The organism is Mesorhizobium delmotii, from assembly GCF_900149755.1.
Taxonomy (GTDB): Bacteria; Pseudomonadota; Alphaproteobacteria; order Rhizobiales; family Rhizobiaceae; genus Mesorhizobium; species Mesorhizobium delmotii.
This window is the reverse complement of the sequence record NZ_FUIG01000023.1, coordinates 55537-112186: the sequence shown is the minus strand read 5'-3', so window position 1 is coordinate 112186 and position 56650 is coordinate 55537. Positions and strand designations below refer to the sequence as shown.

Here is a 56650-nt window from a genome sequence, read left to right as displayed (position 1 = left end):
CCCTTGACTGGCGCCTCATCGTTAACGGCTATCTTCCCGAATATGCGTATGCACGGGGTGCGCTCGATGTCAGCTTGCCGATGTCGGTTTTGAGGGAGGCAGCCCACATTGACGTCCGTGCGCGGGAGTCAGGCCTTTCGCCAGATTATTCGAGATCGATCCGGATTGGCGTGCCATCCCCCGGTCCAATTTATTGATCTCTGGAATTGTGTTTGGAAACGCTGGGCGGTTCGAACCGGATCTCATCCGGCTTCACGACGCACTTCTACTTTCTCCACCTGTCGACTCGCCTTGGCGGACGTCGTGCCTAGATAAGCACACTGCGCTGGGCGAAACGATGCAGAAGGACCTGAGCATGCCTCAACAAATTACCCTGAGTAAGCCTGAACAGATCACATTGAATGATGGCTCAGCCATTCCCCAGATCGGCCTTGGCGTGTGGCAGGTCGATCCAGCCATCACCGCCCAGGTTGTGAGTTGGGGGATCCAGACCGGCTACAGGTTGATCGACACCGCCGAAGGCTACCAGAACGAGGAAGGCGTCGGGCGAGCGATCCGCACGGCTGGCGTGCCGAGAAGCGAGTTGTTCATCACCTCGAAGCTGCGCAACGGCGCGCATCAGCGTGACGCCGCCCTGCGGGCCTTCGACGAGACGATGAGCAAGCTCGGCATCGAACAGATCGACCTGTTCCTGATCCACTGGCCAGTGCCCAGCCAGGGCAAATATGTCGAGGCGTGGAAGACGCTGATCGAACTCAGGCAATCCGGCCGGATCAGGTCGATCGGCGTTTCGAATTTCAATCAGGACCATCTGGAGCGGATCATCGGCGAGACCGGAGTCACGCCCTCGGTCAACCAGATCGAACTCCATCCCCGGTTTCAACAGCGCCACATCAGGGAACTTCATGGCACGCACAACATCCGCATCGAAAGCTGGAGCCCGCTGGGCAGCGGCCGGCTGTTGAGCGACCCGACCCTAGAAAAAATCGCCGGAAAACACCGCAAATCCGTGGCGCAGGTGATCATCAGATGGCACCTTCAGGAAGGACTGATCGTCATTCCCAAGTCGATCCACCAGGACCGCATCGCCGCCAATTTCGACGTCTTCGATTTCGAGCTGGACGCGGCAGACCTCGAGCTCATTCGAGGCATGGATTCATCAGACGGCCGCACCGGGCCGAACCCCGTCACGGCTGCGTTCCTGTTCTGACGCGCGACGGGACTCGGCCAGATCAGCGAAGGCGGATGGCGTGAGGGTAGCGGCCGCTTGGCGACGGCCGGCTGCCCGATGCCGAACCTGTACGCTGCGATTTGTTGTCGGCCAATGTCAGACAGCCGGTTTACTGACGGAAAAAAGCTGCAGGCCACCGGGAACACCTGCAAGTTCCGTCTCGCAATGCTCCTCAAACGTCAGGCCCGAACCGGCCATGAGATCACGAACGGTCCGGGACGCAATGATCTCACCCGGTCCGGCATGATCGAGCAGACGCGATGTCAGTTGAATTGCAATACCGGTGACGTCGTCGCCGAGCCTTTCGCATTCGCCAATATGGACTGCCGCGCGAACCCGAAGGCCGGATTCGCCCAGTCGACGACGGATCGCCAATGCGCATTGGATCGCTCTCGTTGGCCGCTGAAATACCGCGAGAAACCCGTATCCGGTGCGCTTGATTTCCTGACCGTCCGCATGATGCAATTCTTTGCGTATCTCGTCGTCGCGTCGCTGCATCAGATCGCGCCACGTCTGGTTGCTGGTGTTGACGAGAGCCGACGGCACCCCGACGACTTCCACGTGCAGCGCCGTGACAAGCACGCGCTCGCCCGGCGCTGCCGGCAAGGCGCCGGTGACGAAGGTCTGGATCTCGTCGACCAGGCGATCGGAATTCTCGCCCCAGATTACGTGATCACGGCCGGCAAGCTCGATGTATCTGGCGCCCTCGATATGCGTTGCCAGATAGCGCCCCTCTTCCGGTTTCACCCAGCGGTCCCCTGCCGCCTGGACGATCAGTGTCGGGACGTGAATGGCTGGGAGAAGGGCGCGAACATCGATTTCGGTGCCCCAGCGCCACAGCGCGATCGCGTCGGCAGGCGAGGCCGAATTCCTGAGATACGCGGCGAACCATTCCCTCTCGAAACTATCATTCATGAGGCTGGGCGCGGCGTTGCTCATATCTGCCGGCTCCCCCCATTGTCTCTCGACGGCGGCCAGATCTTCTTCCACCTGCTCGCTTGTCCTTGCCCAGGGATAATCCTTCGACCATCGGCCGCTGGCGTAGGTTCCGTTGAGGACGAGAGCCGCCGTCCTCTCGGGATAGGTCGCCGCGAACAGCATGCACATGGGGCCGCCTTCCGAGCTGCCGAACAGAACCGTGTGCTTCGAGCCGACCGCATCCAGCACCGCCCGCATGTCTTCCATTCGCTCTTCCAGCGTTGGCAAACCGACATTTCGATCGGACAGTCCCGTGCCGCGCTTGTCCATGCGGATCAGGCGCGAGAAGCCGCCGAGGCGCTGGAGCACATGCGCCAATCTCGGCGACGACCAGGCAAGGTCGAGGTTGGAGACCCATCCAGGCACATAGATCAGGTCGACCGGCCCGTCGCCAGTCACCTGATAGGCGATGTTGATCCCGGCCGATTTGACATAATGGGTCGCGGGGCGCATCGGCTCGGCCGGGAACGCCGGCCGCGCGCCAGTTCGGGCTGGCGACGGTGGCGGTGTCTGGGAAGGCGGCGCCGAGGCGGCTATCCGGGAGGCGGCTTGCGACGTCATGCGGCGCGTCCGCAGGTCTTCATAGAGATGTCGGGTTTCCGGCTCAGGCTGCACGTTGAGTTCCCGCTGCAGCGCACTGCGGCAATTTTCATATTGCCTCAGCGCGAGAGTGAGCCGGCCCTGTACCGCATAGGCTCGCATCAGGGCGCGGTGGATATCCTCCCTCAGCGGCTCCATGGCGAGCAGGCGCGTTGCCGAGCGCACGCATGAGGCAGGATCGTTCGTGGTGCAGTAATGCGCGACGAGCTTGTCCAGTGCCGCGACGGCCATCGCCCTCAGGCGCTCGCGCTCGACCCGCAGCCAATCCTCGAACGGCTCCTCCTTCAGGCCGAAGCCGTCGAGCAGGTCGCCGCGATAGACGACAAGCGCCTGTTCGAGTTGCTCCGGTTCGGAGCCGGCGGCCAGCGCCTCGAACCGCACGACATCGAAATCAAGATCGTCGAGATTGAGGGTAATGCTGTCGCCGTCGGTCAGGAACGTTCGGCCATCGGATGCGTCCATCCCTTTCCTGACGGCCGATAGGGCCTGGCGAAGGCTCATCCGGGCCTGGGCCTCACCGTTGCCGCCCCACAAAAGCGCTGCGAGCTTCTCGCGTGACTGCGAGTGTCCGGATTGCAGGGCGAGATAAGCCACCATAGCGCGGGCCTTGCGGCTGAAAACCGGGACTGCCGCTGCGCCTCCGGCGAAGTCGAAACCGCCTAGCAGACAGAGATGAGGGTGCGCCATCGGATCCGCCACAGCCACAACTTTGGTTGCGATCCTTTCCTGTAGTTGCCCCTAATTCAACCGTCATTTTCATCGGTCTGGCGTTTTCACGAATCCTTCACGCTGGCTCCAACGCGTTTCTCACGGCGCCGGGAAATAGTGCCGGCACGAGTACCTCAGGAGGACACTGTGCTACGCCCGAGCCCGACCGAATGGCCCACCTGGCATGATGATCCCTGGCAGAATGAGCAGCCGCGCGGCGGGCCGTTGCGCCACGATATTGCGCTCGCGCGGTATCTTGAGAAACAGCGGGCCTGCCGGGCATCAACGGTCCGCGGATTTGATCTCCGGACCACCGCGATCAGCCTATGGCAGGCTGGTAGTGTATATCGCGCACGGCTTCTTCAGCTCTGACGTCCCTTCCGCCGGAGCGTCTGAGCAACGTTTTGACCAACGTATTGGACTTCTATCCTGCGGTACGGACCGCCGGTCAAATCGACCAGCCGCGCTAATGATCAGTTTGTCGCCTAGGGCAAGCTTGCTCGATTTCGGCGCAAGTCGAGGCGGAGACCTCAAGCCGTTCTGGCGTCGGCAGCGGGTTGAGGCTCAATCCCAATGACCTTTCTACGGTGTGAAGGGCCCCTTTCACCTCATATCCCCGATCCATCCAGCAGCGGGACATCTTCTTCGTCCCAGGGACTCGGCAATGAACCCTTGCTCAGATTGGCCGTCGGCAGTGGCATCCAGCATTTTAGCTCGGGTTCGGCGTATTCAACCACGCGTCCGGGCGACGAGTCGGAAGCGCGCCAGCCTTCGCTGCCGAACTGGTCGGCTCGAGACCAGTAAGCCAGGTCGACTTCCGCCGGCCCCTGTTCCGACGGCCGAACCGTGACAAGGATTCGGCTGCCATCCCTTGGCGCGCTCGACATGTGGCGCCACCGATCGGGCTCGTCCATCGCTTTTCCTCCTGCAGCCTGCATCTCGTCTGTCCAGACGAATAGTCGCTTCGCGTATAATGCCGGTCAACCCGAACTTTGCGCCGGACAGCTCTTAGCCGGACAGCAGTTTGCGTCCTGTCGGTCTGGCGCGACATGGGTTGCCAGTCATCAGCGCACCTTCGCCTTGACTGCCCAGGCTCTCGTTTTCAGGGGAATGGACCCGCCCTCGCCGCGCGGCAGACTATCGCGGAGCCTCTCCATCAATCTCTGGCGAGCTGCGGGGTCGAGACTCATGCAATAGCCGGGCGCCGGTCCCGCACCCAGGGTGAAGGGGTGCCAGTAGTCTTCGAAGTCCTTGAACAGGGCCGGCATTTCAATCCGCGTGGAGTCGATGGAAACCAGGCCGGCCTTCTCCGCGAGATCGGTCAATCCATCTCGTGTGCAAAATGGAAAACGCCTGTCTTCGGTAAGGTCGATGGCACCGGGGTCAAGCGCCGTCGCAGCGGTCCAGAAGGCCCGCATGAATTCCACCCCGCCGCCAGGATAATCCCACACATAGAATCCAATCGTCGCTCCAGGGCGGGCCAGTCGCCGCATCTCGGCGAGCGCCTTTTGCTTGTCGGGGACGAAGTTGAGAACAAGCGCTGACACGACAACGTCCTTGCTGCCCGATTCGACTGCCAAGGCCTGCGCATCGCCTGCGAGAAACGCGACACGATTGTCCGGCACGTTTGCCCGCGCCTTGGCGAGAAAACCCTCCGACGGGTCTATGGACACCAGGCTCCTGGGATTGCAACGGGCCAGGATGGCTGCCGACAGCGCCCCGGTTCCGCAACCCACCTCCAGCCATTCCAGACCCTCCGCGGGATCGAGCCAATCCAGGAACGGTGGAGCGATCTGACGGCTCCATCGCCCCATATAGAGGTCGTAGCTATCCCCGGCCTGCCAGGCGTCGTGGCGCGTTGCCTCAGCCATCGCAATCTCCTCCCCTAATAATTTTCGACCGATCGGACCGCGAGAATACGCCGGCCGCCCTCGCGGGAACAGAGGGCCAGGAAGGTCTGCCCCGGGATCGTACTCGGATGCCGACACGCGCACGCTCGGCCGAAACAGGCCCGCAAGGCAGACGATCCGGGCGCTGGACATCTCAGATCCGGAAGAAACCGCTGCTGCCGTCACCCGGACGCGTTCGAGCTCAGCCTGCCCGGAAGGCGAGGCTCCGCCTCATCAGTTGGATGCTGAGCGCCAGGTCTCCGCTTCCGATGAACCAGGGAGATAGTATCCGGGACGATCTCAGTCCGCGATAGAGCAGATAGGGAAGTCCGAGCGACAGGGCGATCAGCGCCAACTCGGAAGACGTTCCGAAGTCACGCAGCGTGAAATGAACGAACTGATGGACGAACATGATCACCAGTGAGGCCGCGCCGATTTCCGCCAACGGAGCGATGCGCAAACTCGGCATCTCCATGAAGCGGATGAGGCCGAGGATAAAGGTCGAGATCGCCAATGCAACGAGCAGGCCGAGAAGTGGCGGGCCGAAGATGGCGTTCTTCATGCTGAAGGTAAAGTCGGAACCCGTCCGCGCCGCCGCGAGCGCGACCCCGGCAACCGCCACGACAAACACCGCCGACCACAGCGCGCTCATGCCGCGTTCGCGCAGGAAATGTCCGAACCAGAATGCGCCGATGGCGAGCGGCACGTTCGTCAGAGCCAGCGGCGCTCGCAAATCCTGCCAATAGGCCTGGATTGAATAGGCGAGGCCGACGGATGCGCCGACGAAGATCAGCATGCCGGGATCGGTCGGTCCGCTGGTCCTGATCGCGACCTCGTTGTAGACAAGTTGCGTGGCGACGAGGCAGGTGACGAACCAGAACACGCCGAGTTCGCGCGTCAGGTGCCGTCCGCCCAGCAACGCGTCGGTGATGAGTTCCCTGATCTGCCAGGGTGCCGGGGTGTCGCCGCGCAAAAAGTCCACAACGAGCACGCTCGCCATGATCACGCCGAGAAACGTCACATAGGGGATGAGCAGGCCCTGGGCGCGCTTCCGGAAAAGCGCCTTCCTGTCCGTAACGGCAAAAAGGTAGCCGGATATGATGAAGAAGAACGGCATGAAGAACAGCGATGCCGCAAAGTAAATCGGGTGCGCCCATCGCCAGGTGCTGTGGTCGAGGACGTGGGCCATGACGACGAGGGTGATTCCCAAGCCCTTGGCAGTGTCCAGCCAGGTCTCACGCATGGGCAGGTTCAACTTCAGCGTTTCCTGGATACGGCTTATCGGCCGGCCCGGTCCTTCGGTTTCGATGGCGATTGTGCATTGCATCATACTTTGTGGCAAGTGCGAACTGGCTTGGATTCCCGGATTGCCGATTCGAAATTGCCGTCGACGCAATGTCACGTACAGCGGCGAAAATTCAGCATTCCGCTTGATTTTCCGCCGATCTTCACCCATTGTTGCGCTGCACAATATCGGGCTGGTGGCGACTATGGCAGTTCAAGAGCTTGCGATAGGAAACCTTGACCGGCACGGGCTGCCGTTCTTGCAGCCAACCGGCTGTTGAAATCGATCGCGCTCTGACGTCGGATCGACCAGGTCCGATTCAAGCAGCAAAGGACCAAGATGCTTCGCGACCTGTCCGCCTACAAGAAAATGTTGATGCTCGGCATTGTCGGGCTGGTGCTCGTCGCCGCCTTCGACGCCTTCAGCAACCTACCCGTCGTCTCGGGCTGCGCGTTCTACAGCAATTGCGCGATCGATGGCTCCGGAGAAGCACCGATCGAGCACAGTCAGGATCCGACGCTGCAATGAAGCCACTTGGGAAGACGGCGCTTATCGTCTATGACGGCGACTGCATCTTCTGCCAGAGCTATGTCCGCTTTGCCCGGCTGCGCGAAGCGGTCGGTCCTGTCGAGTTGCTCGACGCGCGCTCCGGCGACCCGCGCGTTGTCGGGTTTCAGCGCCAGGGCTTCGACCTGAACGAGGGCATGCTCTTCGTTTTCGAGGATCGCGTCTACCACGGCGAGGAAGCCATCAATCTCCTGGCGATCCTCAGTTCCTCTTCGACGTTTTTCGGCTGGCTCAACCGCAGGATTCTCTCAAACCGGACGGCCGCGCGGCTGATCTATCCGGCGCTCAAGCTCGGACGCCGGGCCACCCTGAGGCTTCGCGGCCGCTCGCTGATCCCTGCCGACCTCGAACGGCGCTAATTCAATTCATGTCGCCCAAAAGCATGCCCTCGGGCCTGACCCGAGGGTGCGCAGCGGGTTTTGCGATAACGACATGAACTTAAAGCGCCGCGTGACTCTTGCAATCGCGACGCGCTTGGACATTTCCCGGCGAAATGGATGGCTTAAGTCGACTGCCCGGCGACCTCTACCAATTTCCGTGAGAGCGGCGCTCAGTGGGTGCAGGCCTTCGGCCGCGAGAAATCCACCAACTTGAACATAAGCAACTTGCGTTCGATTAGGCTGGGCATTTCGCCCGCGAAGGTCGACGCGTTAGCCCGGGTAATCGTCTCGCCATCCTTCACGTAAGTCACCCAAGCCTCCGGCTTCCGGCGCAGTTGTTTCTTGAGATCGAGGAGGACGTGGTAATTGCCCGCCCGCGACTGCCGGACGAGATGAGGCTCCGAGGAATCAACGATCTTCACCACCTCGTTCTGATAGTTGAACAGGTATGGTGGTTTGGGAAAGAGCAGATGGTTGGTCTGGCCGGCTTCCGTGTGCAGATTGCTGAACATGTTGATGGAACTCTCCGTCTTGAGCCCGACATAGGGTGACAGGCAGGAGAGGAAGAACAAGCCCGGCACCAAATAGACCCAGAGCGGCTGGCGCGGCGAGGAAACGGTCTTGCAAGGCAGGTTCTGCAGAGCCACATGGGCCAGCACGACCATCGCCGCGCCGCCCACTACCGCCCAAATGAGGATCCAGACGGAGTGGACCATCATGTCGAAGGAGCGCCCGGGAAAAGCATAGGTGAGCACAATGACGAGAGTGACCGCGAACAGCATCACGGCAGCGCCCGGCAGCAAGATCCCGATCCGGCCGAACGTTTCGCGCAGCGGATTGGTAAACTCCAACGAGGTGCGATAGAGCGCCTCGCTGGCGGGCGTGGGGATGCTCAGCACATACAGCGCGAACACCAGGCTGGAAAAGTCCATGTACCAGGAATAGGCCGAGATCGGGATCACGTAATGGAAGACGAGCGCGAGGATGAACCCCACGGCGAAATAGCGCTTCCAGTAGAGGGACACGATCGCGATCGCCTCAATGACGAAGGTGGCGAAGATCGCAAGATACCGGCCAAAGAGATTGTCCTCGAGGCCGAACGGACGAGCCAGCGGAGCGTATAGGCCCACCGCGCAACTCACGGAAGGGTCGAGGAAGTCGGTGTTGATCTTGTGGAAGATGCCGTAGAAATACATGATGGCGAGCAGTGACCGGGCGACGATCCGGATCTGTTGATAAAGCTCCATCCGGGCCAGCGCGGCGCCGCGGCCGGCGGCCCGTAGATAGAGCACCGCTGCGCTGAGCAGGATAGCCCCGTTCATCACCGCCGTGATCGTCTTGTTGTTCGAAGCGACCGGCATGCGCAGCGCGTACAGCACAAGCGATACCATCACGAGCCCGATCAAAAACTCGGTCCGCCGCGGGTACAGCAGGAGTAGCAAGCTGAACAGGACGACAGACCAGCTCAGAGCGGCAAAAAGCGGCCCCTTGTAGCCAAGCATGGAGTAGATATCACCGGCGATACTGAAGATCGCCGCCATTGCCCAGAAAGGGGTAAATGCGGTCAATCCGTCAAATGTATCGTCCCGTCCGCTGACTTTCGTGATTTTGCCGCGGCCAACGTTCCATAACGGTATCGCGCTTGAGTACTGCGACTGCCCAATAAACACCAGCTAAGCCCCCTCAAGTTCCCCTGCAGGTTCTTGTGGCGTCCAACTGAGGACGACTTGCCGCCTTCGGAACCGCTGCTCTATGTTGCACTGCAACATCAGCACGGGCGCAAATAAGAGTCAATCCGGCGTCGTCGGTAGCTCCTGCTGCCGAGCATCAGCCATTTGGAGAGGGTACGGCGGACCCAAAGCGGGATGCGTTAAATTGAACTGGCCATCCCGCTCCATTTGTTTCGCCCGCACCTGCATGTCGCCCAAAGCGTGCCCTCGGGCCTGACCCGAGGGCGCGCAGCGGTATCAAGACAACGACATGACAAGACAACGACATGTATAGAAACAAGAACTGAAACGGCGCATTAATCCTGCGGATGCGCCGCGCTTAGAGTTCGCCGACTAACGCTGCTTTGCCGTTCTGGGAAATTCCACCACGTCCGCGGGCGGGCGCTTGTACTGGGCTGCGGCAATTGCATCGATCAGAATATCCAGAGCCGCGCGAGCAGCGCTGCTCGTCTCGTCATCGCCGCGCAAATAGTGGCAGGCTCGTTCGAGATGGAGGTGGGCGGCGGCAAAGTCGCTAGTCATGGATTCTCCTTTTGCCCGCCTCCGACAAGGATGGCCCATTTCGATTTACCCAAAGGCGAATATCCACAGCTGGATTTGAATCAATTTTGGCCGGTTAACCAGATCTTCAGCATCGCGAGGCGACCTTGCTGCTGCGGACATGTGTTGAGTTCCGCCTCAGGCAACAGACCCGCTCCGGAGACCGGGGCGGGTTTTTGCTTGAATGGTGCTTCGGGTCGAAGCCGGCATCCGCAATTGGCGCAGGCAAGCGTCGGTTGGGGGACAGAAGAGGATGCCGAACGCCTATCCAATGCTCACGCTGCGCTACTGCGGCCGAGCCGACATACCTTCATGCATCGAAGCGGTCCGCTGCAAAGGGTGCGAGGCGGTCAGGATCGCCGCGTCCGGCAATCAGGTCGGCAACCAAGCGGGCCGTGATCGGCGCCAGGGTGAGGCCGAGATGACCATGACCGAAGGCATGGATCACCCTGCGGCTGCCACGCGACGGACCGATGACCGGCCGGGAATCGGGCAGCGACGGCCGGAACCCGAGCCACTCGGATGAAGGTCGGCCGAGTTGGGGAAAGAACTGCCTGACACCGCGATCGAGAAGCGCCAGCCGGCGCGGATTTGCCGGCGCTGCGAGCCCGCCGAGCTCGACGGTTCCGGCGACACGCAGCCGGCCGTTCATCGGCGTCATGTAGAAGCCGAGATCGACAGGACAGACCGGACGATTGAGCAGAGGCGCATCGGTCGGGAATTCGAGATGATAGCCGCGTTCGGTCTCGAGCGGGACGCTGTCGCCGGCCTGCATCGCCAACGCCCGCGATTGCGCGCCCGCGGCGATCACCACCGTGTTCGCCTTGATGCGAAGGCCGGAACCGCTGAGCCTGACACCGTCCGCCTCGACCCGCAGCCCGGTTATAGCAGCCTGCGCCACCGACACGCCGCGGGCGGTCGCTGCATCGAGCAGCCGCCGCATCAGCGTCTTCGGATCGGTGACGTTCATCGAGTCCGGGAAGTACAGGCCGCAGGCCCCGGTCGGGGGCAGGCCGGGCTCGAGCGCGGCCACCTCTCCCGGCGTCAGAACCTCCTGATGCACACCAAACCCGGCGCGCAGAGCCCTGCCCCCAGCGGCCTTGGCGAAATCGCTCTTGCGGCGATACAGGTAGAGACAGCCGTTGCGGCGCATCAGGTCGGCCATATCGGCCTCTTTCACCATCTCCTCCCAGGCCGGCAGGGCCTCAGCCAGAAGCCCGGCGAGTGCCATCGCGTTGGCGCGGGTGGCCGCCGGAAGCGACTGCCGCACGAAGCGGACCAGCCAGGGCGCCAGCTGGAAAAACGCTGCCCAACGCAATGCGAAAGGGCTGTCCGGATCGAGGAGCAGTTTTGGCAATTGGCGCAGCACGGCCGGATTGCCGACCGGCATGCAGGCATATTCGGCGAGCGTTCCGGCGTTGCCGAACGAGGCGCCGGAGCCAGGCTCGTTGGGGTCGATGAGCAGCACCTCGCGCCCCTCGGCCGCAAGCCGGAGTGCCGTTGCCAAACCGACAATGCCGGCGCCGACTATGGCGACTTCCACGGTTTCCGGTGCTGCCATCCTAGACGAAGCCAGGCAGTTGCAGATGCCCGGCCGCGAGCAGTTCGGCCATGGTGTTCAGGGCCGTGCGAAGATCGTCGAGCGAGCGCGCGGCGCCGACATTGATGCGCACCCCGTGCTGCACCGGCTCGCGCCCAACCGCGAAGGCGTCGCCGGGAAGAACGGCAACGCCACGTTCCAGGCAGGTGCGAGCGAAACCCGCGCCCCGCCACGGCTCCGGGAGGCGCAGCCAGGCATGGGTCGAGGTGGCGTGGCTCTGGACATCGTAGCGGCCGAGGATTTCGGTGAGGATGGCCTGGCGCTGCCGAAGCTCCTGCTTCTGGGCTTCGATGATGCGCGCCGCCGAGCCCTCTTCTATCAGCCGCGCGCCGATCAGCGCCGTCAGAGGGCTGATGCTCCAGCAGTTGATGCGTAAAGCCGCGGCGACCTGGCCGGCTATGGCGCGTGGCGCGATCACAAAACCGAGGCGCAGCCCTGGGGCAAGGCATTTCGACAAGGCGCCGATGTGAACCGTCAATTCGGGCTCGAGGCTGGCAAGCGACGGCGGCGGATTGTCTGCCAGCGGCCGGTAGACGTCATCCTCGATGATGAGCACATTATGGCGACGGGCCACAGCCACCAGTTCGTGCCGGCGTTCCTCGCCCAATGTGATGGTGGTCGGGTTGTGCAGGGTCGGCACCAGGAAAACCGCGCGCGGGCGCAGCTGCGCGCAGGCCGACTCGAACGCGTCGGCCCGCATGCCGCCACGGTCCATGGCGACGCCTCTGAGATCGAGCCCATGCACCCGGCACAGTGCATTGATGCCCTGATAAGTCACTTCGTCGGCGAGCACGACCTCGCCCTGCCTGGTCACCGCGCCAAGCACGCAATCCAGCCCATGCTGGGCGCCCGCCGCCAGCACCACCCGGCTGGGATCGCCGTCGCCCGCCGCCGGCCGCATCCACTCGGCGATTGCCTCCCTCGCCCACAGCGGCCCCTCGGGCGGATGATAGTCCTGAAGCGTGACGTAGTGCCGGTCCTTGGACAGGCGCGGCAGCAGCAGCGCCAGCGCGTCGAGATAGGCCGAGGTCGCAGGTCTGTTCACGGAAAGATCGATGACGCCGGTGTCTTCGCTCGGCGCCGACACGAAACCTGGTCCTTCGCCGCCGTTGCGGGCGGCGACCGTGGTGCCGCGTCCGGGCCGCGCTTCGAGCAGGCCGCGCTGCTGCAGTGTCGACAGCGCGCGCGTCACCGTGGTGACGTTGATGCCCAGTGCGCGGGCAATCTCGCGCTGCGGCGGCAACCGGTCTCCAACGGCAAGCGTGCCGGCTGTAATCCGTTCGGCAATAGCGTCAGCAAGGCGCCGGTAGACCGGGCCTTCATCCGAGGCGAGTTGCAGGTCCTGAAGCATGCGGGTTGGCGGATTCGGTGTGTTGACACTCTGGCTACCGGCGCATCTAGCATAAGACAATGCTCCGGACAATAGCACTTGTCCGGTACATTTTTTCAAAATCCGGCTGAAAAAACTCACACAATTCCGAAGAAAGCCGCTTGACGGGCAAACTTGTCTGCACCTATGCTGCTTTAGCGATTGATTGTGTGAGCATACAAGTTTGGTTGCCGCCCTTGCGCGGCCAGCGTCATGCGAGACCGACCGACACATGCACGGCAAGCACCACCTCGTTTCGACAAGCGGCCATTGCCGCCGCTCAACGGATTTCCGTTCGTGATCGCCGAAGCGACAGTCTTGCCAGCCGACAGCGCCGCTGCGGCACCGGACGCCCGCCGGCAGGGATTTGTCGAATTCGTCGATGTCGAAAAATCCTATGACGGCCGGACGTTCGCGGTGACACGGCTAAACCTCAGTGTGGCGCGCGGCGAGTTCCTCACCCTTCTCGGCCCCTCCGGTTCGGGCAAAACGACGACGCTCAACATGCTTGCAGGTTTCGAACGGCCGACCAGCGGCGTCATTACGCTTGAAGGCCAGTCGGTCGACAGGCTGCCGCCCTACGAACGCAACATCGGCATGGTGTTCCAGAACTACGCGCTGTTTCCGCACATGAGCGTTGAGGAGAACGTCGCCTTCCCACTCTCGGTCCGCAAGATCACCAAGGCGGACGTTGCATCCCGCGTCGGCCGCGCACTCGACATGGTGCGGCTGCGGCAGTTCGGCGACCGGCGGCCGGCACAGCTTTCCGGCGGCCAGCAGCAGCGTGTCGCGCTTGCCCGCGCGCTGGTGTTCGAGCCGAGCCTGGTGCTGATGGACGAGCCGCTCGGCGCGCTCGACAAGAAGCTGCGCGAGCATATGCAGCTCGAGATCAAGCAGCTGCACACGATGCTCGGCGTCACCATCGTCTACGTGACGCACGACCAGAGCGAGGCGCTGACCATGTCGGACCGCGTTGCCGTGTTCAACAATGGCGGGATTGCCCAGCTCGGTTCGCCTGATGATCTCTACAACACGCCGGAGAGCTCGTTCGTCGCGAGCTTCATCGGCGAGAACAACACGCTGGAAGGCAAGGTCGAGCGCATCTCCGGGAAGGAGTGCCGCGTCGCGCTGGACGGTGGCGGTTCGGTCACCGCACTGGCCATCGGCGTTGCTGAGGGCGCGGCCTGCCATGTCGCCATCCGCCCGGAGCGGCTGAAGCTTGCGCCCGCTTCGAACGGAGCAAATGCGTTAGCCGCCACGGTGGATGGCCGCATCTATCTCGGCGACCACCAGCGTCTTCTGGCCAGGCTGGAAAACGGACAGCTGCTGACCGTCAAGGTCGGCCCCGAAGCGACCATGGGCAGCGGGGAACCGGTCACGGTTTCCTGCGCGCCCAACGACTGCCGCGCCTTTCCGGCCGATACCGGAACGGGCGGTTCCATCTCGAAAACAGGGGAATAAGAACAATGAAAATCACAAAAGCCTGGCTGTTCGCCTTCGCGGCAGCCACAGCATTCATTACGTCAGGACATGCTGCGTTGGCGGAAGAGCTTTCGATCATGGCCAGCGGCGGCGCCTGGCAGGATGCCCAGCGCAAGGCATGGTTCGAGCCGTTCAGCAAGGAGACCGGGATCAAGATCGTCGAGCAGGAATATCTTGGCGATCTCGGCAAGGTCAAAGCAATGGTCGATACCGGCAACGTGCCGATCGATCTGGTGACGGTCGAGACCGCGACCGTGCTGCAGGGTTGCGACGCCGGCATTCTCGAGCGGCTCGACTATTCCAAGATCGCCCCCCGTGAAAAGTTCATCGAAGGTTCCGCCCTCGACTGCGGCGTCGGCCTCGATGCCTATGGCGACGTCCTTGCCTATGATCCCAACGTGCTGAAGGAGGCGCCGACCTCGGTCCTCGACATCTTTGACACGACGAAGTTTCCGGGCAAGCGCGCGATGCGCAAGTTTCCGGCGCAGAACCTCGAATGGGCGCTGATGGCCGATGGTGTCGCGCCGGCCGATGTCTACGAGGTGCTGGCAACCCCCGAAGGCGTCGATCGTGCCTTCAAGAAGCTCGACACCATCAAGCAGGACATCGTCTGGTGGGATGCCGGTGCGCAGCCGCCCCAGCTCCTCGCATCTAAAGAAGTGGTGATGACCACCGCCTGGAATGGCCGTATCCAGAACGCCATCGACAAGGACGGGGCGCCATTCAAGATCGTCTGGAACAACCAGATCCTCGAATATGACATGATCGCCATTCCGAAGGGCGCCAAGAACCCGGAGCTGGCCTACAAGTATCTTGCCTATATCAGCCAGCCGGAAATCAACGCCAAGCTCGCCAGCTATATCACTTACGGGCCGGTGCGCATCGATGCAGCTTCCTTTGTCGCGCCCGACGCCCTGCCGAAATTACCGAACGCGCCTGACCACATGACCGCTTACCTGGTCGCCGATACCGAATTCTGGGGAGACTATGGCGAGGATCTGGTCAAGCGCTTCAACGCCTGGCTTGCGCAGTAGGGAAAATGTCGGCGCTTGAGCCCACGAAACTGGACCGGCCGCGGGCAAGCCGCGACTGGTCGGCCGCCGACACCGGCACTGCAAAGTCGGTCGCGGCGGCGCTTCGCCGCGCCGATCTCGGCGACCGGCTGCGGTCGCTGGCGCTGGCGGCACCTTTGCTTGTGCTCCTGGCGCTGAGCTTCGGCATCCCGATCGTCCTGCTTCTGTCGCGCGCCGTCTATGATCCGACGATTGCCAACGCCTTGCCGCAGACCGGCCAGGCATTGGTCGGCTGGAACGGCACGGGACTGCCCGACGACGCTGCCTTCCTGGCCCTTGCCGCCGACCTCCGGAGCAACCAGGCCAAGGGCACCGCCTACGAACTCGCCAAGAGCCTCAACGCCCGCCTGCCGGGTGCACGCAGCCAAGTGCTCAAGACGGTGCGCCAACTGGAGGCCGCCGACAGGCCGCCGCTGGAGGTGATGAAAGCCGTGCCGCTCTGGTCGGCGCCAGGCACATGGCCGGTCATCGAGAGCGGTACCCATAGCGTGACGTCGTTCTACCTGCTGAGCGCGCTTGATCTGCGCTGGAATGCCGATGGCGGCATCGAAAGGGTGCCACCCGAACAGGCGATCTTCCTGCAGGTGTTCATGCGCACATTCTTCGTCGCCGCAGCGGTGACGCTGGCAACGCTGATACTGGGCTTTCCCCTCGCCTATCTCATCGCTTCCGTGCCCAAGGGCCTCGCCGCCATTCTCATCGTTGCGGTGCTGTTGCCGTTCTGGACTTCGATCCTGGTGCGAACGGCGGCCTGGACGGTGCTCCTGCAGAAATTCGGCCTGGTCAACGATCTGCTGCTGTGGCTCGGCGTTGCCGACGATCGGCTCGACCTGATGTACAGCCGCATCGGACTGATCATCGCCATGACCCACATCCAGCTGCCGTTCACGCTGCTGCCGATCTACAGCGTCATGCGCACCATCCAGCCTTCGCAGATGAAGGCTGCCTATTCGCTCGGCGCAAAACCTTTTACCGCCTTCCGCCGCGTCTACCTTCCACAGGTCTTTCCTGGCGTGATGGCCGGCTGTCTGCTCACCTTCATCCTCTGCCTCGGCTATTACATCACGCCGGCGCTGATCGGCGGCGCCAGCGACCAGCTGATCAGCAATTTCATCGCCAGCTACGTCAATGTCGAACTGAACTGGGAGATGGCGGCGGCGCTCAGCTTTATCCTGCTCGTCTTCACACTGGCGCTGTTCGGCATCTTCGCCCGCATCCTCGGCCTCGACCGTCTCAAGCTGGTGTAGCCATGTTGCTGTCTCCCTATCCGACGACAGGCGAGAGAATCCGCATCACCCTGCTCTGGCTGTGGTGCGGCATGGTGATCCTGTTCCTCCTCGTGCCGATCCTCATTCCCGTTCCCTTGTCGTTCAACAGCGGCGCCTTCTTCATCTTTCCGCTGGAGGGAATTTCGACGCGCTGGTACGAGGTCGTGCTTGGAACCCAGCGCTGGCAAGCAGCAATCGGCAACAGCCTGATCGTTGCGTTCGGGACGACGCTGATCGCAACGATACTCGGCACATTGACGGCTATTGCGCTTTCCGACGAAAAGTTTCCCGGCCGCCGCATCGTCATGCCGCTTCTGCTGTCGCCACTGATCGTGCCGGTGGTGATCACCGCCGTCGGCTCATATCTGTTCTATGCACGCGTCGGCCTTGCCAGCACCTATGCCGGCATCATCCTGGCGCACACCGCGCTCGCCAGTCCCTTCGTCGTCGTCACGGTGGGAGCGAGCCTCACCGGCTTCGACCGTAATCTGATGCGCGCCGCCGCCATCTCCGGAGCAAAGCCCATCACATCGTTCTTCAGGGTGATGCTGCCGCTGATCCTGCCCGGCGTGCTGTCAGGGGCGGCCTTTGCGTTCGTCACCTCGTTCGACGAGGTCGTCGTGGTGCAGTTCCTGGCCAGCGCCAATCAGCGCACCATGCCGCTCGAAATGTTCATCGGCCTGCGCGAGAAGCTGAGCCCGGCAATCACCGCCGCCGCGTCGCTGATGATGGCACTGTCGATCATCCTGCTCGTCGTTGCCAATTTTCTGGCCCGCCGTGGCAAGCAGCGACCGCGCATCGACTAGGAATGTCGTGCGGCGGTCGGCCAAAGCCTCCATAGGCCTGCCGACGTCAGGCTGCTTTACGCCGGGATTTCCATGTCTCGTGGTGCTTGCCCCATGCCGACATGACTGTCACCGCATCGTTCAGGCTAAAGCCGAGCGGCGTGATCGAGTATTCCACGCGAGGCGGCACCTCGTCATGGGCGCGCCGGCTGATCAGCCCGTCGGCTTCCATCTGCCGCAATTGTTGCGTGAGCACCTTTTCGCTGACGCCAGGCAACAACCGGCGCAGTTCGGCAAAGCGGTATGGCCGCAGGTGCAGTTCCCATAGCAGCGAGGTCTTCCACTTTCCGCCGATGGCCTGCAGCGCGGCAGCAAAACCGCAGCTGTCTGGTTCCTTGCGCCTCATTTGGCAGCTCCTGTCATGATGGCGATAGCTTACCTCAAGGTGCGTACTTCTCAACGCAGCAAGAATTTATATCTTCGGATCGAGCGCGCCAAACACAAAACGGACCCTCGTCGACAGGGCCATCAGTCTATCGGAGAAGTTACTATGGCATCGAATGTCTGCGTGCTCGGCGCGGGCCGAATGGGCTCGTCCATTGCTCGAACGCTGCTCGACCGCGGCTATCCAACATGGGTCTGGAATCGAACCGTGGCAAAGTGCGACTCATTGGCGGCCCTTGGTGCGAAGGTCGCCCCCTCGGTGGAGGATGGAATCCGAGCGGCCGACGTCGTGATCATCAATGTTCTCGACTATGCCGCCAGCGACGCTTTGCTGAAGCGGGTTGGCATCGCTTCGGCATTGGCCGGCAAAGCCGTCGTGCAACTCACCTCCGGATCGCCGCGTCTGGCGCGGGACGAAGCGCGCTGGGTGGAGGCGCATGGTGCCGGATATCTCGACGGGGCGATCATGGCCACTCCGGATTTTATCGGCAAACCCGAAACCGCACTGCTTTATTCGGGTTCCCGCGACGTTTATAAGAAGCACAAGCCCCTGCTTTTCGCACTCGGCGGCGGCACGAGCTATGTCGGGGAGCTGCCGGGTCAAGCCTCTGCGCTTGATACCGCTCTGCTCACCCAGATGTGGGGCGGGCTCTTCGGAGCACTCCAGGGCATGGCTGTCGCCGAGGCCGAAGGTCTCGACCTGGCGACGTTCAGGAACCATCTTTCCGGATTCAAGCCGGTTGTCGATGCCGCTCTGTTCGACTTGGTGGATAGAACGAATGCACGCCGTTTTACCGGCGACGACGCGACCCTGGCATCATTGGGCGCCCACTACAGCGCCTTCCAGCACCTGCTTGAGGCATGCGAGGAGCGAGGGCTCGACGCGGCTATGCCGCGCGCCATGGATATGATCTTTCGACAGGCGCTTTCGCTCGAGCGCATGGAAGATGATTTTGCATCTCTCGCGCCGCTGTTTCGAAATGGTTCGCCGCGCCAGAGCGGGGAGCGATCGAATGCATAGCAGCAAGACGAAACGAACCGCGACCTGCTCATGCCGGAGCGTGGAACTTGTCCTCGCCGGAGAGCCGCGACGCGTCTATGCGTGCAGTTGCATGGAGTGCCAGCGCTGCACCGGAACGGCGTTCTCGTACCGGGCCATCTACGCCGGTTCCGCCCTCGTCGGCCAGAAAGGCGAGACCAGATCCTGGCGCAGAACCGGCTCGTCGGGACAATGGTTGGAGCAGACATTCTGCACCACATGCGGCTCGGTCGTCTTGATGCGGGCAGAAGGGCTGAAGGATGCGCTGTCGGTATCGGTCGGCTGCCTGGAGGACCCGGAATTCCCACCCCCGATAATGCTCCATTGGCCTCACAGAAAGCATAGATGGCTTTGCTTGGAGGGCGTGCCCGAAGCAGCCGCCTCTTGAGGGCGGATCACCAAGCGCGATGCCTGGCTTGCAGCAGGCTCGGCATCGTGAGTCCGGCAACGTCTCCTTCGGCAATCGATTTCCGTTCAAGAAGGTCCCGATTGGGCGGATAGCTGTCGCGGGCGACTGCGAATCCCAAGGCTCCCTCGCAGCACCCCTTGCAACACTTTGCGCTCCCCGACGTTCTCTCAAGGCACGCTCCGAAGCCGATTGTCGCGGCTCCAGGGCAAATCAATTGCTGGAGCGAGGGAGCCATGTCGGCTTCGCCGGGGCTGGCCACGGCACCCAGCGTGCCGTGGCGGTTCGGCGACCTACATCGATATGACGCTGGAGGAGATGCCATGGACATGGGCAACAGGAAGACGCAGTTCAATATCTGGTACTGGATCGCCGCCTTCGCGGTGATGATGATTTTCCAATATGTCTACACTGCCACGCAGCACGTCGCGCAGATTCCCTACAGCCAGTTTGAGAGCCTGCTACGCGGCGGCAAGATCGCCGACGTGCAGGTTTCCGATCGCTTCATCCAGGGCCGCTTCAAGCAGCCGCAGGACGGGAAGCCGCTATTCATAACCACGCGCGTCGAGCCGAATCTCGCGCGGCAGCTGCAGGAACACGGCGTCACCGTCACTGGCCAGATCGAAAGCACATTCCTGAGCGACCTGCTCTCCTGGGTCGTCCCGATCCTCGTCTTCTTCGGCTTATGGATGCTGCTGCTGAGACGCATGGGCGGTGGCATGGGCGGTTTGATGCAAATCGGCAGGAGCAAGGCCAGGGTCTATGTCGAGGCCAATACCGGCGTCAGGTTCGACGACGTAGCGGGTGTCGATGAGGCCGAGGCCGAGCTGCAGGAGATCGTGGATTTTCTGAAGAGCCCGCAGGAATACGGCCGCCTTGGAGGGCGCATGCCCAAGGGCGTGCTGCTGGTCGGACCGCCCGGCACCGGCAAGACGCTGCTCGCGAAGGCCGTCGCAGGCGAGGCAAAAGTTCCGTTCTTCTCGATCTCGGGCTCTGAATTCGTCGAGATGTTCGTGGGCGTCGGCGCCGCCCGTGTGCGCGACCTGTTCGAGCAGGCATGCGCCAGAGCCCCGGCAATCATTTTCATCGACGAGCTCGACGCGCTGGGCCGCGCCAGGGGTGCGGGCCCGATGATGGGCGGCCACGACGAGAAGGAGCAGACACTCAATCAGCTCCTGGTCGAGCTCGACGGTTTCGATCCGAAGATCGGCGTCGTGCTGCTCGCCGCGACGAACCGCCCGGAAATCCTCGACCCGGCACTTCTTCGCGCCGGCCGTTTCGATCGGCAGGTGCTGGTTGATCGGCCGGACAAGCAAGGTCGCGTCCAGATCCTTAAAGTCCACATGAAGAAGGCGAAGCTGGGGACGGATGTCGATGCCGAGAAAGTCGCCGCGCTGACGCCGGGTTTTACCGGCGCTGACCTCGCCAACCTGGTCAACGAGGCGACCCTGCTTGCCACGCGCCGGAAGGCGGATGTCGTCACCATGGACGATTTCAACAATGCGGTGGAGCGCATCGTGGCCGGGCTCGAGAAGCGCAACCGGCTGTTGAACCCCAGGGAACGCGAAGTCGTCGCCTATCATGAAATGGGCCATGCGTTGATAGCCATGGCGCTGCCCGGCGTCGACCCGGTGCACAAAGTATCAATCATCCCGCGCGGCGTCGGTGCGTTGGGCTACACCATCCAGCGGCCGACCGAGGATCGATTCCTCATGACGCGCGAGGAACTGGAGAACAAGATGGCGGTGCTGCTCGGCGGCAGGGCGGCCGAGTGGATCGTGTTCGGGCATCTGTCGACGGGGGCCGCCGATGACCTTGCCAAAGTGACCGATATCGCCCGCGCCATGGTTACGCGTTACGGCATGTCGGAAAAGCTCGGCCATGTGGCGCTGGAAAAGGACCAGCGCTCCTTCCTGAGCCCCAACCCACTCGCCGGCGGTCCGCGCGAGCACGATTACGGCGAGGCCACCGCCGAAGCTATCGACGCGGAAGTTCGCAGCATCGTCGACACAGCTTTCGCGCGAACCGTCGGCCTGCTCACTGAGCGACGAGATCTGCTGGAAAAGACGGCGCGCAAGCTGCTCGAAATCGAGACGCTCAGCGAGGCTGAACTCGCATCGCTCATCGGAGGCGCCTCGGCACCGGATCGCGCGACAACGGAGGCATCCGATCCGCAATCGGGGAAGCGACCGGTACGACGAGGCAAGGCTGCGGCTACAAACCTCTCGCGCCCGGCCGAGTGATGCCCTTCCCCGTCCCGACGTGGTCCGGGTCCGAACCGCTCGTCCAAAGCCCGATACGGGCTGCAAGATCGCCGTACAACGTCATGTTGCAGCCGAGGACAAAGCCGCCGGGATGGACATCAGGGTCAGTCGCTCGCGGACCGGCGACCGTTTGATCGTGAACGGCAGATCCCTGGCATCGCCGATCTCGACGCGGCCTCCCGGGTGACCCGTTCCCAGGCATAGTGTCGCTGCCAGTCACTGAGATAGTCGCCCAGGACGTGGCAATCATCAACAACGAAGACCGGCACGGCCTCTCGCACGCGCCCGGCCGGCCGCCAATCCGCGTGCTTCGTCAAGGGTCCGAACCCGTCAGCTACGATAGGCCAGGCTGAATGACCGACCTCATTTGCCTCGAATTCGCCCCGATCTGCGATGGGGGCGCGGCTTAGAGAGGGCTCGCCTTCGCGCCTCCGAGTTGAAGGCCTTCGACGGGATCGGGGTCGAGGCCGTCGAGGCAATCCCGCCCGGCGGCCTGCTCGACAGTCTTCACGAACCGCGGGCGCTGGTTCGCACGCCCCACGGCGCTGCCGAGGCGAAGAGAATGTCGACGAGAGGCGATCTGGCGCAAGTTGCGCCTCGTGCTCGAGGAGGCGGTCCGCAAGTGTATGGTGGCCGACGTGGAGGTCGGATCGTTGCTGTCGGGCGGGCTCGACAGCTCGATCACCGCTACGCATGGGGGGCGGTCTTGTCGCGGTTGCGGAATCGCAGTGGTAAAGGGCTCGGCAGCGCGCGCTTCACCGATAGACAGCGCGTGAACAGAGCAGCGTGCAGAAATTCAACCGTGGTCAACGCTCTTCGGCTTGGAGGGAAGTGATCGAAAGTGGAATGCGTTGTCATCAGCCTTCTGCGGCGTTGCCGTTTTGGCGCGCTGCAAAAACACCGTTTCCAGCCGTCGACCAATCTCGCTCACCTTTGACGACGTAGTATAAGCCGCCTTCGAATTGCTTGATGCGAGCCATACCTTCGTAGCTGGCAAGATACTCGTGGATCGCCCGTGCATAACCATCCCAGTCGGGGTACCCGTCTGCGATCATGATCCCATCGTCGGCCAGGTAAGGAAAAAGGGCCCGAAGACAAGTCATTGCGGAGGCATGCCAGTCGCAATCGATTCGTAGCACCGCGATGGGTGATGGCGGCTCGAATTTGGCCAATGTCTCCTCGAAGTAGCCTTTGACAAGCTGATATCGCGTTGCGCCGGACTTCCTCATGGCCGCATCGGCATGCTCGGTTCCGACGATCGCATTGTTGAAGTACCACGGGCCGTTCGTACCAGCCTTCCAGGCAAGGGCAGCGGGGCCGTCGATAGGCTGTGGATCAACATGGCCTTGGAAGCTGTCGAATAAGAAATATTCTCGCTGCGGTCCTAGGATCTCAGCCATGCCGGCACAAGTGCCGCCTTTCCAGACGCCACACTCGATGACGCAGCCATGCGCTGGCGCCGTAGCAGTAAGAGCGAGGTTCGCGATATACTGCTCGCGACCAAGCATGGTGCTGTCCTTGTACTTCTCGTAGATCATCTCAAACCGAGTGTGCGGAGCCCGTGACCGGGAGACGCGACTTACTTCGAGGCCGATCGCATTGAACGAAGCCCGCACGAGGCGTTTCACTGAGCTGAGAGTCATCGTGCTACTCGCAAGATGGTTGAAGCGGAAATCGTGCTCGCTGCCACCGCCGCATGGCAATCAAACGCCCTGTCAAGCTTACAGAGTTTAGATCTAACCGCAAAGACACCATCAAGTTCGATCACCTGATCGAGCTCGTGCCGTTAAGGTCGCACACAAGGGGCGTTGGAATACCGCAATCAGCAGAAACGTGACTTCCATCTCTCCAGACGGCCGCAGAGCAGGCGATCCAGGATAGTAGCCGGACGGCTAGCTGCAATGAGGCTGAGGTCATGCCGCCTGTCCGTAGCGCATGAACTGGAACGTCTTATGAAAGGATCGGATGAGCTCGAAACATCGAACCGGCCTGGGTTCGGTCGTTGTCTCGAAAGTGAAAGATCCGCTCGTCGCCTTCCGCGGTGTGCCAGTCGACAGCGTGCGCTAGCCCGTATCCGGCATCGGCAAAGAGGCGTATCAGCTCCGTTTCCGTAAATGTGTTGGTCCAGCCTGCGCCAGCGCGGCGGAACGTTTCCGGCAGCCTGGCCAGGCTATGTCGGGGGTGAGCCGCGCAACCATATGACGCGATACAAGCCGGCGATTGCTGCCTCAGCCATTCTATAAAGGAATGTAGATCGTGAACGTATTCGAGAACCCCAGCAAAAATTGCGAGATCGAATGCATGGGCGGTCAGATCAGGCAAGGGTCGTTGATTTAGGTCCAGCACGATCGTGCCAGGTCCGCGGCTCACGAGGTCGGACGGGGTGTATTGGCAGCTTGGGTCGAGATGACGTTGAAGCTTGCCCATTCCCACGCCAAACTCGATCACCCTCACCCCAGGTGGCACTAACCGGGCAATGATTTTCGTCCTTTCCTCCCAGTCCTCGAATTCCGATGCATCGGTCCACCGCTCAAAGTCGGTCTTTCCGAACAGCTTGCATCTGAGCGCTTTTAGTCTTGTCGACCAACTGTGGTATTCCAGCATGGCGGCCCCTGATTCAGCCTTGGTCCCCGATCGCGTCGCGAATGCGACGGTAAGCGGTATGGCCGGCAGCGATTTGAGCTTCGGCCCTGGCCAATATCGCCGGGCGAATAGCGGGCGCCTCTTCCCACAGGCGCCGGAGCGCCGATCGAAGCTTCTCGGCTGAGTTCGGATGATCGAGTGCCACCATCTCGCAGCCCGTGCCGAACATATCGGCGAGGCCAACGAACTTGTCGACATAGTAGTTGGATCTGGCTAGCCCGATTGTCGGGATACCGTTGGCCAACGCGAAAACGCCGGCGTGGTAGCTGCCGGTGACTACGACCCGACAGCGCTGGATTTGCCGAATGAGGTCGATCGGTGTGCGGATCGCGAGTGCCCGGTTCAGCTCGGTCTCATCGGTGGGCATCAGTCCATGAATTGCGTCGATGTCCGCTTCGCGAGGCACCCATGAGACTGGAACGGCGATCAAGGGTGCATCGAGCGAATCCGATGTGGCGCCTAAGACATGTCGCAGCCCTTCGAGAATATCCGCTGATACTCCTGAATAGGAGGACAGACGTAGATTGACGCCAATGCCGGTGCCAAGCTCATCCACTCGCATCTCATGCGCCATTTCGATGGCGTCATCGCCGGTTGCGCAGATCCTGTCCTTGGAAACACCCAGCTCCGCGAGCAGAGGAAGCCCGGCTCGCGTTTCGCGAAGCGCGATCAAGTGGAGCCTTGGCAATATGGCCGATGCACGCGCTCTCAGCTCGGCATTGGCAAGCGGGCCCATCCCCTGGCCGACCATAACCACCGGCCGTCCTTTCCTTGCAAGCGCGAGATTCAGAGTTTCGAGTACCGACAGGGCATATTCTGGGAAAGCGTCTGTGATTCCGCCCATTCCACTTACAAGCACAAGGTCTGCCCTGTCCACAGCATCGGTGAAGCGAAGAAGTGCCGCGCGCGCATCCGGCATGTGCCTAAACTTAAGGCGCCAGAACAGAGAAACGAGCCTCGGCGCGTGTCGGCGAATGCGATCGGGCCAGTGCTTGGGCACGAACCGCTTCAACTTGGCCGGCCTGAAATCAGGCTTGAGCCATAGGGCGCGCCCTTCGGCGGACAGGGGGGTGGCAAAGGGACAGAAGCGGCGAAGCGCGTCCGGATCGTCAGTCAGAACGTTGATCGTCGAATTGTCGCACAGCCGCGCAAGCCGCTCCGTGGCAGCATAGAGCATCGCCATGTCACCGATATTACGCAGCACATAGTCGCTCGGCTCTACGAGTATCTGGATTGGGCGATGATTAAAGCACATCCTTTTTCCCTAGATCCGAGTGGAGGACCGAAGGTTAGCACAACGTCTGAGGCAATCGAGCCCATTTGCGCGACGCCGGATTTTGCTGACACGTCTGCTTGGATCAGATCACGATGATGCTTGCGCCGACCTGAAGGTCCTCTCTTGAATATTCGAGGCCAGAAGCGGCGGGTCTGCTACAAATCTACCCCAGAGCTGTAGCTCGGGCATGGTTCGTTTCTCCATCGGCCAATCAAGGCCAAGGAGAACGGAAATGGGTTACTCTCAATACGATCCTGCAATTCAAGGACGCGCTGCTTGGAATGCCGGAAAGTCAGTAGGCACGAAGCGGCCTTTCACACAAAAGCAAATCTGGGCGATCCGCTTCTTCCTCGATCGCGAAGGACGCCTTCGTGACCGGCCGCTGCTGTCACGCGATCGAACTGAACGCAGCCTATGTCGCGATGCTGCGTTGGCAGGACTTCACCGGCTAGGCAGCAGTGCTGGAGGGCGACGAACGGACCTTCGCCGAGATCGCTGCGGCAAGAGTTGGAGGAGTGGCATGACCAGGATGGAGCTTGCCCGGGTTTGGCCACCGACTCGCGATGCTGCTGGCCTTACCGGCCATAAGCCAATGAGCCAAATCGAGGCGATTCGACGAGAGTGCCTGGACTGCTCTGGCCAGCATCTGACCGAGGTAAAGCTCTGCGAGACGGTGACCTGTCCGCTCTGGCCATTCAGAGCCGGCCGCCATCCCTACACCAGAAAGTGCCTCCTGGAGGCCAATTCTGAGCAACGGCCCTTCACCGGCACTCCGGTGGCCCAAAATCGCTCTTCGTCGGGAATTGGCCCCAGCAGCATGATTGCCGGGAAGGCGAGGCCAAGGCAGGCCAGGCGGCGAGTGTGGCATCTGGTGAGGCAGGCTGATGGCCCGCCCCAGCCATCAGCCCGATGCTTTTCATCGCCGTCAGGTAGAGGCGCTGGCAGGCTAGGGGCAAGGTTGCACGCCGGCTCCGCCGGTTGACCCAGGTCCGCAGATTGAACACGTCGACTGAACAGCATCAGCCGAACACCCCGACTACGAAGGTGATCGCGGATCCGCGCCCCGTTCCCAGATCCAAGTTCGATTTCCCGGATTCGAGATTTGATTTGCCACGATCGAAGCCCGTTAGGGCCAGGCTGGCAGGACAACAATCGGTCTGACTTGCCCCGAATTCGCCCCGGTTGTTGGCCAGCAATGCATAATAGAATACACAAATAAGCCATTCCCCAACTGCGGAAACGAAGGCCTGATGATTGATGACAATGCCAGGGTAGGCGTCGTGGTGCCGATGTTCAATGCTGAGCGAACCATTCGCGCCACCTTGACCAGCATCTGCCAGCAGGACCATCAGGCGCTGGACATTATCGTGGTGGACGACGGGTCGACGGACCAGTCCGCCTCGATTGTGGCCTCCTGTGCTAAGAGAGACCGGCGTATACGCCTAATGCGGCAGTCGAACGCCGGTGTCGCGCAGGCCCGCAACAGCGGTGCGGCCTCTACCGATGCGGAGTTTCTGGCGTTTGTCGACGCGGATGATCTCTGGGCCCCATCCAAGATCGCACTGCAACTGCGCGCCCTGCAGGAAGGCGGCTCTTCTGCGGGCCTGGCATATTGCTGGTTTGCCCAAATCGACGAGGACGGCCGGGTATTCTCACTATACCGACCCGATGCCGATGGCCGCGTTCTGCAACGGATGTGCAGAATGAATTTTGTCGGCAACGGAAGTTCGATGCTGATGCGTCGCTCCGCATTCGAGCAGGCGGGAAAATTCGATCCTTCCCTGAGGGCCAGGAATGCACAAGGCTGCGAGGACCTTCTCATGTGCCTCAGGATAGCGGAAAGTTACGAATTCCGTGTCGTGCCTCAGCACCTGGTGGGCTATCGGATGACGAACGTCAACATGTCGAGCGATGTCATGCAGATGCTTCGTTCATGTGAAATCGTCCTTGCCGAGTATCGCGAAAAATATCCGCAGTTCGGCAGCGATCTCGATGCGCATCTGGTCGACATGATCCATTGGCTTGCCATCAGAGCCTTGGTCGGCGGGCGGCTGTTCGCAGCCGGCGACCTGCTGAAGAGATACTTCGTCCTGGAACCGCGCACGGCAATTTCCCGCCTGCCCAACATGATCGACATGTACTGCCGGGCCAGGCTGGTTCCTCGCTGGATGAAGGTTGGAGTGAAACGGATGCGAAACAAAAACGCCGAGTTTCGGCGCCTTTATGAAGAGACTATCTGGTGAATGTGAGCGTATTCCTGTTCGCGCGCTTGCAGCGGCTCTTCCGCCACGGGGGTCTGGGTGCACCTCGTGATCTGAGACCTTAAGCGCCGTCTTCGACGAGAGCGGACCGATCAATACTCCTCGGACCTGACTCGCGAAGCTGGCGCGGCGTCGGCGTCTTGAGGGCCACCTGGACTCGCCTTCGAAGCCACTCCGGAGGAAATGGCTGGCAGATGAAAGTCGGATCGGCGTCGAAAAAACGCTCGGAGGTACAGATGGAATGCGGTGAGGTCGGAACCATGCGCTGTTTAACGGCAAGTATTCTTGGCACAAAGCGACACAGCCGCCGCCACAGGTCTTGTGCGGACGGCTTTGCGAAGACATGAAACAGCGCGGCCGGATCGATCCGTGTTGCGTGGACAAGCGGAGCGATGGCCGCGCCTGGCGACGTGCGGGCGGCTTCGCTGCCATAATACGCGGAAGCCACGCCATCGGACCAACGAAACAAGAAAGACGCTAGCTTGGGATGTCGCGTGCGGACTGTTTCAAGGACGATCCGGTGCGATGTCAGCATGACGACATACCTGGTCGACATAGAAGATAGTGATCGCCGGTAACCAATCAGATACTCGGGAACGACATCATAATCGCAGATCGCGGCAATGTTGAGCTGCATCTGCAAGTCTTCGGCTCCTTGGGCGCCTGCGGCTCTGAGCGACGGGTCGTATCCCCCGGTTGCCGTAAGAACTGACCGCCTGATTAGCGGTGAACTTGCATTGCCGATAAAATTCTCAACCAGCAGCCAGTTGTGGACGTCCCCGCGAGCGAGAGTTGGCGGGGAGCATTCGATCACCCAATCATCATCATCGATGACCCGATACCATGCGTAGACAAGGCCGAGAGACGGCCGCGACTGAAAGAGGCTGTGCTGCTTTTCCAGCTTTGTCGGGTGCCACACATCATCCGCATCAAGCGGCGCTATAAATTCACCCTTCGCCGCATGAATTGCCAGGTTTCTGGCGACAGCAACCCCTTGGTTCTGCTGTCTCAGAAGAGAAATACGCGGATCACTGGTTGCAAATGCCTCGACGATCTCAGCGGTCCGGTCGGTCGACCCGTCATCGACCACTATGATCTCTAGCTGTTTGAAAGTTTGCGAGGCGGCCGACTGAAGGGTGTGTCGGATGGTCTTTTCCGCATTGTAGGCAGGAATGATGACGGAAACTGCGGGTTGCATATCGAAAAAAGCCTGCTTTTGATGAAGGATGAAAGAAAGACGGAGCGCCACCGGCCTAAATACTAGCATGCTCGAGCGGGATAGTATCAAGCCGCGCCTCTCCCTATGGCTACTTCAATGTCTGAGAATTCGCCCGGTATTCGCACTTACGGCGGCGACACGTGCTAATATGCTGGTTTCAATCCGCCCAAACTTGTGGATGCCTTCATGCTTCCTTTCATTTCGCTCACATCCGTGCCCGTGGCCCCGTGGTCATATTGCCATCAGCTATATGCTTGAACACTCACATGTATCGCGTTTCTGCCGATCGGGATGGCATCCACGATCGGACATGAGCGTGGTTTTTACGGTTCTTGCGGCGGGAGACCGATGGTGATTCCGCGCGTTCTCCTGCAGCTTGGTCGGCTGGTGCGGCGTCGACGCCTGCGCCGTGCTCCCATCATACTGATGTACCATCGCGTTGCAGATATCGCCGTCGATCCGTGGAGCCTAGCTGTCCATCCGGCGAGGTTCGACGAACAAATCGAAGCGCTGACGCGGAGCCGGCAGGTGGTGCATTTGCATGAGCTGTTTGATGTCATCGCACGGGGAAAGCCAGGCAAACCGCTTGCGGTTGTCACGTTTGACGACGGCTATCACGACGTCTACAGCAACGCTCGCCCGATCCTGCAGCGTCACGACTGCCCGATGACGCTGTTTGTTGCGACGGGAGCAATCGGAAGCGGCAGAGAATTCTGGTGGGATGCGCTCACGCGCATCTGTCTTGAGACCGCTGAACTGCCTGACCAACTCGACATCACGATCGAGGGAGGCAAGCATCACTGGCTTATCCCGAAGGTGGTGGATCAGGCCGGCCGTGACAAAGTCTACCGGGAGGTATGGTCGGCGCTCCGAACGCTGCCGTATGAGCGACAGAACGCGCACGTCGAAGACATTGCGAAATGGGCGGGCGTTGGTCTCGACGCCAGGCCAGAGCACTGTATTATGACTCCCGCGGAGGTTGGTGACATCAGTGACGACCTGATCACGATCGGCGGTCATACTGTCAGTCATCCCACGCTTCCGGCCCATTCCTTCGCGACCCAGCTTCGCGAGATCGTCGACGGCCGTTCGGCCTGTGAGCAAATGACCGGAAAACGCGTCCTCTCTTTTGCATATCCATTCGGAGACCATGACGCCCTGTCGGTAACTGCCGTCAGGGAAGCGGGATTTGAGTTCGCATGCACGACGCGCGCCGGGTGCGTTGCGCCCGAGGCAGACGTGCTGCGTTTACCTCGATTGTATGTCGGCAACTGGTCAGGGGACGAATTCTTGCGAAAAATCGAGGATCATCTGTTCTGATGAACGCACAGCAGACTACCATTATCACCCCTCGACGCGGCTGGTTTGACCTCGATTTCTGGCACCTGTGGCGCTATCGCGATCTGCTGCTCCTGTTCGCGATGCGCGACATCAAAGTCCGCTACAAGCAGACCTTGCTTGGTCCGGCTTGGCTGATCCTGCAGCCCCTGGCGCTTACCGCAGCCTTGACCACCGTCATCAGCGGTATCGCGGGCATTTCAACCGGTGGCCATCCCGCGCCAATCTTTTATCTGACAGCGCTGGTGCTGTGGTCGTATTTTTCCCAAGTCGTCTCCACCGCGAGCCAGGTCTTCATTGCCAACGGTCATCTTTTCAGCAAGATCTACTTCCCGCGACTCGTCGTTCCCGTGTCGTCGCTGCTGTCGAACAGTGTGGCCCTGGCGATCCAGCTTGGCGTCGCATTGGCCTTCTTGCTCTGGTACCAGCTGACAGGAAAAGTGGACGGGTTGTCGTGGCGCCTCGCGTTCTTTCCGCTGGTGATCATCCAGATCGCGGCATTCTCGTTGGCTGTTGGGCTTTGTCTAGGAGCGTCAACCGCGAAGTACCGCGATACAGCTCATATGACTCCGTTCCTCATTCAGATCTGGCTGTTCGTGACGCCGATCATCTTTCCTTTTTCGGCTATTCCCGAGCAGTACCGGACGCTGACCGGATTTCTGAATCCGCTCGCTGTCATAATTGATGAATGGCGCTGGTGCTTCTTCGGCACTTCGGCAGTCGGTGCGCCACAAATCGCTGCAGCGCTTGTCACGACCTCGGTCGTGCTGTTCATCGGCGTCGTGATCTTTCAACGCGTCGAACGAACGGCCATGGACATGCTGTGAAGAGAAATGACAACCCTTGCGGCCCCGTAGAGAGTGAAGGTCGCCCTTCGTCGGCCGCCGCGCGTTCTGCACAATGGGCACGACGCCGATGCCATTGATCTCCGTCATCACGCCTTTCCTCAATGTCGAGCGGTTTCTTCCGGACGCGATCGAAAGCGTGCGCGCGCAAACCTTCACCGACTGGGAAATGCTTCTCATTGACGACGGATCATCCGACGGGAGCGTTGCAATCGCGGTGGCTGCAGCAACCGGCGATCCGCGAATCCGTTTCATTCGATCGAACGGCCAGCGTCGCGGCGCCGCCGCGGCGCGCAATGCCGGAATCGCGGCCGCGTCGGGCATGTTCTTCACGTTCCTGGATGGCGACGATATATTTGAGCCGGAAAAATTCGAGACGGAACTTGCGATCTTTGATGCGCATCCTCGCGCCAAGGTCCTTTACGGACCGACCCTGTGGTGGTTCCCCGATGAGCCGCACAGGAACTGGACCGACTCGATGCCACGCCAATCGGGCCGTCTGCACATGCCGCCCGACCTGCTCGACCAGGTCATCGTGCGCCAGCGGGCTCATGTGCCGTGCATCTGCTCGATCATGGTTCACCGCGAAGCTTTGGTAGCGGTGGGCGGCTTCGATGAGGCTTTCGAGCTCTACGAAGACCAGACCCTTCTAGTGAAGCTGCTGTTGCGCTATCCGGTATTCGTGACATCCACGCCCACCGGCCGATACAGGCAGCACCTCGATTCGACATCGGCCAAGGCGACTGCTTCCGGCATCTACGATCGACTGCGCCCGCATGCTGCTCGCATCGGCTTCCTCGAATGGGTTGAGATGCATGCGTCGGCCTCGGGATTGATGACGCCGGAGTTGCAGCGGGCGCTCCGCTTCGCATTTGCGCGCTATCCGGCCCAGCGTCGGCCCCTGACACTTCGCGATAGGTTTGACCTCGCCATCGAAGCCGGACGCCGGTTCGCCCGGCGGCTGACGCCACGCCGCATCCTGTCGAAGGTGTTCAAGCTGCCGACGAGAGCACGGAAGTAGTGGGCGGGATCGGTGGCGCGGATTGGATCGCGACCGAGCCTGAGATGTCTGATACTAACGATACCGTTTTACGTGAATGACAAGTCGCATCGCCTCGCTGGGGGCGACGTGCTAAAACGAACGAGTGTCCATCATTTCTGTGCCAAAATTCTGTTTGTGAGGCCTACGGTCGCGTTCGATTCTGGCAACGAACACCAGCCCGTTGCCTCTCTGCGAAGCTAAGGAGAATTTGGCTGTTTCATGATCGCAGTCGTCATAACAACTTACAACCATACTCGCTTTCTCGAGGAAGCCATTCAGAGCTGTCTTCGTCAAAGCCGGCCGATCGATGAAATTATTGTCGTCGACGACGGATCCACCGACAATCCGGCATCGGTTGTCGAGCGTCATCCAGGCGTGCGCCTGATCAGGCAGGACAATTGCGGGCTCGCGGCCGCCCGAAACACCGGACTGGCGGCTTCCAGATCCGATTACATCACCTTTCTGGACGCGGATGATCGTCTCCTTCCAAATGCCATGGAGACGGGCGTGCGAGTGTTGGTTGCGCATCCAGATGCGGTTCTCGCTTACGGAGCTCATCGTTTCATCAATGGAAGCGGTGCGATCGAGTCAGACAAGCATCACATCGCGCTTATTGGAGATCCTTATCTTCAGTTACTGCGGACGGGAAACTTCATTGCGATGCATGCGACCGTGGTTTATCGGCGGGAGATGCTCGCGGCCATGGGTGGGTTCGACGCTTCAATGCGGTCCTGCGAAGACTATGAGCTATTCTTGCGAATCGCCCGGCGCGGTTCGATCGTAACGCACGACAATGTCGTCGCCGAGTATCGCATGCACGGCGACAATATGTCGAAGAATCGATCGATGATGCTCGCTGCAGCATTGTCAGTGCTTGACAAGCAGTTGGCAGGCCCGGTTGACGACGATGTGCGTCTTGCAGTCCGCGATGGTAAGCGGTTCTGGAAGACCTATTATACCGGAGAGTTGACTACTGAGGCCTTGCGCGTGATCCGCGCCGAACCCGCCAAAGCGATTCGCATGCTGCGGCAGGCTTTGCAGATGTCGCCGCCGATCACGCTGCAAACGGCGGCATTTAGGATTACACGCAAGATCGGCAGGCATGTGCAACGGCTGCTCGGAGCTTCCGGCGCCGATTGGCGGGCTCCGCGCGTCGGTTCAGTGCGGTTTGGGGATTTCGCACGCACGACGCCGATGAGCCACTCATTTGGATATGATCGGGGCAAGCCGATAGATCGGTATTATATCGAGAATTTCCTTCAATCGAATGCGGCCGACATACATGGCCGTGTGCTGGAAATCGGCGACAACGGCTACACGATGCATTTTGGCGGTGCTCATGTCGTCAAGAGCGACGTGCTGCATGTTGATCCCGATGATCCAAACGCGACCATCATAGGCGACCTGTCGCAGCCCGGAGTGCTGCCGTCAAACGCCTTCGACTGCATCATCCTCACGCAAACACTTCATCTGATCTTCGACATGTCGACCGCGGTCGCTGCACTGGCCGAAGCGCTCAAGCCCGGGGGCGTGCTGCTGCTAACTGTTCCTGGCATCACCCCGGTCGATCGCGGCGAGTGGGGCAGCACGTGGTTCTGGTCATTGACGCAGGCGGCGTTGGCGAAGTTGCTTGCGAAATCCTTCAGCACGGCGAGCATGGCGCTCGAAACCCACGGCAACGTCTTTGCGGCAGTTTGTTTTCTCCAGGGACTCGCCAAGGAAGAAGTTTCTGACCAGAAGCTCGACGTCCGGGATACCGCCTATCCCGTCCTTGTCACGGCGCGCGTCGTGAAGGACGGGCTGACCGCGGATCAACCCGGCGGTCGAACCGCAAATGTTACGGCTTGAGATCGATGACAGAATTGCCAGCCGTTGAGGCCCGAGGACTTTCCAAGCGCTACCGGCGCGGCGCGATCGGCGTGCGCTCATTGCGCGAGGAGGTCGAACAACTTGTCGCCCGTTTGCGCTCGCGGGAAGCCGAAGCTTCCCTCAACGAATTCTTCGCCATCAAGGACATCACTTTTTCCGTTCCGACTGGCACCGTGTGCGGTATCATCGGGCGCAACGGCTCGGGAAAGACCACGCTGCTCAAGGTTTTGACCTCGATCACGGCTCCGGATGAGGGCGAGGCAGTGATGCGAGGCCGGATCGGAAGCTTGCTGGAGGTAGGGGCCGGATTCCATCCGGATCTCGACGGGATCGAGAACATCTACCTCAACGGCGCAATCCTCGGCATGAGTAAGGCCGAGATCACGCGTAAGCTAGACCGGATCATCAAATTTGCCGATATCGGCAGCTTTCTCGAAACGCCGGTCAAGCGCTATTCGTCCGGCATGTATGTTCGGCTTGCCTTCGCGATCGCTGCTCATCTGGAGCCGGAGATTCTCGTCGTCGACGAGGTGCTTGCTGTCGGCGATGCTGAATTTCAAAGGAAATGTCTCGGCACGATGAAGAACGTCGCGGGTGAAGGTCGGACTGTGCTGTTCGTGAGCCACAACCTGGCCATGGTTCGGCAGCATTGCACAAAAGCGATTTATCTGGACCGCGGCCTTCTGAAGGATTTTGGCGAGGCATCATCGATCATCGATGCGTACCTGTCGAACACCGCCCCGAGCAGCAACGGATCCGAGCGCGTTGGCGATGATGACCTCTGGATGCAAGTGGCTATTGTGCATCCGGGTACGCGCGAGCGTTGCAGCCAGCTCAAGTTTGGCGGCGATTACGATTTTGTGCTGACGCTGGGCGCGAGGAATTCGTTTCACCGAAGCGTGGTTAATATCCCGATTTTTGATCAGGAAGGCAACTTGATCTCTGTGCTCGAAAGCCTCGCGGAAGGTGTTGGTCAATTTGACATAGTTGGGCAGGCCAAGGTCGTATTCAGCGTGCGATCGTTGGGATTGTTACCTGGCACTTATAGCGCTGGAGCGGCTCTCTATGCGTGGGGAGAGGATGACCCGGACCTCGCCAGCGAGAACTTGCTAACGTTCGACGTTGTTGCAGCAACAGTCAATGACTCATATTGGCCATATCAGAAAGAGCACGGGATTGTGCGACTGTCGCATTCTGCCCAGTTGCTTAAGGTGGATTGAAGGCGCGTGGTCGTGGCGAATAAATCTTCGATGTAGTTCAGCAACGCTGAAATCGCGCGCGCCCTGCAAAGACTGAAGGACAATCCGGGGTTGCGGCAACGCCTCGGTCAGGCATCGCGAAAACGGATAGGGGAATATTTCTCGCTCGCCGCAGTCGCCGCCGCTCTCGATTGCTTGCGGTAGGGCTCTTCCGCAAAAAAGATCATCACAACCGGCGGCGATACCAGGCCAGCGCCGTTTCGACGATCCGGTCGATTCCGGATTGCTCAGGCATCCAGCCGAGTTCCCGGGTCGCCTTGCCGGCCGCGGCCACTAGCGCCGGCGGGTCGCCTGCCCTGCGCGGACCGTAGGCCACAGGAAGGCGCTTTCCAGAAGCCCGGCTCACCGCATCGACCAACTCGTTCACCGTCGTTCCGGTTCCGGTGCCGAGATTATAGACGTGGACTCCCGGATCGCGCAGAAGTTTCTCCCCTGCCAGAACATGCGCACGGGCGAGATCGGTGACGTGGACATAGTCCCGCACCGCGGTTCCGTCCCTTGTGTCGAAGTCGGTGCCATTAATGGTAAAAATACGGCCCGACCTGACCGCCGCCTCGATCGCGAGCGGAATGACATGCGTTTCCGGTTCATGCCGCTCACCGACCTCGCCGTCCGGATCACATCCGGCCGCGTTGAAATACCGCAGCACAACCGCGTTGAGGCCATGGGCATCCGAAAGATTGTCCACCATTCGTTCTACGATGAATTTCGACCATCCATAGGGATTGATGGGCGACTGCGGATGCGTTTCGTCGATCGGAGAACGAACGGGAACGCCGTAAGACGCGCAGGTGCTCGACAAGATCAGCTTGTCGACGCCGATCTTCAGCATTTCCTCGAGCAAGACCAGCGTCCCAAAACTGTTATTTCGGTAGTAGAGTTCCGGGCGCTCGACGGACTCGCCGACATAGGCGTAAGCGGCGAAATGCGCCACCACATCCGGCCGATACTGGTGCAGCGCTGCTGCCACCGCTGCGACATCGCAAATATCGCCCTCGACAAGCGGTCCCCATTTGACCGCGTCGCGCCAGCCGCGCGAGAGGTTGTCATACGCAATGACCGACCAACCGGATTCGGCGAATGCCTTGCAACAGTGTGAGCCGATATAGCCCGCCCCGCCAGTGACCAAGACTGTTTTCATTCGGCTGCAGCGGACCGAGCATATCCCGATGAGACCAAGTCTTCGAAATAGGCAATGGTCGTGGCGAGGCCATCGCGCAATGCAATTCTTGGCTTCCAGTCGAGATCGCGCAAGGCACACCCGATATCAGGCTGTCGCTGCCTTGGGTCATCGACGGGCAAAGGTAAAAACCTGATCTTGGATCGGCTTCCAGTAAGTTCGATCACGAGATTGGCAAGTTCGAGCATCGTGAATTCGACCGGGTTGCCGAGATTGATTGGACCGGTAACATCGTCGGCCGTGTGCATCAGGCGAACCAGACCATCGATGAGATCATTGACGTAGCAAAATGAGCGTGTCTGCTGGCCGGTGCCGTACACAGTTATCGGCTTGTTTCGCAGTGCCTGCATGATGAAGTTGGAAATGACGCGGCCGTCGTCCGGACGCATCCTCGGACCGTAAGTGTTGAAGATGCGCGCTACCTTGATCCGCAGACTGTGCTGCCGCCAATAGTCGAAAAACAGGGTTTCGGCACACCGCTTGCCTTCGTCGTAACAGGAACGGGGACCTATCGGATTTACCCTGCCCCAATAGTCCTCGGTCTGCGGGTGAATCTCGGGATCGCCGTAGACTTCAGACGTGGACGCCTGAAGGATCTTTGCGCGAACCCGCTTGGCGAGCCCCAGCATATTGATCGCCCCATGGACGTTGGTCTTTGTCGTCTGGACCGGATCGAACTGATAGTGAACCGGGCTTGCCGGGCAAGCAAGGTTGTATATTTCATCAACTTCTATGTAGAGCGGAAATGTCACGTCGTGGCGAATGATCTCAAAGGATCTGTTGTCGAGCAAATGCGAGACGTTTCTCCGACTTCCTGTGAAGAAATTGTCGACGCATACAACCTCGTGGCCTTCAGCAAGCAACCGCTCGCATAAGAACGATCCCAGAAAACCTGCGCCCCCCGTCACCAAGACTCGCTTTGCCTGCTGCATTTTAGGGATCCTCACGCCAGTTCTTCACGCAATCGAATGCGCAAAGCCCTGAGGCCAGGATAGGAAAAAAATGCTGCGCAGCAAACACAAAATGTTAACGCACTTGAAATGGTCGCGTGAGGTGTGCGCAAAAATACGCGAAAAAACCGATCATTCGCCCGTTTTGACGGTTTTCGTCCGAACGTCGGCTTGCCGGCAATCGGCATTTGGACGTGAACGCGCTGCGCCGCAGCATGATCGATTGCTAATTAAGGGAGATCCTGCACAGTCTTGACCCGGCTCCTATCACCGCCGATGAACGCCTCGCGATTGGGGGTCAAAAGCTGACATAGGCGATGTCCACTTTCGACCCCCTGCATCCTCTCTCCGCCGTGCTACGCCGGTTGCAACTCCCTGCGCGGCAGCCGCGGGAAGGCGATCGCCACCGCCACCGCGCCGAGCCCGACCAGGGCCGAGCCGATGAACAGCCAGGAATAGCTGGCATAGGCATCGAACACCATGCCGCCGGCGAGCGGGCCGAAGGCCATGCCGATGCTGGACAGCATGGTCACAGCACCAAACACCGTGCCGAGGATGCGCTGGCCGAAATATTCGCGCGCCAGCACCGCATAGAGCGGCATCACGCCGCCATAGGTGGCGCCGAAGATGACGGCGAGCGTGTAGAATTGACCAAGCTCACTGACGGCGAGATAGGCAGCGATGACCACGGACTGTATCGCCAGACCGGTAATCAGCACCGGCTTGACCCCCAGCCGGTCGGCAAGCACGCCGTATAAAAGCCTGCCGCCCAGCCCCGCCAGGCCCTCGATGCTGTAGATGCTGACCGCCGCCATCGGCGCTATGCCGCACAGCATCGCATAGCTCACCATGTGGAAGATTGGCCCGGAATGCGCCGCGCAGCAGGCAAAGAAGGTCAGTGCCAGAACGATGAACTGCGGCGAGCGCAGCGCCTGCGGAACCGACATGCCGGTATCGTCGGCGGCAAGATCGGAGTCGGCGCCGTCAGCGGCAGGCTTGGGCGGCTGACGCACCAGCAATGCGGCCGGCACCAGCAGTGCCCAGGCCGCGACGCCGATGACGAACATGGCTGTGCGCCAGTCATAGGCCGAGATCAGCCAGCGCGCGAAGGGCGAGATCGTCATGGGTGCCACGCCCATGCCGGCCGAAACCAGCGAAACGGCAAGGCTGCGGTTCTTGTCAAACCAGGCCGTGGTCAGCGCGATCATCGGCGCAAAGAAGGCGCTTGCCGCGAGGCCGACGAGCACGCCATAGGTGATCTGGAAGACAAGCAGCGAGCCGGTGCGGCTGGCCAGTACCAACGCCAGCCCGAGCAGCACCGCACCTATCATCACGACAATGCGAGCGCCGTAGCGATCGTAAATGGCGCCCCAGGCGAAGCCGCCGAGGCCCATTACCAGGAAGTTCAGCGTCATCGCGCTCGATATGCCGGCACGCGACCAATCTGTGTCGAGCGCCATCGGTTCGAGGAAGATCGCCAGCGAGAACATCGCCCCGAGGGCGACACAGGTCATCAGGGCGCCAGCCGCGACGATGACCCAACGATAGGAAATGCGCATATTTTTCTCCCGAGATCGTTTGGACACGGCGCGACTTTTTTCGAGCTTCGTCACACCGCTTGCGTCCGAAGGACGATGGCGACATTTCGAATCCTACAATCCGGTTGCATTTTTTATCCAGTCAAGAAATCGCGCCACTCAATTGCTCCATTGCATTGACCGTGCACCGCCCCGAGCTAGATTTCCAACCTGGCGATCAGGAGCTAACAGGCATGGAACTTCATCGCGGCCGTCTCATCGACCACGTCCAGCTGGTGGTTAGGGATCTTGCCGCCAGCCGCCGCTTCTACGAGGCGGTTTTCAGCGTGCTCGGTATTCCCATCGGCGGCAGCGCCGAGGATTACTTCTGGGCCGACGAACTGTTCGTCTCCAGCATCGATAGCCGGGCGGCCAGCGGACAACTGACGGGGCGCCACCACCTTGCCTTCCAGGCAAAGGACCGCGCGATGGTCGACGCCTTCTACAAGGCCGGCCTCGGCGGTGGCGGCACGGACAATGGCGCACCGGGCGAGCGGCAGCATTACCATCCCGGTTACTATGCCGCCTTCCTGCTCGATCCCGACGGCAACAACATCGAGGCTGTCTTTCACGGGCCAGCCAACCGAAGCGTGGCTTCGGTGAAGATTACGTTCTGATGACCGGGTGACCCGGGCAAGATCTTGCTTGCGACGGCGTCGGATCGACTGCGTGCGCCATCCCGCCCGCCCTATCGAGTCAGCACCGCCATCTGGCTCGCCAGGAAGTCGACGAACAGCCGGGCGCGGACCGGTAGCTGTCGCCCATACGCATGAACGATGTGCACCGGCATGGTCGGCATCGCCACCTCGGGCAGGATGCGGACCAGGCGGCCGGCGTCGAGATCGTCCTGCACGGCAAACTGCATCAGATGCGCGATGCCGGCTCCGGCAAGCGCCGCTTGCCGGATGGCGCCGCCGTCATCGGTATCGAGCCGCCCGTTCGGCGCGACTACCGTGCCGTCGGCCAAGATGACCGGATAGGGCCGGCCGGCCATCTGATAGCGGATGAAGTCGTGGCTCTGCAACGCCTCGATCGAGGCCGGCCGGCCACGCTGTTCGACATAGGCCGGCGAGGCCACCAGCACGATCGGCAGATTGGCGATCTTGCGCGCGATGAGCCCGGTGTCCGACAGCGCCCCCATGCGCACCGCGACGTCATAACCTTCGCGGATCAGGTCGGCGTGGCGGTCGGTAACGTTGAGTTCCAGTTTCACCTCGCTGTGCTGAGCTAGGAACGCTTGCGCCCAAGAGGCGATCAGGCCCCGCCCGAGTTCCACGGATGCCGTGACGCGCAGCAGGCCGCGCGCTGTATCGGCCATCTGGACGATGTCCTCGGCATCATCGAGCGCTCTGAGCAAAGGCGCTATCCGCTCGTAATAGGCGAGGCCTTCGCTGGTCAGGCCCAGCCGGCGCGTCGAGCGCTGGATCAGCCTGACGCCCAGCCGGCGCTCGAGCCGCGCCACGCTCTTCGACACCGCCGAGGGGCTGGAGCCGACCAGCCGGCTGGCGGCATGGAACGAGCCCGCATCGACCGTGCGCACGAAGGCGACGAGACCAGCGGTCTTTTCGAGGATGGTGGTCATTCAAGAATTCCAGGCATGAAAGAACCGATCGAGGCGATCCTAATACGCTATCCGATCACTATTAAATACTGCTCATCATCAACAAAGGAGTGACTTGATGAGCAAGCTGAACGGCAAGGTCGCCATCGTCACCGGCGCCTCCAAGGGTATCGGCGCCGGCATCGCCAAGGGTCTTGCGGCGGCCGGTGCCGCCGTGGTCGTCAACTATGCCTCGTCGCGGGAAGGCGCCGACCGCGTCGTTGCCGCGATCAAGGACGCAGGCGGCCGAGCCGTCGCCGTCCACGGTGATGTGTCGCAAGCGGCTGACGTGCACCGCCTGTTCGAGGCGGCCAAATCGTCGTTCGGCGCGGTGGACATACTGGTCAACAATGCCGGCGTGTTCGCGTTCGAACCGCTGGAAGCCGTGACCGAGGCCGAGTTCCACCGCGAGTTCGACACCAATGTACTGGGCACCATCCTGGCCATCCGGGAAGCGGTGAACCATTTCGGCACCAGAGGCGGCAGCGTGATCAACATCAGCTCGGTCGCCAGCCTCAACCCGCAGCCGAACTCGCTGGTCTACGCCGCCACCAAGGGCGCGGTGGATTCGATCACGCTGTCCATGTCGCGGGAGCTCGGCGCCCGCAACATCCGCGTCAACGCCATCGCCCCGGGCGGCGTCGACACCGAAGGCCTGAAGCGGATAGGCATCGTCGGCAGCGAGTTCGAGAAGCAGGTCATCGCCATGACCCCGCTCGGCCGCTTCGGACAGCCCGACGACATCGCCCGCATCGCAGTGTTCCTCGCCTCCGACGAGGCATCGTGGCTGACCGGCGAGCGCATCACCGCCTCGGGCGGTTGGCGGTAGGGATAGAGGGCGCGGACCGCCGTTTCACGGACCATGCCCAACGCAGCGCAACGTCGATAAAACACTGCAATCGATGACGGGAGCGATTTAAGACCTATGTTGCGTCGAGGGAGGAGCGCCGTGCGGTATCGATGACAGCGAGAAGCCGGGGAGATAACGGATGACGGACGACGAAAGAGCAATCCGAAAGTTGGTCGAGACGTGGATGGATGCGAGCAAGCGTGGAGACACCGCGACCGTCCTCAGCTTGATGACGGACGACGCGATCTTCATGGTTCCCGGCCGGGAGCCCTTCGACAAGGAGATCTTCGCGGCGGCCGCGCAGGAGATGGCCGGCGTTCATGTCGACGGCACGAACGAGATCGTTGAACTACAGCTTCTCGGCGACTGGGCCTTCATGCGCGGTCGTATCGATATGACCGCGACGCCGCCGAACGGGAAGCCGGTGCGTCGATCGGGATATACGCTGACGCTCCTGCGCAAGGAGGCTGATGGTGCGTGGCGGCTCGCGCGCGATGCAAACCTGCTGACCCAGCAAAGCTAGAGCCGGTCTCCGGCATCTCTGCACCGGAAGGCACGCCATGGGGAGCGATAAGATGGCAAAGATGCGATACAGATCGCCCTGAGCAGCGTTCCCCTCGTCCACCTGATCACACCGGCAAGAGAGCGTTCGGCTTGACATCGGCGATGGAGGCGAAAGTGTGCGTTTCGCGCACGCCGGGCAGTGGCAGGATGACCCGCTGCAGGAAATCCTGGAACACCGCCATATCGGCGATCCGCGCCTTGACCAGATAATCGAAACCGCCAACCACCATATGGCACTCCAGAACCTCCGGAGCTTTCGCCACGGCTTCGGCGAAGCGGTCAAAGACGTGCGGCGCCGTGTGATCAAGCCGGACCTCGATGAACACCAGCGTTCCCCGGCCCACCTTGCGCGGATCGAGCATGGCCCTGACCGCGGTGATGAACCCGTCGCGGAACAGGCGCTTCACCCGCTGGCTGGTTCCGGTCGGCGACAGCCCGACACGCCCGGCAAGATCAAGCGTCGTCCGGCGCCCGTCCTCCTGCAGCAGCCGGAGCAGGCTGCGGTCTATCTGGTCGAGGTCGCCCATTTCACAATCCACGCTATTTCAGGGATTTGTGTGCCGCTTTCACGCAGAGCGGTCAAAATCAACGTATTTCATCACATGAAACTTCGCAATAGCCTGCGCTTCCCTCACCCGTTCAAAGCAAATGTGGTGAGCCGATTTCGACGAACACAGGAGTGCAGGATGACCAAGGAAGCGTTCAGCCCAGCCGGCAAGAGTGCGGCGGAAATCAGCAAGGGAGTGACCGAGATCCTGGTGCTGAGCGAAGCCGACGTGATGACGTGCATCGACCTCAGCCAGCTTCTCGATGTTCTGGAAGACGGCTTCAAGGCGCTGTCACAAAGCAAGGTCGTCAATCCACCCCGACCACAACTCGACATCCCCGGGGCCGGCTACAGCCTCGCCATGCCGGCCTGGATGGAGGGCATGAACCTGACCGTCAAGATCGTCAACGTCTTCGAAGGCAACCTGGCAATCGGCCTGCCCAGCCACCTCGCCACCATCAGCCTGTTCGATCCGCTGTCCGGCCTGCCGGTCTGCATCATGGACGGCACCTTCATAACTGCGGTGCGAACCTCCGGCTCCGCCGTGCTGTCGGTGCGCGCGCTTGCGCGCCGGGATGCCAAGATAGCGACGGTGGTCGGCGCCGGCGTGCAGGCCAACCAGCACCTACATCTGTTGCCGCTTGTGCGCGACTTTGCCGAAATCCGCGTCACCTCGAAGAGCTTCGACGATGCGGCAGCGCTTGCCCGGCTGCATCCGTCGGTGGTGGCGGTCGCCGACCTCGAGGCGGCAGTGCGCAGTTCCGATGTGGTGTGCCTGGCGACGCATTCCTACGAGCCGGTGATCAAGGCAGACTGGGTTCGGCCGGGCACGCATGTCTTGTCGGTCGGGGTAGCGCCGCCCGACGGTGAAATGCCGATCGAGCTCATCGGCAAATCCAGTCTTTTTGTCGAAACCAAGGATGCGTTCAAACCGACCCGGTCGGTTCTTGCGAGCTTGCCGGCTTCGACCCGGATTTCGGCACCGAGCTTGGCGCCATGCTGCTCGACCGCGCGCCCGGTCGCGTTTCGGATCGACAGATCACCACCTACAAGGCGATGGGCATTGCCATGGAAGACATGGTCGCCGCCGATCTCGCCTATCGTTGCGCCAGGCGTCTGCGCAAGGGAAAGCTCATCGTGCTGTAGGCGCGTGCCGCGAGCCAGGCGGGATCGACGTTGCTGACAATTGGCGCTTTCGCGGAAGCGGCCGGGCCGGCCCCTCAGGTCGGCTCGCGCTTCAGCGCCTGCGCCATGCAGTGGATGCCGCCGCCGGTCTTCGAGATCTCGCTCATGTCGACGGCCGCCACTTCGAAGCCGCGCGCCTTGAGCTGACCGATCAGCGTCTGGCTGGATGTCGGCGCGATCACCCTGTCCTTGCCCAGCGACATGAAATTGCAGCCGAGCGCCATCGTATCCTGGAACGGCACGTCGATGATCTCGTGGCCCTTGCCCTTCAGCCAGTCGACGATGCCAGGCTCCGTGCAGGCGAGGCAGACGGCGGTCAGCTTCTCGGCGATCGGCACCACCATCAGGTCGATATGGACATAATATTCGTCGATGAAGGCGATGCGGGTTTCCCAGCCCTCCTTGTCGAACCAGGCCTGGACCTGGCGGGCGCCCTCCTCCTGCGTGCGGGCGCCGCCGCAGCCGATCAGCACCACGCCGTCCTCGATGACGTTGAAGTCGCCGCCTTCGAAAGTGCCCGCGGTGACCATGTCGTAGATCGGGATGCCGAGCTTCTCATAGGTGCGGATCGCCGCATAGTTTTCGCCGCGCCGCCACCATTGGGACATGGCGGTGATAATGGCGCCATACGGCGTCATGACGCTGGAATCGCGCGAATAGACCTGCATCGGCAGCTCCGGCGTCGGCTCGTGCCAGTGGATGTTGACGCCGAAATGCTCGTAGGCGGCGACCAGGTCCTTGTGCTGCGCCTGCGCGATCTGGATGTTGCACGGCGCCTCGCGCAGATGCTTGCGCGACAGCGAGCTGGTCGAGAGGTGGCGCAGGAAATTCGGCGAACCGAGCAGCACGTCGGTCAGGACGTCGGTCTCGTTGGCGAAGCCCCAGGCGGTCAGCGGCTTGGTGCCGCCGGCCGGATTGCGGCGCTGCAGTGAAAACGGCTCGGTGACGATGCGATCATGGACGGTCATGGGGTTCTCCTGGCTTGAATGATCACGCGGCTTGATTGCTTGGTATCCACCAGTCCCTTCCGCGCGGGGTGGTGACATATTCCGGCCAACGGAAATGGATCGGCGGTTCGTAGTCGCAGAGCGGCGCGAGCCAATTGCTGCCACCAATGCCGCCGCCGGTGCGGCTGACGAATTCGTCCATCGCGGCTTCGCGGGCGGCCTTGTCTTCCAGCAGGCGAAGTGCCGCCAGGGCGATCGTCTTCGCGGCGCAGGTAACCATCGGATCGATGGTGGCTGAAATGCCGCCCAGCGCGTTCATCGCCCAGGACGGATACGCCTGGCCGTTCTCGGACCGCAGCGCCGGCCGGGCGACGTAGAACCGCGCCGTCGGCGCGTGCCACGACATGTCGGTGTAATCGTCGGAGGTCGAATTGAGTTGCGATGCCGGCAGGTCGCGGCGCAGCAACGCCTCTGCCTCCTCAGGCGCGATCAGTTGCTCCAACTCGGCGATAAACGGCTCGTCGGTCGCCGTGCCGCCGGCATTGACCTGGATTTCGCGCGCGATCGCCTTGGCCGTCTCGTCCCAGCGCGGCGGCCCGACCTTCGACAGCGCCTCGTAGGCAATCATTGCCATGGCGTGGTTAGCCAGCCCCGGCCGCGACTTCGACACCCAGTGCCGCTCGTAGCGGCAGCCGCTCATTTTCGCGGCGGCTTCGGCATTGCGGTCGAGCACGGCGGTCACCTGCTCGGCCATCGCAAGCGTCGGCACGCGGATCATGTACTGGATCTCGGCCAGACCCGCCGGCAGATTGTCGGCGGTCGCCTGCCCTGCCGTCAGGATCGCTTCGCTGATCGACCAACCGCCCTGATGCGGCAGCATGGAATCGCGCAGCGCCTTGGAGGCCATGTACATCATCACGAGCGCGTCGTTGGCGCCGGGCGCCCTGACCGCCGAATGCGCCTGCGGAATCGGCGCGCCATCGCATGCGCGAACCCAATTTTCGGGTTCGTCGCACACAAATCGGTAGATCATCGCGTAGGCCGCTCCGCAATGTGTGTCCCAGCGCGCCGTGTTACAGAGCGGCAGCATGTAAAAGGGATGGAAGGAGATCATGCCGGCGAGCCCATCATAGTAGCCCTTTGCCGCATGGATCGGCTTCGATCCTCGCACTTTCTCCGCCGGCTCGCCGGTGAAACACAGCGTGCCCGATATGCCGTGGCGCTGCATCGCCGCCTTGGCCGCCAGCAGACCGCCGAGGCTGGCAATGCCCAGCCCCGAATGCGGATCGGTGTGGCCGCCGGCCTCAGCGCCTAGACCCGGACGCGGTCGCTTGACGGTCGCCGCATCCTGGCAATTGCCGGGTACCGCGTCATACTCGGCATACATGCCGATGGTCGGCCCGGCGCCGTTGGTCCAGTGGGCGCAGAAGGCGGTGGGCATGCCGCCGGAGCCTTCCTCGACCGAAAAGCCCTCGTGCTTCAGATGCTCGACATACCAGGCGGCCGACTGGTATTCGCGCCAGGCGGTCTCGCCGAAATCGAAGATCGTCCGCGTCCACGCCGACAGCGACGGCTGGATATCGTCGAGACAGGCAAGCGCGGTTGCTTGGGCCGAGGTGGTCACCGGTTCCTCCATGGGTGAAAGAAAGCAGTGAAGCGCCTCGCCAAAAAGTGATATGTTTTCCCGGCTCATGCAAATTCGGTTCACCTCTTGAGAATTCCATCGACGCAGGCGCTGCGCGCCCTCGACAGTTTTGCCCGCCACGGCAGCGTCTGGCGCGCCGCGGACGAACTGCATCTGACCCGCAGCGCCGTCAGCCATCAGCTTCGCCTGCTCGAACGCGATCTCGGCTTCGATCTGCTCGAGCGCATCGGCAAGGGCGTGGCGTTGACGCCGCGCGGCCAACGCTATGCCAGTGACGTGCGCAAGGCGCTGACGGTGCTGGGCGATGCGGTAACGGGCCATGCCGGCACCGGCGTCGGCGGCTCGTTCAGCGTCAGCTGCACGCCGGGCTTCGCCTCGCTGTTCCTGTGTACTCACATTGGCGAATTCCGGCAGATGTACCCCGATGTCGCGCTGCGTATCCTGACGCCGCGGCGGCTGGACGATGTCAGCAATGCCGACGCCGACGCCTTCATCGCCTTCGGCGTCGGCAACTGGCCGAACCGCGCGGTCGAGCTGTTGTGCGAAATCTCGTTCACGCCGCTGTGCAGCCCGACCCTGCTCAACAAGATCGGCGGGTTTTCCAAGCCCGCCGACGTGCTGCGCGCCAATCTCCTGCATCTGGGCGACACCGAGGACTGGGCGCGCTGGCTGGCGCTGTCGAAGGTCGAAAATCCCGACATCGAGGGCGGCATCTTCTTTTCCGACATGAACCTGGTCTTTTCGGCGGCGATCGCCGGCCAAGGCATCGCCATGGGCGACGAGCTGACCAGCCGCCGGGCGCTGAGCGAAGGCCGGCTGGTCCGCCCGTTCGACATCGCGATCAGTTCGCCGCGCTCCTATTTTCTCGTTTCCGAACATGCCAAGGCGGCGCATCCGGTGCTGAATGTTTTCAGTGGATGGTTGCGGTCGAAGCTGTCGGAGAACCAGCGTTAATCTCCCCTCCTTGAGGGGGAGATGGCCGCGAAGCGGCCAGAGGGGGTCGCTTCGGCTGGACTCGGCCCGGTCTGCTTTCAAAGAAAGAGGAAGTCGCCACTCCACGCGAGACGACCCCCTCTGTCGCCTTCGGCGACATCTCCCCTCGAGGCGCCATAGATGAATCAAATTTGCCGGTCAGGCGAAAACTATTCGGTTGCGGTGAGCCGCCGCCGTGCCTACGATTTCAATCAGCATTGAGGACAAAGGCAGGATGCAGCAACCCGGCCGTGCCGCAGAGATCAAGGCAATCGGGATCGGCAAGAGCTTCGGCTCGTTCCGTGCGCTGGACGACCTGACGCTCGATATCGGCCGCGGCGAGTTCCTGACCCTGCTCGGGCCGTCAGGTTCGGGCAAGACCACCTTCCTGATGATCCTTGCCGGTTTCGTGCAGCCGACCGACGGTCGCCTGTTCAGCGACGGCGTCGACATCACCGAGCGGCCGGCCGAGCAGCGCGCCGCCGGCATGGTTTTCCAAGGCTACGCCCTGTTCCCGCATATGAGCGTCGAGGCCAACATCGCCTTCCCGCTCAAGGTGCGCAAGAAATCGGCGGCCGACATCAAGCGACGCATCAGTGAGATGATCGAGCGCGTCGGGCTGAAAGGTCACGAGAAGAAACTGCCGTCGCAATTGTCCGGCGGCCAGCAGCAGCGCGTCGCGCTGGCGCGTGCCTTGGTGTTCGAGCCGGGCGTGCTTTTGCTCGACGAGCCGTTCTCGGCGCTCGACAAGGGCCTGCGCGGCCAGATGCAGGCCGAGATGAAGCGGCTGCACCAGGAAACCGGCACCACCTTCGTCTTCGTCACCCATGACCAGAGCGAGGCGCTGGCGCTGTCGTCGCGCGTCGCCATCTTCAACCACGGCAAGTTGCTGCAGGTCGGCGCGCCTGACGAGGTCTACGACCGGCCGGCCAACCGCTTCGTCGCCGAGTTCCTCGGCGAGATCAACATGCTGCCGCTGAAGGACGTGCGCAATGCCGACAACGGCGCCACCGGCCTGTGCGAAGACCGCACCATCACGCTGCGCGGCAATGCAAGCGCCGTCGGCAGCAACGCCATCCTGGCGATCCGGCCCGAATACATGTCGATCGCGCCCGAAGCGACAGCCGGCGAGAACGGCATCGCCGCGACTGCGGTCGCCTCGACCTATCTCGGCGCTGCGACACGGCTCGATCTCACGACGCGCCAGGGTGCCAAGGTGACGGTCTCGGTGCCGAACGAGGTCGCCGCTTCGGCACTCAGCAAGGGCAATTCCGTGTGGCTGACATGGCCGGCGGAAAAAGGTTTCCTCCTTCCGGATGGAGGACAATGACGATCGGTGTGGCGAAGCTGAAATCGCCAGGCTGACTTTCGGGAAATATCAACGACAAAAAGGGGAACTGACATGACCAGCAATTCAAAGATGAGCGAAACCAAGAAACACTCGATCGAGACGCTGTCCGCCAGGGCCGCGCGCGGCGAGATCTCGCGCCGGCAGTTCACGCAACTGGCCGCACTCGTGCTGGCCGGGACGCCGATGCTGCTGCGCTCGACCGGCGCCTTCGCGCAAGCCAAGGAACTGGTCCTGGTCAACTGGGGTGGTGACGCCATCACCGCCTATGACGCGGCCTATGGCCAGGCCTTCACCAAGGAGACCGGCATCACCGTCAAGATGGATGGCTCCGGCCCGACCGAGGGCGCGATCGCGGCGCAGTTCAAGAGCGGCGCCCCGACCTGGGACCTGGTCGACGTCGACCCGTTCTCGGCCATCACGCTCGGCGCGCAAGGCATGCTCGAACCGATCGACTATTCGATCGTCGACAAGAAGAAGATGCGCGAGGGCTTCGGCTGGGAGCACGCCGCCTCGACCTATTTCTTCTCCTATGTCATCGCCTATGATTCCGAAAAATTCGGCAGCCAGGCACCAACCGGCATGGCCGACTTCTTCGATGTGACGAAATTCCCCGGCAAGCGCTCGCTCTACAAATGGGGCGTGTCGAGCTGGGAAGCGGCACTGCTCGCCGACGGCATCGCGCCGGCCTCGCTCTACCCGCTCGACCTCAAGCGCGCGCATGACAAGATCGCCGCCTTCAAGGAGAATGTCGTCGCCTATTGGGGCGGCGGCGCCGAAAGCCAGAGCGTGCTGCTCGACGGCGAGGCTTCGATGGCGATCGTCTGGTCGACCCGCGCCTCACTGATCGAGCAGGATTCCGGCGGCAAGATCAAGTTCATCTGGGACCAGGGCCTGATCTCGCCCGGCGCGCTCGCCGTGCTCAAGGGCAATCCCGGCGGCAAGGACGCGGCGATGAAGTTCATCGCCAGCGCCCAGGATCCGGAGAAGCAACTGATCATGTTCGACAAGCTCGGCCAGGGTCCGGCCAATCCGGCCACCGACGCGCTGATCCCCGCCGACAAGAAGCGCATCAACCCGGTCGACCCCGAAAACATGAAGAAGCAGATCGCGCTCGACATGGAGTGGTACGCCAAGAACTACGGGGCCGCACTCGACGAATACACGAAGATCATCTCCGCCTGATAGACCGGGATAACCGGGGCCGAGATGAAAGCATATCTCTCCGACAGGATGGGCGCGGCGCTGTTGATGGCGCCGCTGCTCTTCTTCCTTGCCGCCGCCTATGCCTGGCCATTCTTCGGCGTCGTCAATTGGAGCTTCACCCTGCCCGAGCCGGGGCTCGGGCAATATGGCACGCTGTTAGGCGACCCGCTGGTTCAGTCGGTGTTTGTCCGCACGCTGCGCATCGCCGCAATCGTCACAATTGTTTCGGTTGCCGCCGCCTACGCCATCACCGTGGTGTGGGTGCGCGGCACGCCGGCGCAGCGCGTGATCGCCGAGTTCTGCATCCTGGTGCCGTTCTGGATCTCGGTGCTGACGCGCGCCTTCGGCTGGGTGGCGCTGCTTTCCAATCGCGGCCTGTTCAACACCTGGCTGCAGGCGATCGGCTTCATCTCAGAACCGCTGACACTGGTACGCAACGAATTCGGCGTTATCGTCGGCATGACGCATTTCCTTATCCCCTTCGCCGTGTTTCCACTGGCGTCTTCGATGCGCAGCCTCGACGACCGCGTGTTGCTGGCGGCGCGCGGGCTCGGCTCCAGCCGCATGCGCACCTTCTGGTCGGTCTTCGTGCCGATGACGCGGTCGGGCATCATCGGCTCGGCGCTCATCGTCTTCGTCTTTTCGCTGGGCTTCTTTGTGACGCCTGCGATCCTCGGCGGCGGCCGCAGCGTTATGGTCGCCGAGCTGATCTATCTCCGCATCTTCCAGAGCCCGGACTGGGGCCTGGGGGCGGCGATCAGCGTCGTGCTGGTGCTGTTCGTCGGCGCGCTGATGGCGCTGGTGTTCCGCTATGTCAGACCGAAGCAGCTAATCTGATGCCGACCTACCGCCCCGGCCCCGTCTCGCTGGTCCTCGCCGCCCTGGTTGCGCTATTCCTGCTGTTGCCGTTGCTTGCCGTAATCCCGGTGTCGCTGACGCCGACCCGCATGCTGGCAATGCCGTCCGGCGAATTGTCGCTGCGCCACTACCGGGCGCTGATCGAGGATCCGCGCTGGATCAACTCGATCCTGCTCTCGATCAGGATCGGCGTCGTCAGCAGCGCCTTTTCCACTGTGCTGGCGCTCTGTTTCAGCCTTGGCGTCTGGATGTTCCAGCCGCGCTTCACCGCCGCACTTGTCGGCTTCGTGCTGCTGCCGATGGTGGTGCCGCCGGTGGTCTCGGCGATCACGCTCTACTTCCTGCTGACCTCGATCTCGGGTGTCAGCTCATTCTTCGGCTACGATACCTGGCTCGGCGTCGCCATGGCGCATGCGGTGATGACGGTGCCCTTCGCCACGGTGCTGATCCTGGTGTCGCTCAGCCAGCTCGACCGGCGCATCGACCTTGCCGCGCGCGGCCTCGGCGCCACCGTGTGGGAGCGCGCCACACGCATCATCATGCCCAACATCAAATTCGGCATCGTCACCGCCGCCCTGCTGTCCTTCGTGCTGTCATGGGAAGAGATCGGCGTCACCCTGTTCATCACCTCGGTCAACGCCATCACGCTGCCCCGGCTGATGTGGATGGGCCTGCGCGACAACATCGACCCGGCGATCGCCGCCCTCTCGGTGATCCTGATCATCATCACGGTTTTGGTGCTTGCGGCGCGCAGTGTTATGGTCAGGCTGCGCGGGGCGCATTAGGGGTAGGGGAACGCGGCCTGCCCTATCCGGGCGACTCCGATTGGAACGGGAAGCCCGCCGACCCTCTGGCGGCGGAACGCCCCTTTCACGCCATAATGACAGCCGCAAATGAAACTTTGTACCACGGCGTGCGTTTTGGTGGGTTCAACTCACCAAAGGTTCCACCATGGATCAAGGATGGTTTTCCAAGCCGGTTGCGGTTTCGGTCGGCATCACGGGAACGATCCGACATATTTCCAACGCACAACAGGCCGTCGAATTGCTGACAGGCCAGTGGCGCGACGCCGGCAGCCTGCAACATGGCGCCGCGCTGCGCGCATGCCGCCGGGCCATGAACGGCGACGTTTCGACCGAAATCGCCAGGGATGCGTTTGTCGGCGCCGCGCGGGAGGCGCATGTTCTGGTCGAGTGAGCGGCCGAACAGAGCCGGATAGATGGCGGGCCATACTAAGGCAAGCTACCCCATGGCGTGGCGGATGGTCTTGGACAGACGGCTGAGGAATGCCGGCCTCGACGAGGCGTCAAGCTTCCAAGACAGCACCGCGGTCGCCATTTTCCGCGGCAACACCCCGACCGATAGGAACCAGGCGGCAAGGACGGCGCGCCGGCGCAGGGACGCCGTCATTTCGAGGCTGGCCACGGCGCCCGCCGCCCCGAGCGCCAGCCGGGAATCATTGGCCACGGGGTGCTGGCGCTTGTCTGCGCACAGCGACGCCAGCCGCTCTTCCAGATGGACCGGATCGTGGCGGACAGCCTCCGACGGCACAATTGTCAGGCCGATCCCGGAAGCATGGTCCGACAGCGCCTGCATGCGGCGGAAATCGTGGGTTACCCTCCAGCGTGCCCGCTCGGCGAGCTTTTCACCGAAGACCGAATGGTTGGCGCCGTGGATCCGGTAGGCGCCGAGGCATTCGTCGATGGACTGGACGTGCCCGTAAAGCGGCGCCAGCGTTGCAAGATAGCCATCGGCTCCCTGGCGGAACTCCGGCTCGGGAATCGGCATGATCGATTCCAGGGTTGAACGGTCAAAGGCCAGCCCGCTGGTCACAGTCGTCTGATAGCGGCCCTTGTGCAGGAGTTTCGGCATGACGTCGCCGCTGTCGAAAGGCAGTTCGGGCGGCGGAAAGACATCCTTGATGCGTTGTCGTTCGTCGATGATATGCAACCTGGACTGTACCTGGGCGGTTGCCGCGTCCCAGGTGTCGACGATCCTGGAAATGGCGGTCGGATAGAGAAAGTCGTCGGCGTCGAGGAACAGGACGATCTTGCCCGAGCTTGCCGCAAAGCCGGTGTTGAAAGCGGCGGCATGCCCGCCATTTTGCGCTCGCGGGCAGGCGAGGATCCTGTCCCCATATGATTTCATGATTGTCGTCGAATTGTCCTGCGATGCATCGTCGACGACGATGACTTCGACATCCGCGTAGTCCTGCTCCAGGGCGCTGTCGATGCTGCGTTTGAGGAAACGCGCGTAATTGTAGTTCGGGATGATGATGGATACCGGAATCCTCGGGACAGACTGCATCGCATTTGACCTCGCATCTTGCTTTGGTTTCGGCAAAATCCCGCGCACGGACCTGCCCCCTCTTCAAGTGCCCGACGAGTTTCCTGAGGAAAAGCCTGCGGCTTTCCATCAGGAGACGGGCTCGCTTTGCGACTTCGTACTGAGGCCGCCATGCCTTCGAGGGCTGCCGCCTTGGTCAAGGTTGTGATCGGCGGCAGCAAAAGCTCCGACGGTTTTCGGCCGGTCGCAACCGAGCCCGACGGAAATGTCTCGCCCTTCGGTCGCGATCAGGTCGGGATCGAGGTGGACGGGCGCCTTGAAGGCATGGCGGATACTGACCTTCAAATACGGCTGGAACAAGCCCCGCACCAAGAACAAGACTCACAAGTCTGTTACATCTGAGGCAGCGCGCAGCGGCGTGGACTGTGGATAATCGCAGAGGTTGGGAGGTTGGCGGCGGCTATACCGAAGCCGGCGGCAGCCGGCTTCGGTATATGACCGTGCAGCCTGAACGTCAGGCTGCCTGCAGCCCCGGCAGCGACAGATCGGCTTCCTCCGGCAAGTCGCCGGCCATAGCGGCGGCAAACTTGGTCTGGTCGAGTTCCCCTTCCCAGCGCGCCACGACCACGGTCGCCACCGCATTGCCGACGAAGTTGGTCAGTGCCCGGCACTCCGACATGAAGCGGTCGACGCCGAGGATCAGCGCCATGCCGGCGAGAGGCACGGTGGGAACTACCGAAAGCGTCGCAGCAAGCGTGATGAAGCCGGCACCGGTGATGCCGGCGGCACCCTTGGAGCTCAGCATGGCGACGGCGAGCAGCAGGATCTGGTCGCCGAAGGTGAGCGGCGTGTCTGTCGCCTGCGCGATGAATAGCGCGGCCAGCGTCATGTAGATGTTGGTGCCGTCGAGGTTGAAGGAATAGCCGGTCGGGACGACCAGGCCGACCACCGAGCGGTTGCAGCCGGCGCGCTCCATCTTGGCCATCAGGCCCGGCAGTGCCGCTTCCGAGGACGAGGTGCCGAGCACCAGCAGCAGCTCTTCCTTGATGTAGCGGATCAGCGCCAGGATCGAGAAGCCGTTGTAGCGGGCGACCGCGCCGAGCACCACCAGCACGAACAGCAGCGCGGTCAGGTAGAATGTGCCGATCAGCATGGCGAGGTTGGCGATCGAGCCGATGCCGTATTTGCCGATGGTGAAGGCCATGGCGCCGAAGGCGCCGATGGGCGCGGCCTTCATCAGGATGGCGACGAGGCGGAAGATCGGCGTGGTCAGTGCCTGCAGGAAATCGACGACCGGGCGGCCGCGGTCGCCAACCAGCGCAAGAGCGAGCCCGAACAGCACCGAAAAGAACAGCACTTGCAGGATGTCGCCCTTCGCAAAAGCGCCGGTGATCGTGTCGGGGATGATGTTCATCAGGAAGCCGACGATGCTGGTGTCGTGCGCCTTTTCGGCATACGTCGCCACCTTTGTGGCGTCGAGCGTAGCCGGATTGATGTGCATGCCGGCGCCGGGCTGGACGACATTGGAGACGACGAGACCGACGACAAGCGCCAGCGTCGAGAACACCAGGAAATAGATCATCGCCTTGCCGGCGACGCGGCCCACCTTCTGCAGGTCGGAAACGCCGGCGATGCCGGTCGCCACCGTGAGGAAGATCACCGGCGCGATCACCATCTTCACCAGCTTGATGAAGGCGTCGCCGAACGGCTTCATCGCCTCACCGGTTTCGGGATAGAAGTGGCCGAGAAGCACGCCGGCGGCGATCGCCGCCAGCACCTGCACATAGAGATGCCGGTAGAAAGGAAGTTTGCCGCGCGGCTCGGCGGCAGCGAATACTGTCTGCATGACGTCCTCCATTGTGCTCCGATCGAAAGCTCGACCTCCCGGAGCAATTGCGTTGACCCCCAGCAGCCTCGCGACCGCTGGAAGTCGTGTCTGCAACTGCCGTGCCAAGTGCGCGGAAAAGAGCCTCTCCCTTTGATTTTATTGAGTATTCCAGAACTCACGAGGTCGCTTCGCACACAGAAAGTGCGGATATTCGCATAGCCGAATTGTGATTTGTGCGAAATCATGCACAAATAGGCGATGCTTCAACGCCCCGCCGCTGCCTTGTCGTCGACGCCCGAGCAACTCGGCAGGCGAGCGCGCCATGCCTGGCTGCTGTTTGCGGCCATCGCCCTTGCGATCGCCACGGTCGCACTTTACGGCGCCGGCCTCTATGGCCGCACCACCGAGGTCAGGGCCTTGGCGGCGCAAGGTCGCACCGATGCCAATCTGAAGGTCGCGCTGCTGCGCGCTGTGCTGGAAAGCCCGCGCGCCCTGCCCCTGCTGCTGTCGGAAGACCAGCAGGTGCTCGACGCGCTGGCGCAGAAAAGTGGTGCTGCCATCGATGTGCTGAACCGCAAGCTCGAAGGGCTGGTCTCCGGCACCAAGGCTTCGGTGCTCTATGTCATCGGCACCGACGGGCTGGCGATCGCCTCCAGCAACTGGCGCGAGCCGATCAGCTTCGTCGGCAACGACTACCGGTTCCGCGATTATTTCTCCGCGGCGATGCAATCCGGAACCGCCGAATATTTCGCGCTCGGCAATGTCAGCAAACGCCCCGGCCTCTACATCTCGCGCCGCGTCGGCGATGCTGCCGCACCGCTCGGCGTCGTCGTCGTCAAGGCGGAATTCGATCAGCTCGAGGCCGACTGGCACGAGGCGAACCGCCCGGCCTATGTCAGCGACGAGCATGGCGTCGTCCTGATCACCAGCGTGCCGTCCTGGCGCTTCATGACGACGGCGCGGCTTGCCGGGCCTGATCTTGCCGCCATCCAGGACAGCCAGCAGTTCGGCGATGCACTGCTGATGCCATTGCCGATCACGCGCCCGCAGGCACTTAGCCCGGACATGTCGATCGTCCATGCCGTGACGCCCGGCGGCAGCGATGCGGAATATCTCAGGCTTTCAACCCTGATCCCTTCAACCCCCTGGCGGCTCGACTATCTCGTCCCGGCCGAGGCGCCGATCGCCGCCGCGGCCCGTGAAATGCGGCTCCTTGCGCTCGGCGTCATTGTTCCGTTGCTCGGCCTTGCTGCGTATCTGTTGTGGCGTCGGCAGTCAGGACAAATGCGGATCGCCGCCGAACAGGCGACGCGCACCGAGCTCGAACGCCGCGTCGTCGAACGGACCGAGGATCTGAGCCGCGCCCGTGACCGGCTGCAGGCCGAGATATCAGACCACCGCAGCACCGAAGCCAAGCTGCAGGTGGTGCAGCAGGATCTGGTCCAGGCCAACCGCCTCGCCATCCTCGGCCAGGTTGCCGCCGGCGTCGCCCATGAGATCAACCAGCCGGTCGCCACCATACGCGCCTATGCCGACAACGCCCGCGTCTTCCTCGACAGGAAGCAGACCGCGCCGGTCGAGGAGAATCTCGGCGCCATCGCAGCGCTGACCGAACGCATCGGCACCATCACAGAGGAGTTGAAGGCCTTTGCCCGCAAGGGCCGCACTGCCGCCGAGCCTGTCGAATTGCGCGGCGTCATCGAAGGCGCCGTCGTGC

General features: G+C 61.9%; 52 protein-coding genes and 1 pseudogene (2 of these 53 running past the window's edge). 30 read left to right on the top strand and 23 right to left on the bottom strand.

Annotated features, from left to right (window positions below):
- Both BQ8482_RS13900 and BQ8482_RS13895 read left to right on the top strand, forming a co-directional pair.
- On the top strand, window positions 1–197 hold the end of the coding sequence (locus BQ8482_RS13900; protein WP_123148150.1) for an Lnb N-terminal periplasmic domain-containing protein. It extends 814 nt beyond the left edge of the window; the window shows 197 of its 1011 coding nt (coding positions 815–1011); its start codon lies off the left edge, out of view; its stop codon occupies window positions 195–197.
- A gap of 158 nt (window positions 198–355) precedes the next feature.
- A complete protein-coding gene (locus BQ8482_RS13895; RefSeq protein ID WP_123148171.1) occupies window positions 356–1210 on the top strand; it encodes an aldo/keto reductase in 855 nt (284 codons plus the stop codon).
- A gap of 117 nt (window positions 1211–1327) precedes the next feature.
- On the opposite strand, the gene BQ8482_RS13890 is transcribed toward BQ8482_RS13895, so the two are convergent.
- The 4 genes from BQ8482_RS13890 to BQ8482_RS13875 all read right to left on the bottom strand — a co-directional run bounded on the left by BQ8482_RS13890 (window position 1328) and on the right by BQ8482_RS13875 (window position 6736).
- A complete protein-coding gene (locus BQ8482_RS13890) occupies window positions 1328–3496 on the bottom strand; it encodes an alpha/beta fold hydrolase (RefSeq protein ID WP_123148149.1) in 2169 nt (722 codons plus the stop codon).
- A gap of 629 nt (window positions 3497–4125) precedes the next feature.
- Window positions 4126–4431 (bottom strand): hypothetical protein, encoded by a 306-nt coding sequence (locus BQ8482_RS13885; protein WP_023799134.1) that lies wholly within the window; start codon window positions 4429–4431, stop codon window positions 4126–4128.
- A 150-nt stretch (window positions 4432–4581) separates the two neighbouring features.
- On the bottom strand, window positions 4582–5559 hold the full coding sequence (locus tag BQ8482_RS13880) for a class I SAM-dependent methyltransferase (protein ID WP_244602789.1): 978 nt from the start codon (window positions 5557–5559) through the stop codon (window positions 4582–4584).
- Between the two features lie 49 nt (window positions 5560–5608).
- The gene (locus BQ8482_RS13875) at window positions 5609–6736 is read right to left on the bottom strand and encodes an acyltransferase family protein (RefSeq protein ID WP_165848562.1); all 1128 of its coding nucleotides are present in this window, start codon (window positions 6734–6736) and stop codon (window positions 5609–5611) included.
- Window positions 6737–7030: 294 nt separating this feature from the next.
- Between BQ8482_RS13875 and BQ8482_RS13870 the strand changes: the two genes are divergently transcribed.
- Together BQ8482_RS13870 and BQ8482_RS13865 are read left to right on the top strand one after the other, a co-directional pair.
- Complete coding sequence (locus tag BQ8482_RS13870; RefSeq protein WP_123148146.1) at window positions 7031–7219, top strand: hypothetical protein; 189 nt, start codon at window positions 7031–7033, stop codon at window positions 7217–7219.
- Window positions 7216–7617 carry a DCC1-like thiol-disulfide oxidoreductase family protein gene (locus BQ8482_RS13865; RefSeq protein ID WP_123148145.1) on the top strand — a complete coding sequence of 134 codons (402 nt, stop codon included), beginning with the start codon at window positions 7216–7218 and terminating at the stop codon, window positions 7615–7617. The genes BQ8482_RS13870 and BQ8482_RS13865 overlap by 4 nt, the downstream gene beginning before the upstream one ends.
- Before the next feature lie 191 nt (window positions 7618–7808).
- Here BQ8482_RS13865 and BQ8482_RS13860 read toward each other — a convergent pair whose 3' ends face one another.
- The 4 genes from BQ8482_RS13860 to BQ8482_RS13845 form a co-directional block, all read right to left on the bottom strand.
- The gene (locus tag BQ8482_RS13860) at window positions 7809–9308 is read right to left on the bottom strand and encodes a thiol-disulfide oxidoreductase (protein ID WP_208867679.1); all 1500 of its coding nucleotides are present in this window, start codon (window positions 9306–9308) and stop codon (window positions 7809–7811) included.
- Between the two features lie 393 nt (window positions 9309–9701).
- A complete protein-coding gene (locus BQ8482_RS13855; protein WP_123148143.1) occupies window positions 9702–9890 on the bottom strand; it encodes a hypothetical protein in 189 nt (62 codons plus the stop codon).
- Window positions 9891–10218: 328 nt separating this feature from the next.
- Window positions 10219–11469 carry an NAD(P)/FAD-dependent oxidoreductase gene (locus BQ8482_RS13850; RefSeq protein ID WP_123148142.1) on the bottom strand — a complete coding sequence of 417 codons (1251 nt, stop codon included), beginning with the start codon at window positions 11467–11469 and terminating at the stop codon, window positions 10219–10221.
- A 1-nt stretch (window position 11470) separates the two neighbouring features.
- Window positions 11471–12859: an aminotransferase-like domain-containing protein gene (locus BQ8482_RS13845; RefSeq protein WP_123148141.1), complete on the bottom strand. Its 1389-nt coding sequence runs from the start codon at window positions 12857–12859 to the stop codon at window positions 11471–11473.
- 315 nt (window positions 12860–13174) lie between these two features.
- Here BQ8482_RS13845 and BQ8482_RS13840 point away from each other — a divergent pair, with 315 nt between their 5' ends.
- From BQ8482_RS13840 to BQ8482_RS13825, 4 genes are read left to right on the top strand one after another with little or no spacing between them, the layout of a single operon-like run.
- Window positions 13175–14338 (top strand): ABC transporter ATP-binding protein, encoded by a 1164-nt coding sequence (locus tag BQ8482_RS13840; RefSeq protein ID WP_244602795.1) that lies wholly within the window; start codon window positions 13175–13177, stop codon window positions 14336–14338.
- A gap of 5 nt (window positions 14339–14343) precedes the next feature.
- Window positions 14344–15393 carry an ABC transporter substrate-binding protein gene (locus BQ8482_RS13835; protein ID WP_123148139.1) on the top strand — a complete coding sequence of 350 codons (1050 nt, stop codon included), beginning with the start codon at window positions 14344–14346 and terminating at the stop codon, window positions 15391–15393.
- Window positions 15394–15398: 5 nt separating this feature from the next.
- Entirely contained in the window at window positions 15399–16679 is a 1281-nt protein-coding gene (locus BQ8482_RS13830; protein WP_123148138.1) for an ABC transporter permease, read from the top strand.
- Window positions 16680–16681: 2 nt separating this feature from the next.
- A complete protein-coding gene (locus BQ8482_RS13825; RefSeq protein WP_123148137.1) occupies window positions 16682–17506 on the top strand; it encodes an ABC transporter permease in 825 nt (274 codons plus the stop codon).
- Between the two features lie 46 nt (window positions 17507–17552).
- On the opposite strand, the gene BQ8482_RS13820 is transcribed toward BQ8482_RS13825, so the two are convergent.
- Complete coding sequence (locus BQ8482_RS13820; protein WP_123148136.1) at window positions 17553–17891, bottom strand: winged helix-turn-helix transcriptional regulator; 339 nt, start codon at window positions 17889–17891, stop codon at window positions 17553–17555.
- A 15-nt stretch (window positions 17892–17906) separates the two neighbouring features.
- Between BQ8482_RS13820 and BQ8482_RS13815 the strand changes: the two genes are divergently transcribed.
- The 3 genes from BQ8482_RS13815 (at window position 17907) to ftsH (ending at window position 21617) form a co-directional block, all read left to right on the top strand.
- Window positions 17907–18950, top strand: a complete 1044-nt coding sequence (locus tag BQ8482_RS13815) for an NAD(P)-dependent oxidoreductase (RefSeq protein WP_244602788.1) — start codon at window positions 17907–17909, stop codon at window positions 18948–18950.
- On the top strand, window positions 18877–19356 hold the full coding sequence (locus BQ8482_RS13810; RefSeq protein WP_342210954.1) for a GFA family protein: 480 nt from the start codon (window positions 18877–18879) through the stop codon (window positions 19354–19356). The genes BQ8482_RS13815 and BQ8482_RS13810 overlap by 74 nt, the downstream gene beginning before the upstream one ends.
- Before the next feature lie 347 nt (window positions 19357–19703).
- Window positions 19704–21617, top strand: a complete 1914-nt coding sequence (ftsH, locus tag BQ8482_RS13805; RefSeq protein ID WP_425294101.1) for an ATP-dependent zinc metalloprotease FtsH — start codon at window positions 19704–19706, stop codon at window positions 21615–21617.
- 23 nt (window positions 21618–21640) lie between these two features.
- Here the strand turns inward: ftsH and BQ8482_RS39225 are convergent.
- Window positions 21641–21941, bottom strand: a pseudogene (locus tag BQ8482_RS39225) (glycosyltransferase family 2 protein); the annotation flags it as partial.
- 323 nt (window positions 21942–22264) lie between these two features.
- On the opposite strand from BQ8482_RS39225, the gene BQ8482_RS39220 reads away from it, so the two are divergent.
- Window positions 22265–22414 carry an asparagine synthase-related protein gene (locus BQ8482_RS39220; RefSeq protein WP_244602793.1) on the top strand — a complete coding sequence of 50 codons (150 nt, stop codon included), beginning with the start codon at window positions 22265–22267 and terminating at the stop codon, window positions 22412–22414.
- Window positions 22415–22495: 81 nt separating this feature from the next.
- On the opposite strand, the gene BQ8482_RS13785 is transcribed toward BQ8482_RS39220, so the two are convergent.
- From BQ8482_RS13785 to BQ8482_RS13775, 3 genes are all read right to left on the bottom strand, one after another.
- Entirely contained in the window at window positions 22496–23176 is a 681-nt protein-coding gene (locus tag BQ8482_RS13785; RefSeq protein ID WP_165848561.1) for a TylF/MycF/NovP-related O-methyltransferase, read from the bottom strand.
- 412 nt (window positions 23177–23588) lie between these two features.
- Window positions 23589–24242 carry a class I SAM-dependent methyltransferase gene (locus tag BQ8482_RS13780; RefSeq protein ID WP_123148131.1) on the bottom strand — a complete coding sequence of 218 codons (654 nt, stop codon included), beginning with the start codon at window positions 24240–24242 and terminating at the stop codon, window positions 23589–23591.
- A gap of 13 nt (window positions 24243–24255) precedes the next feature.
- Complete coding sequence (locus BQ8482_RS13775; RefSeq protein ID WP_123148130.1) at window positions 24256–25536, bottom strand: polysaccharide pyruvyl transferase family protein; 1281 nt, start codon at window positions 25534–25536, stop codon at window positions 24256–24258.
- 1301 nt (window positions 25537–26837) lie between these two features.
- On the opposite strand from BQ8482_RS13775, the gene BQ8482_RS13760 reads away from it, so the two are divergent.
- On the top strand, window positions 26838–27800 hold the full coding sequence (locus BQ8482_RS13760; protein WP_280178827.1) for a glycosyltransferase family 2 protein: 963 nt from the start codon (window positions 26838–26840) through the stop codon (window positions 27798–27800).
- A 79-nt stretch (window positions 27801–27879) separates the two neighbouring features.
- Here the strand turns inward: BQ8482_RS13760 and BQ8482_RS13755 are convergent, their stop codons facing one another.
- The gene (locus BQ8482_RS13755) at window positions 27880–29067 is read right to left on the bottom strand and encodes a glycosyltransferase family 2 protein (RefSeq protein ID WP_165848560.1); all 1188 of its coding nucleotides are present in this window, start codon (window positions 29065–29067) and stop codon (window positions 27880–27882) included.
- A 318-nt stretch (window positions 29068–29385) separates the two neighbouring features.
- Between BQ8482_RS13755 and BQ8482_RS13750 the strand changes: the two genes are divergently transcribed.
- The 5 genes from BQ8482_RS13750 (at window position 29386) to BQ8482_RS13730 (ending at window position 35351) form a co-directional block, all read left to right on the top strand.
- The gene (locus BQ8482_RS13750; protein ID WP_165848559.1) at window positions 29386–30357 is read left to right on the top strand and encodes a polysaccharide deacetylase family protein; all 972 of its coding nucleotides are present in this window, start codon (window positions 29386–29388) and stop codon (window positions 30355–30357) included.
- Window positions 30357–31202 (top strand): ABC transporter permease, encoded by an 846-nt coding sequence (locus tag BQ8482_RS13745; RefSeq protein WP_051695003.1) that lies wholly within the window; start codon window positions 30357–30359, stop codon window positions 31200–31202. Before BQ8482_RS13750 ends, BQ8482_RS13745 begins: the two co-directional genes overlap by 1 nt.
- A gap of 88 nt (window positions 31203–31290) precedes the next feature.
- Window positions 31291–32241, top strand: coding sequence for a glycosyltransferase family 2 protein (locus tag BQ8482_RS13740; RefSeq protein ID WP_165848558.1), 951 nt, complete (start codon window positions 31291–31293; stop codon window positions 32239–32241).
- A gap of 240 nt (window positions 32242–32481) precedes the next feature.
- Window positions 32482–34110: a glycosyltransferase gene (locus tag BQ8482_RS13735; RefSeq protein ID WP_123148125.1), complete on the top strand. Its 1629-nt coding sequence runs from the start codon at window positions 32482–32484 to the stop codon at window positions 34108–34110.
- 5 nt (window positions 34111–34115) lie between these two features.
- Window positions 34116–35351, top strand: a complete 1236-nt coding sequence (locus tag BQ8482_RS13730; protein ID WP_123148124.1) for an ABC transporter ATP-binding protein — start codon at window positions 34116–34118, stop codon at window positions 35349–35351.
- A gap of 205 nt (window positions 35352–35556) precedes the next feature.
- Here BQ8482_RS13730 and galE read toward each other — a convergent pair whose 3' ends face one another.
- The 3 genes from galE to BQ8482_RS13715 all read right to left on the bottom strand — a co-directional run bounded on the left by galE (window position 35557) and on the right by BQ8482_RS13715 (window position 39079).
- On the bottom strand, window positions 35557–36531 hold the full coding sequence (gene galE, locus BQ8482_RS13725) for a UDP-glucose 4-epimerase GalE (protein ID WP_123148123.1): 975 nt from the start codon (window positions 36529–36531) through the stop codon (window positions 35557–35559).
- On the bottom strand, window positions 36528–37502 hold the full coding sequence (locus BQ8482_RS13720; RefSeq protein ID WP_123148122.1) for a UDP-glucuronic acid decarboxylase family protein: 975 nt from the start codon (window positions 37500–37502) through the stop codon (window positions 36528–36530). The genes galE and BQ8482_RS13720 overlap by 4 nt, the downstream gene beginning before the upstream one ends.
- Before the next feature lie 374 nt (window positions 37503–37876).
- Window positions 37877–39079: an MFS transporter gene (locus BQ8482_RS13715; RefSeq protein WP_123148121.1), complete on the bottom strand. Its 1203-nt coding sequence runs from the start codon at window positions 39077–39079 to the stop codon at window positions 37877–37879.
- A gap of 212 nt (window positions 39080–39291) precedes the next feature.
- Here BQ8482_RS13715 and BQ8482_RS13710 point away from each other — a divergent pair, with 212 nt between their 5' ends.
- Window positions 39292–39714, top strand: a complete 423-nt coding sequence (locus BQ8482_RS13710; RefSeq protein ID WP_123148120.1) for a VOC family protein — start codon at window positions 39292–39294, stop codon at window positions 39712–39714.
- Window positions 39715–39785: 71 nt separating this feature from the next.
- On the opposite strand, the gene BQ8482_RS13705 is transcribed toward BQ8482_RS13710, so the two are convergent.
- Window positions 39786–40679: a LysR family transcriptional regulator gene (locus BQ8482_RS13705; RefSeq protein ID WP_123148119.1), complete on the bottom strand. Its 894-nt coding sequence runs from the start codon at window positions 40677–40679 to the stop codon at window positions 39786–39788.
- Between the two features lie 97 nt (window positions 40680–40776).
- Between BQ8482_RS13705 and BQ8482_RS13700 the strand changes: the two genes are divergently transcribed.
- Both BQ8482_RS13700 and BQ8482_RS13695 read left to right on the top strand, forming a co-directional pair.
- Window positions 40777–41526: an SDR family NAD(P)-dependent oxidoreductase gene (locus BQ8482_RS13700; RefSeq protein WP_123148118.1), complete on the top strand. Its 750-nt coding sequence runs from the start codon at window positions 40777–40779 to the stop codon at window positions 41524–41526.
- A 160-nt stretch (window positions 41527–41686) separates the two neighbouring features.
- On the top strand, window positions 41687–42070 hold the full coding sequence (locus BQ8482_RS13695; RefSeq protein ID WP_123148117.1) for a YybH family protein: 384 nt from the start codon (window positions 41687–41689) through the stop codon (window positions 42068–42070).
- Window positions 42071–42176: 106 nt separating this feature from the next.
- On the opposite strand, the gene BQ8482_RS13690 is transcribed toward BQ8482_RS13695, so the two are convergent.
- A complete protein-coding gene (locus BQ8482_RS13690) occupies window positions 42177–42638 on the bottom strand; it encodes an Lrp/AsnC family transcriptional regulator (RefSeq protein WP_095496501.1) in 462 nt (153 codons plus the stop codon).
- Window positions 42639–42797: 159 nt separating this feature from the next.
- Here BQ8482_RS13690 and BQ8482_RS13685 point away from each other — a divergent pair, with 159 nt between their 5' ends.
- A complete protein-coding gene (locus BQ8482_RS13685; protein WP_425294099.1) occupies window positions 42798–43841 on the top strand; it encodes an ornithine cyclodeaminase family protein in 1044 nt (347 codons plus the stop codon).
- A 37-nt stretch (window positions 43842–43878) separates the two neighbouring features.
- Here BQ8482_RS13685 and BQ8482_RS13680 read toward each other — a convergent pair whose 3' ends face one another.
- Together BQ8482_RS13680 and BQ8482_RS13675 are read right to left on the bottom strand one after the other, a co-directional pair.
- On the bottom strand, window positions 43879–44811 hold the full coding sequence (locus tag BQ8482_RS13680; protein WP_123148116.1) for a dimethylarginine dimethylaminohydrolase family protein: 933 nt from the start codon (window positions 44809–44811) through the stop codon (window positions 43879–43881).
- Window positions 44812–44833: 22 nt separating this feature from the next.
- Complete coding sequence (locus BQ8482_RS13675) at window positions 44834–46426, bottom strand: zinc-binding metallopeptidase family protein (protein ID WP_165848563.1); 1593 nt, start codon at window positions 46424–46426, stop codon at window positions 44834–44836.
- A gap of 75 nt (window positions 46427–46501) precedes the next feature.
- On the opposite strand from BQ8482_RS13675, the gene BQ8482_RS13670 reads away from it, so the two are divergent.
- From BQ8482_RS13670 to BQ8482_RS13645, 6 genes are all read left to right on the top strand, one after another.
- The gene (locus tag BQ8482_RS13670) at window positions 46502–47389 is read left to right on the top strand and encodes a LysR substrate-binding domain-containing protein (protein ID WP_095496498.1); all 888 of its coding nucleotides are present in this window, start codon (window positions 46502–46504) and stop codon (window positions 47387–47389) included.
- 253 nt (window positions 47390–47642) lie between these two features.
- Complete coding sequence (locus BQ8482_RS13665) at window positions 47643–48737, top strand: ABC transporter ATP-binding protein (protein WP_123148115.1); 1095 nt, start codon at window positions 47643–47645, stop codon at window positions 48735–48737.
- 90 nt (window positions 48738–48827) lie between these two features.
- On the top strand, window positions 48828–49940 hold the full coding sequence (locus BQ8482_RS13660; protein WP_123148167.1) for an ABC transporter substrate-binding protein: 1113 nt from the start codon (window positions 48828–48830) through the stop codon (window positions 49938–49940).
- A gap of 24 nt (window positions 49941–49964) precedes the next feature.
- Window positions 49965–50798 (top strand): ABC transporter permease, encoded by an 834-nt coding sequence (locus tag BQ8482_RS13655; protein ID WP_123148114.1) that lies wholly within the window; start codon window positions 49965–49967, stop codon window positions 50796–50798.
- Window positions 50798–51604 carry an ABC transporter permease gene (locus BQ8482_RS13650; protein ID WP_123148113.1) on the top strand — a complete coding sequence of 269 codons (807 nt, stop codon included), beginning with the start codon at window positions 50798–50800 and terminating at the stop codon, window positions 51602–51604. The genes BQ8482_RS13655 and BQ8482_RS13650 overlap by 1 nt, the downstream gene beginning before the upstream one ends.
- A 166-nt stretch (window positions 51605–51770) precedes the next feature.
- Window positions 51771–52016: a DUF982 domain-containing protein gene (locus tag BQ8482_RS13645; protein WP_123148112.1), complete on the top strand. Its 246-nt coding sequence runs from the start codon at window positions 51771–51773 to the stop codon at window positions 52014–52016.
- A 45-nt stretch (window positions 52017–52061) separates the two neighbouring features.
- On the opposite strand, the gene BQ8482_RS13640 is transcribed toward BQ8482_RS13645, so the two are convergent.
- Window positions 52062–53126: a glycosyltransferase family 2 protein gene (locus tag BQ8482_RS13640; RefSeq protein ID WP_123148111.1), complete on the bottom strand. Its 1065-nt coding sequence runs from the start codon at window positions 53124–53126 to the stop codon at window positions 52062–52064.
- Window positions 53127–53297: 171 nt separating this feature from the next.
- On the opposite strand from BQ8482_RS13640, the gene BQ8482_RS13635 reads away from it, so the two are divergent.
- On the top strand, window positions 53298–53507 hold the full coding sequence (locus BQ8482_RS13635) for a hypothetical protein (RefSeq protein ID WP_133254766.1): 210 nt from the start codon (window positions 53298–53300) through the stop codon (window positions 53505–53507).
- A gap of 112 nt (window positions 53508–53619) precedes the next feature.
- On the opposite strand, the gene BQ8482_RS13630 is transcribed toward BQ8482_RS13635, so the two are convergent.
- On the bottom strand, window positions 53620–54951 hold the full coding sequence (locus BQ8482_RS13630; RefSeq protein ID WP_123148166.1) for a dicarboxylate/amino acid:cation symporter: 1332 nt from the start codon (window positions 54949–54951) through the stop codon (window positions 53620–53622).
- A gap of 240 nt (window positions 54952–55191) precedes the next feature.
- Between BQ8482_RS13630 and BQ8482_RS13625 the strand changes: the two genes are divergently transcribed.
- A protein-coding gene (locus BQ8482_RS13625) for a sensor histidine kinase (RefSeq protein WP_123148109.1) crosses the window boundary here: on the top strand, window positions 55192–56650 show its 5' portion. The gene runs 401 nt beyond the window's last position; the window shows 1459 of its 1860 coding nt (coding positions 1–1459); its start codon is at window positions 55192–55194; the stop codon falls past the right edge of the window.

Bases quoted from the DNA above. Each gene is read 5' to 3' on its own strand.
- BQ8482_RS13895 (WP_123148171.1), top strand. From the start codon at position 356: ATGCCTCAACAAATTACCCTGAGTAAGCCTGAACAGATCACATTGAAT.
- BQ8482_RS13890 (WP_123148149.1), bottom strand. From the start codon at position 3,496: ATGGCGCACCCTCATCTCTGTCTGCTAGGCGGTTTCGACTTCGCCGGA.
- BQ8482_RS13885 (WP_023799134.1), bottom strand. From the start codon at position 4,431: ATGGACGAGCCCGATCGGTGGCGCCACATGTCGAGCGCGCCAAGGGAT.
- BQ8482_RS13880 (WP_244602789.1), bottom strand. From the start codon at position 5,559: ATGTCCAGCGCCCGGATCGTCTGCCTTGCGGGCCTGTTTCGGCCGAGC.
- BQ8482_RS13875 (WP_165848562.1), bottom strand. From the start codon at position 6,736: ATGATGCAATGCACAATCGCCATCGAAACCGAAGGACCGGGCCGGCCG.
- BQ8482_RS13870 (WP_123148146.1), top strand. From the start codon at position 7,031: ATGCTTCGCGACCTGTCCGCCTACAAGAAAATGTTGATGCTCGGCATT.
- BQ8482_RS13865 (WP_123148145.1), top strand. From the start codon at position 7,216: ATGAAGCCACTTGGGAAGACGGCGCTTATCGTCTATGACGGCGACTGC.
- BQ8482_RS13855 (WP_123148143.1), bottom strand. From the start codon at position 9,890: ATGACTAGCGACTTTGCCGCCGCCCACCTCCATCTCGAACGAGCCTGC.
- BQ8482_RS13850 (WP_123148142.1), bottom strand. From the start codon at position 11,469: ATGGCAGCACCGGAAACCGTGGAAGTCGCCATAGTCGGCGCCGGCATT.
- BQ8482_RS13845 (WP_123148141.1), bottom strand. From the start codon at position 12,859: ATGCTTCAGGACCTGCAACTCGCCTCGGATGAAGGCCCGGTCTACCGG.
- BQ8482_RS13835 (WP_123148139.1), top strand. From the start codon at position 14,344: ATGAAAATCACAAAAGCCTGGCTGTTCGCCTTCGCGGCAGCCACAGCA.
- BQ8482_RS13830 (WP_123148138.1), top strand. From the start codon at position 15,399: ATGTCGGCGCTTGAGCCCACGAAACTGGACCGGCCGCGGGCAAGCCGC.
- BQ8482_RS13825 (WP_123148137.1), top strand. From the start codon at position 16,682: ATGTTGCTGTCTCCCTATCCGACGACAGGCGAGAGAATCCGCATCACC.
- BQ8482_RS13820 (WP_123148136.1), bottom strand. From the start codon at position 17,891: ATGAGGCGCAAGGAACCAGACAGCTGCGGTTTTGCTGCCGCGCTGCAG.
- BQ8482_RS13815 (WP_244602788.1), top strand. From the start codon at position 17,907: ATGATGGCGATAGCTTACCTCAAGGTGCGTACTTCTCAACGCAGCAAG.
- BQ8482_RS13810 (WP_342210954.1), top strand. From the start codon at position 18,877: ATGATTTTGCATCTCTCGCGCCGCTGTTTCGAAATGGTTCGCCGCGCC.
- ftsH (WP_425294101.1), top strand. From the start codon at position 19,704: ATGGGCAACAGGAAGACGCAGTTCAATATCTGGTACTGGATCGCCGCC.
- BQ8482_RS39220 (WP_244602793.1), top strand. From the start codon at position 22,265: ATGGTGGCCGACGTGGAGGTCGGATCGTTGCTGTCGGGCGGGCTCGAC.
- BQ8482_RS13785 (WP_165848561.1), bottom strand. From the start codon at position 23,176: ATGATCTACGAGAAGTACAAGGACAGCACCATGCTTGGTCGCGAGCAG.
- BQ8482_RS13780 (WP_123148131.1), bottom strand. From the start codon at position 24,242: ATGCTGGAATACCACAGTTGGTCGACAAGACTAAAAGCGCTCAGATGC.
- BQ8482_RS13775 (WP_123148130.1), bottom strand. From the start codon at position 25,536: ATGTGCTTTAATCATCGCCCAATCCAGATACTCGTAGAGCCGAGCGAC.
- BQ8482_RS13750 (WP_165848559.1), top strand. From the start codon at position 29,386: ATGGTGATTCCGCGCGTTCTCCTGCAGCTTGGTCGGCTGGTGCGGCGT.
- BQ8482_RS13745 (WP_051695003.1), top strand. From the start codon at position 30,357: ATGAACGCACAGCAGACTACCATTATCACCCCTCGACGCGGCTGGTTT.
- BQ8482_RS13740 (WP_165848558.1), top strand. From the start codon at position 31,291: ATGCCATTGATCTCCGTCATCACGCCTTTCCTCAATGTCGAGCGGTTT.
- BQ8482_RS13735 (WP_123148125.1), top strand. From the start codon at position 32,482: ATGATCGCAGTCGTCATAACAACTTACAACCATACTCGCTTTCTCGAG.
- BQ8482_RS13730 (WP_123148124.1), top strand. From the start codon at position 34,116: ATGACAGAATTGCCAGCCGTTGAGGCCCGAGGACTTTCCAAGCGCTAC.
- galE (WP_123148123.1), bottom strand. From the start codon at position 36,531: ATGAAAACAGTCTTGGTCACTGGCGGGGCGGGCTATATCGGCTCACAC.
- BQ8482_RS13720 (WP_123148122.1), bottom strand. From the start codon at position 37,502: ATGCAGCAGGCAAAGCGAGTCTTGGTGACGGGGGGCGCAGGTTTTCTG.
- BQ8482_RS13715 (WP_123148121.1), bottom strand. From the start codon at position 39,079: ATGCGCATTTCCTATCGTTGGGTCATCGTCGCGGCTGGCGCCCTGATG.
- BQ8482_RS13710 (WP_123148120.1), top strand. From the start codon at position 39,292: ATGGAACTTCATCGCGGCCGTCTCATCGACCACGTCCAGCTGGTGGTT.
- BQ8482_RS13705 (WP_123148119.1), bottom strand. From the start codon at position 40,679: ATGACCACCATCCTCGAAAAGACCGCTGGTCTCGTCGCCTTCGTGCGC.
- BQ8482_RS13700 (WP_123148118.1), top strand. From the start codon at position 40,777: ATGAGCAAGCTGAACGGCAAGGTCGCCATCGTCACCGGCGCCTCCAAG.
- BQ8482_RS13695 (WP_123148117.1), top strand. From the start codon at position 41,687: ATGACGGACGACGAAAGAGCAATCCGAAAGTTGGTCGAGACGTGGATG.
- BQ8482_RS13690 (WP_095496501.1), bottom strand. From the start codon at position 42,638: ATGGGCGACCTCGACCAGATAGACCGCAGCCTGCTCCGGCTGCTGCAG.
- BQ8482_RS13685 (WP_425294099.1), top strand. From the start codon at position 42,798: ATGACCAAGGAAGCGTTCAGCCCAGCCGGCAAGAGTGCGGCGGAAATC.
- BQ8482_RS13680 (WP_123148116.1), bottom strand. From the start codon at position 44,811: ATGACCGTCCATGATCGCATCGTCACCGAGCCGTTTTCACTGCAGCGC.
- BQ8482_RS13675 (WP_165848563.1), bottom strand. From the start codon at position 46,426: ATGGAGGAACCGGTGACCACCTCGGCCCAAGCAACCGCGCTTGCCTGT.
- BQ8482_RS13665 (WP_123148115.1), top strand. From the start codon at position 47,643: ATGCAGCAACCCGGCCGTGCCGCAGAGATCAAGGCAATCGGGATCGGC.
- BQ8482_RS13660 (WP_123148167.1), top strand. From the start codon at position 48,828: ATGAGCGAAACCAAGAAACACTCGATCGAGACGCTGTCCGCCAGGGCC.
- BQ8482_RS13655 (WP_123148114.1), top strand. From the start codon at position 49,965: ATGAAAGCATATCTCTCCGACAGGATGGGCGCGGCGCTGTTGATGGCG.
- BQ8482_RS13650 (WP_123148113.1), top strand. From the start codon at position 50,798: ATGCCGACCTACCGCCCCGGCCCCGTCTCGCTGGTCCTCGCCGCCCTG.
- BQ8482_RS13645 (WP_123148112.1), top strand. From the start codon at position 51,771: ATGGATCAAGGATGGTTTTCCAAGCCGGTTGCGGTTTCGGTCGGCATC.
- BQ8482_RS13640 (WP_123148111.1), bottom strand. From the start codon at position 53,126: ATGCAGTCTGTCCCGAGGATTCCGGTATCCATCATCATCCCGAACTAC.
- BQ8482_RS13630 (WP_123148166.1), bottom strand. From the start codon at position 54,951: ATGCAGACAGTATTCGCTGCCGCCGAGCCGCGCGGCAAACTTCCTTTC.